Source organism: Micromonospora sp. NPDC048170 (assembly GCF_040652795.1).
In the GTDB taxonomy this organism is placed as follows: Bacteria; Actinomycetota; Actinomycetes; order Mycobacteriales; family Micromonosporaceae; genus Micromonospora.
Genome location: NZ_JBEZMR010000004.1, coordinates 147,924 through 204,508 on the forward strand (window position 1 = coordinate 147,924; position 56,585 = coordinate 204,508).

Below are 56,585 nucleotides of genomic sequence, written 5' to 3' on the forward strand. Positions count from 1 at the left end.
ACCGCGACGCCGGCGGCCCGCAGGACGTCGGCGAGCCAGGGGATCCCCATCACACGGCCCCGAGGTCGGCGAGGCACTCGACGGCGCGGGGCTGCGCGAGCGCCGGCCCGTCAGCCAACGCCTGCCCCAGCACGACGACGGGAACGGAAGCGATCAGGCCGCGCCGACTGACGGTCCGGAGCAGGCCGCGAGGCGATACCCGCGCCGTCTCGTGGGATTCGGTGGTTACCACGATGCAAGCCTTCCTCTCAATACAAGTGTGACCGCGTCGCGTACGACGATGGTCAATGAAATGTGTACGTCGAAACAGTTGCCCACGACAAAGGAGCCGACGATTCCAGGGCGAGCCGCCGGTCGTGGTGCGCGGTGAAGCACGTGCCACGCAGCCAGCGACGACAATGTCCCTGGGGTGGGGGCTGCCGGTGCTGTGGAACTGCCGTTCCGACGAAACACGTGTGAATGATCGCGGTCGAATGTCTCGTTCAGGTATCGCCCGGCTGCCCGGTCACGAATATCCGCACGCGCGCAGGAATGGGTGAGCGGGGAAAGTCGTACTTCAATGGCGGCCGGGATCCACCGGCCGGCGTGCCGGGCCCCGCCGGAGGCCGGCGGGCGGAAGGATCAGCCGCCGGAGGTGAGGCGCTGGCGCATGACCTCGCGCAGCTGGCCCGCGCCGGTGGTGCCCTCGATGGTCACCTCGGCCGTCCGCCCCGAGTGCACCAGCGTGGCGACCGCGTTGCCGAAGTACGGCCCGGCCAGCCGCTTCCACCGCAACGACGGGCGGCGCACCCCGACGGTGCGGGCGAGGGCCCGGGCCGCCCCGGCCGGCCCGGACGCCCAACCCAGCCTCATCAGCGGACGCATGCCGGCGGGCACCTGGTTGTGGATGGGCGAGCAGGTGAGCTGGTGCACCGGGGTGACCACGCCCCGGTCGTCGAACCGCGCCCGCGCCACGTACGAGTGGTGCACGTCGCCGGAGAGCACGCTGATCGACGCCGGTGGCGCGTACGCCGGGCCGGCCCCGACCCGCTCGCCGGGCTCGCCCGGGGTGCCGCTGCCGATGCGGGCGAAGAGCGCGCCGAGCGCGTCGAACGAGCGGCGGAACGCGGCCCAGTGCTCCAGGTCCAACGCCCGGCGCAGCTTCTCCGCCAGCCCGGCCACCCAGGGCTGCCGGGAGTCGGCGAGCTTCTCGTTCCACGCCTCCACGTGGTGGATGCCCGGCGGCAGCAGCCACGGCAGCGACGCACCGACCACGAGGTGGTCGTAGACGCCGTGGGCCCGGTCCAGGAACCACGACCACTCGCCCGGGGGCAGCATCGCCCGCTGGCCGGGGTCCAGCACCCGGCTGCACCGGTTGTCGAGCATGATCAGCCGGGTCCGGCCCAGGTCCAGCGCATAGCTCCACTGGTACTGCACGGCCCGCCACCGCTCGGTGTCGTGGGCGAGGTCGGCCTCGGTGTCGACCCGCTGCCCGAACTCGCGCAGCACGCCGGTGGCGTCCTCCGCCGCGCTGACCTTGGCGAAGACCGGGTCGGCGGCGATCTCGTCGGGGGAGAGGTTGCCCAGGTGCTGGTAGACCCAGTACGAGGCGAGGCCGCTGGTGATCCGCTCCGCCCACCAGGGCTGGTCGCGCATGTCGGCCCGCCAGGAGGCCGAGGTGTTCCAGTCGTCGATGATCTCGTGGTCGTCGAAGATCATGACGCTCGGCACGGTGGAGAGGAGCCACCGGATCTCCGGATCGCGCCAGGACTCCAGGTAGAGCTTCGTGTACTCGTCGAAGCTGACCACCTGGTCGGCGGGCGCGTCCTTCGGCCGCCGCCGGCGCCGCTTCAGCAGCCGCCGGACCGTGGGGGAGGTCACGTCGGCGTAGACCTGGTCGCCGAGGAGCACCAGCAGGTCGGGCAGGTCGGTCGTTTCCGGATCGGTCGTCAGCCGTCGGGCGTACGCGTCGAGCGCGTCCGGGGGCAGCCGCCGGGTGGTGGCGTGCTGGGTGGTCTCCCGGCAGGAGCCGAAGACCAACCGGACCGGCTGGTCGCGGTCGTCGGCCGCCCGGGTGCGGATCACGCTGGGCGGGAACCCGCTCTCCGGCACCGGCCAGGCGACCTCGTCGTCGATCAGCACCTCGTAGCTGGTGGCGCTGTCCGGTGTGAGCCCCTCCACCACGACGAGCGCGTAGTGGTGGTCGTACGCCGAGAAGGTGGGGGAGGTGCCCCCGGCGCCGTCGGCGGTGCGGACGGTGACCACGGCGGGCGCGCTGGTCTCCACCCAGACGGTGGCCCGCGTGCCGACCACCCGCCGAAGCAGCGGGCCGATGAGCAGGTGTGCCGCGGGCATGGTCGACCTCCAGGTAAGCGGATCTCATCTTTACTACCCGGCCGGCGGTCGCACCACTGCTGGCTGTGACCGAGCCTACCGCCGGCCTCTCGCGGGCGCGGTCGGCAGCGGTGGCTGGGACAGCTTCGCGGGCATCTGACAGGATTCCGGCATGACGGAATACCTCCTCATCGCACTCGCCCTGCTCGGCGTGCTGATCCTTGGCGGCATCGGGCTGGTCGTGCCGCGGCTGCGCCGGCGACCGGAGCCGCCGGTGCCCGAGACGGAGGTCGAGACCCGGGCCGAGGAGGATCTCGCCGGCCCGCCGGTGGAGGCGCCGGAGGCCGAACTGTCCACCGGGATCCTGGTGGAGCCGCCGGTCGTGGAGGCCCCGGCGCTGGAGGTCCCCGAGCCGACGGCCGGGCGGCTGGTCCGGCTGCGCTCGCGGCTGTCCCGCTCGCAGAACGCCCTCGGCAAGAGCCTGCTCGGCCTGCTGAGCCGCGACCACCTCGACGAGGACGCCTGGGAGGAGATCGAGGACAGCCTGATCACCGCCGACGTCGGCATCGACGCCACCCGGGACATCGTCGACCGGCTGCGCGAGCGGACCCGGGTCCTCGGCACCCGATCCGCGGGCGAACTGCGCGCCCTGCTCGCCGCCGAACTGGTCAACGCGCTCGACCCGACCCTGGACCGGTCGCTGCGGACCGCACCCAAGGAGGGCGTGCCGGCGGTGGTGCTGGTGGTCGGCGTCAACGGCGCCGGCAAGACCACCACCTGCGGCAAGATCGCCCGGGTGCTGGTGGCCGACGGCCGCACCGTGCTGCTCGGCGCCGCCGACACCTTCCGGGCCGCTGCCGCGGACCAGTTGGAGACCTGGGGCGGACGGGTCGGCGCCGAGACCGTGCGCGGCCCGGAGGCGGCCGACCCGGCCAGCGTGGCCTTCGACGCCGTCAAGCGGGGCATCGACACCGGCGTGGACACCGTCCTGATCGACACCGCCGGCCGGCTCCAGAACAAGGTCGGCCTGATGGACGAGTTGGGCAAGGTCAAGCGGGTGGTGGAGAAGCACGGCCCGATCGACGAGACGCTGCTGATCCTCGACGCCACCACCGGGCAGAACGGCCTGGAACAGGCCCGGGTCTTCACCGAGGCGGTCAACGTCACCGGCGTCGTGCTCAGCAAGCTCGACGGCACCGCCAAGGGCGGCATCGTGATCGCCGTGCAGCGCAAGCTGGGCATCCCGGTCAAGCTGGTGGGGCTCGGCGAGGGCAAGGACGACCTGGCCCCGTTCGACCCCGCGCAGTTCGTCGACGCGCTGCTCGGTACCGAGCCGCTCGCCCGGGACGCGTAGCCTCGCAGTGACGACCGACGATCGCGCCTACGCCGGGTGGCGCGACCCCAGCCACTCGTCGCAGCGCCTCGGGAGACCGTACGTGACTTCGCAGGAGATCCCGCTGCACGGCGGGAACGTCAGCACCGTGGTCCGGGTCGGTGACACGGTCCGGCGCAACGCCGGGCCGTGGACGCCCGCCGTGCACGCCCTGCTGCGCCACCTGGAGTACGTCGGGTTCACCGGCGCGCCCCGGGCACTCGGCATGGACGAGCGCAACCGGGAGGTCCTGTCGTACCTGGAGGGGGAGTGCGGGGAGTACCCGCTGGCCCCGCACTGGGTCACCGACGAGGCGCTGGTGACCGTCGCCACCATGCTCCGGATGTTCCACGACGCCCAGTACGGCTTCGTCCCGCCTCCCGGGGCGGTGTGGCGCTCGTTCGGCCCGCCGCCGCCGGACACCGAGGTGATCTGCCACCACGACGCCGCCCCGCACAACGTCATCTGGCGGCCCGACGGCACCCTCGGGCTGATCGACTTCGACCTCGCCTCGCCCGGCGCCCGGATCTACGACGTGGCGTACGCGGCCTGGACCTGGGTGCCGATCTTCTCCGACCGGGACTCGATCACGCTCGGCTGGAAGCACCCCGACCGGCCGCGCCGGCTGCGCCTCTTCGCCGACGCGTACGGGCTGATCCCCCGGGACCGGCACCGGCTGATCCGCACCATCCGCAAGCGGATCGTGGACCACGTGGAGGGCATCCGCCGGATGGCCGCCGCCGGCGAGCCGGCCTTCGTCCGGATCGTGCACAAGGGCCACCTGCGCCGGCCGATGCGCGACCTGCGGCTGCTCGACTACGAGCGCAATGCCCTGGAGTACGCGCTGCGCTGAGCGGTCCGTGCCGCCGGATGCCACCCCCTGGGCGGTGGTGGGCTTCTCTTCACACGTCCGAAACAGGCCGTCACCGTCCGGAAACCGACCGGAGACGCTGGGGGAAACAGGGAGCGAGCAGGCTTCCGCGCATCCGGCGTACGGGCGACGCTGCCCCGGAAGCCGTGAAGGAGGGAACTTCACCTTTTAGGAGGCCAGCGTGCCTGAGGCACCCACGCTCGATTCCGGCAACACCGTCTGGTTGCTGGTGTCGACGGCGCTCGTGCTGCTCATGACGCCCGGACTGGCGCTGTTCTACGGCGGCCTGAACCGGGCCAAGGGCGTGTTGAACATGATGATGATGAGCTTCTCCGCGATCGGGCTCATCTCTGTCCTGTGGTGGTTCTACGGTTTCAGCATCGCGTTCGGCAGCGATGTCAACGGCCTCTGGGGCGACCCGGGCGCCTACCTCGGCACCAGGACCTTTCTCGCCGAAACCGACCTCTGGGGCGCGACGGCGGAGAACCCGAGCGGCATCGGCGTCCCGCTCTACGTCTTCATGGCCTTCCAGATGATGTTCGCCGTGATCACCGTCGCGTTGATCAGCGGCGCGGTCTCCGACCGGGCGAAGTTCGCCGGCTGGCTGCTGTTCGCGTTCGGTTGGGCGACGCTGGTCTACTTCCCGGTCGCGCACTGGGTGTGGGGCGGCGGCATCATCGGCGGTGACCTGCACGCGCTCGACTTCGCCGGCGGCACCGCCGTGCACATCAACGCCGGTGCGGCGGCCCTGGCCCTGGCCCTGGTGCTGGGCAGGCGGCTCGGCTGGCCCCGGGAGGGCATGAAGCCGCACAACATCCCGCTCGTCGCGCTCGGCGCCGGGCTGCTCTGGTTCGGCTGGTTCGGCTTCAACGCCGGTTCCGAGCTCACCGTCGACTCGGTCGCCGGCCTGGCGTTCATCAACACCCAGCTCGCCACGGCCGCCGCGGTGCTCGGCTGGATCGTCGTCGAGTGGATCAAGGACAGGAAACCGACCCTGGTCGGCGCCTCGTCCGGCGCCGTCGCCGGCCTGGTCGCCATCACCCCGGCCTGCGGCTTCATCGCACCCTGGGCGGCGGTGCTGCTCGGTCTCGTCGCCGGGGCGGTCTGCGCGCTGGCGATCAGCCTCAAGTACAAGCTCGGCTACGACGACTCGCTCGACGTGGTCGGCGTGCACTTCGTCGGCGGCTGGATCGGCTCGCTCTGGCTCGGCCTCTTCGCCACGAACTCGGTCAACGGCGCGATCACCGACGTGATCGGCGCCGCCGACGGGCTCTTCTACGGCGGCGGGCTGACCCAGCTCGGCCGGCAGGCCCTGGCCGGCCTGATCGTCACCGCCTGGTCCTTCGCCGTGGCCTGGGTGCTCGCCTTCGGCATCGAGAAGACGATCGGCTTCCGCCTGCGGGCCGAGGACGAGGTCGGCGGCATCGACATCGCCGAGCACGCCGAGAGCGGCTACGACCTGTCGCCGGCCACCGGCAGCGGCGGGGGCGGCGCGTTCGCCATGGCCGGGCTGACCGGTGCCAGGCCGGCGACGGAGCCGGCACCCGCGCCGGCTGCGCCCGCTGCGCCAACCGCGCCGGTCGACGAGAAGGTCGCCGGTTAACGTTCCTGGGATGGAGGGGTTGGACATGAAGCTGGTGACCGCGGTCATCAAGCCGTACCAGCTGGACGCGGTGAAGGAGGCCCTGCACGCCCTCGGCGTGGCCGGCCTGACTGTCAGCGAGGTCCAGGGCTACGGGCGACAGAAGGGGCACACCGAGGTCTACCGGGGTGCCGAGTACACGGTCGAGTTCCTGCCCAAGATCCGGGTGGAGGTGCTCACCGACGAGATCGACGTCGACAAGATCGTTGACGCCGTGGTCGGCGCCGCCCGGACCGGCAAGATCGGCGACGGGAAGGTCTGGGTGACCGCCGTCGAGGAGGTCGTCCGGGTCCGTACCGGCGAGCGCGGTCTCGACGCGCTCTGACCGGCCGCACCGACATGACCTCGTCGACCAGGAAGAACCCGTCGGGACACACCGGCGACGGTGCCGCGGGACTCCTGGCCGACGAGGTCGTCGGCGTCGACGGCGGTGTCGGGGAGGCGGCGCGGGCGGCACGGGCCGACGCGTACGACCGGTGGTTGCGCGAACTGCTGCCGCAGCGGCCCGGGGTGGCGCTGGTCGCCGTCGGCGGCCTGGGCCGCCGGCAGTGCGCGCCGCACGGCGACCTCGACCTCGTCCTGCTGCACGCCGGGCTGCCCGGCGTGGACGAGCTGGCCGCCTCCGTCTGGTATCCGGTGTGGGACGCCGGGCTGCGGCTGGACCACTCCGTCCGGACCGTCGCCGAGGCGCTCGCCGTCGCCCAGGACGACGTGAAGGTGGCCCTCGGGCTGCTCGACGCGCGGCTGGTCGCCGGGGACGCCGCGCTCGCGGAGACGCTCGTCCGCACCGCCGCCGACCACTGGCGGCGCACCGCCGTGCGGCGACTTTCGGTGCTCCGCGAGATCACCACCGCCCGCTGGGCGGCCCACGGTGAACTGGCGTTCCTGCTGGAGGGCGACCTGAAGGAGGCGGCCGGCGGGCTGCGCGACCTGGGCATCCTGCGGGCGATGGCCACCGCCGGGATCACCGACGCGCTGCGCCCCGCCGTCCGCGCCGCGCACCTGCGGCTGCTCGACACCCGGGACGCGCTGCACCGGCAGGCCGGCCGCCGGGTCGACCGCCTGGTCGCCCAGGAACGCGACGGGGTCGCCGCGCTGCTCGGGCTGCCCCAGCTCCCGTCCAGCGGGCCTGATGCCGTGCGGCTCCCGTCCGGCGGGCCGGACGCCGTGCGGCAGCTTCCGCCCGGCGGGTCCGATGCCGTGCGGCGGGCGGGAGCCGTCGCCGGGAGCGTCGGTGACGGCGACGCGCTGCTGCGCCGGGTCGCCGGGGACGCCCGGACCGTCAGCCACGCCCTCGACGACGCCTTCCGCGCCGCCGGCCGGCTCCGCTCGGGCCGCCGCCGGGGCGCCGACGGACGTCCGCTGCGGCGACCGGTCGCCCGGGACGTCGTCGAGCACGACGGCGAGCTGGTGCTGGCCCGCACCGCCATCGGGGCGCGACCCGACCCGAGCCTGTCGCTGCGGGTCGCCGCCGCCGCGGCCGTCACCCGGCTGCCGATCGCGCGGGCGACCTGCGAGTGGCTGGCCGCGTACTGTCCGCCGCTGCCGGCGCCGTGGCCGGCCGAGGCCCGGGCCGCGCTGATCACCCTGCTCGGCGCCGGCCCCGGCCTCGTGCCGGCCTGGGAGACCTGTGACCGGTACGGGCTGATCGAGGGCTGGCTGCCCGAGTGGACCCGGCTGCGCAGCCTCCCGCAGCACAACCCGGTGCACCGGTTCACCCTCGACCGGCATCTCGTGCAGACCGCGTACGAGGCCAGTCGGCACGCCCGCGAAGTGGATCGTCCCGACCTGCTGCTGCTCGGCGCCCTCCTGCACGACATCGGCAAGGGGCTCCCGGGCGAGGGTGTCGAGGCGGGAGCCGGCGGGCAGGGGCGCGGCGGCACCTTCGTGGACCACAGCATCGTCGGGGCGCCGCTGGCCGAGGCGGTGGCCGCCCGGATCGGCCTGCCCGCGCCGGAGGTGGCGCTGATCGGCACGCTCGTCCGGCTGCACCTGCTCCTGCCCGACGTGGCCACCCGGCGGGACCTCGCCGACCCGGTCACCATCGCCGGGGTGGCCGAGCGGGTCGGCGAGGCGACCACCCTGGACCTGCTGCACGCCCTGGTCCGCGCCGACGCCGCCGCCACCGGGCCGGCCGCCTGGTCGGACTGGAAGGGCCGGCTGATCGCCGAGCTGGTCGCCAGGGTGCGGACCGCCCTGGACACGGGCGCGCTGCCCGCCCCGCCGGCCCCGGACCCGGCCCTGCTGGCGGGGCCCCTGCCGGTCGTACACCTGACGGGAGACCGGGTGGCGGTGGCCGCGGCGGACCGGCGTGGCCTGCTCGCGACGGTGGCCGGCTGCCTGGCGCTGCACCGGCTGGAGGTGCTCTCCGCCGACGCCTCCACCGTCGACGGCCGGGCCCTGGTCGAGTGCCGGGTGCAGCCCCGGTACGGGCTGGCGCCCGACCCGGTCGCCCTCGGCGCCGACCTGCGCCGTGCGGTGAACGGCGACGTCTCGGTCACCCAACGGCTGCGCGGCCGGGCCCTGGCGGCGCGGGCCGAGGGGGCCGCGCCCCGGGTGGTCTGGCACCGCGAGGCGGCCACCGACGCCGTGTTGCTGGAGCTGCGCGCCGCCGACGCGGCGGGCCTGCTCTACCGGGTCACCCGCGCCCTCGACGAGGCCGGCGCCCAGGTGCGCGCGGCCCGCATCTGCACGCTCGGCGGCGACGTGGTGGACGCCTTCTACCTCGTCGGCGGCTGGCCGGACGAGCCCACCCGTACCACCCTGGAGTCCGCCATCCTGACCGCCGTGTAAACCCACCCCCGCCCACCCCACCCCCCGCCCCGCCCACCCCCCACCCCGGGATGCGCCGCGATCTTGCACTTTGCGCCCTCGCAAAGCGGGCAAAATGCGCATCTCGGGGGCCGGAAGTGCAAGATCGCGGGTGCTCGGGGCGTGGCGGCAGTGGCGGCTGGCGTGGCTGTGGCCGGCCCGGAGCGGGCGCGCGGCGGGCCGGTTACCCTAGCGGTGGCCGGACACCTCGCCCGGTCGCCGATGTGCCCGCCGGAACACTGACAAACGGGATGTTCGCGTGTTTGACACCTTGAGTGACCGCCTGTCCGGGATCTTCACCAAGCTCCGCGGCAAGGGTCGGCTCACCGACGCCGACATCGACGCCACCGCGCGCGAGATCCGCCTCGCGCTGCTGGAGGCGGACGTCGCGCTGCCGGTGGTCAAGGGCTTCATCGCCAACGTCAAGGAGCGGGCGCGTGGCGCCGAGGTCTCCCAGGCGCTCAACCCGGCGCAGCAGATCATCAAGATCGTCAACGAGGAACTGGTCAACGTCCTCGGCGGCGAGGGGCGGCGGCTCCAGTTCGCCAAGCAGCCGCCGACGGTGATCATGCTCGCCGGCCTCCAGGGTTCCGGTAAGACCACCCTCGCCGGCAAGCTGGCCCGCTGGCTCAAGGCCCAGGGCCACCAGCCGCTGCTGGTCGCCGCCGACCTCCAGCGTCCCAACGCCGTCGGGCAGCTCCAGGTGCTCGGTGGCCGCGCCGGTGTCGAGGTGTACGCCCCCGAGCCCGGCAACGGCACCGGCGACCCGGTGCAGGTGGCACGCGCCTCGATCGAGCACGCGAAGCGGGCCGCCCGGGACATCGTCATCGTCGACACCGCCGGCCGGCTCGGCATCGACGCCGAGATGATGCAGCAGGCGGCCGACATCCGCGACGCGGTCGACCCGGACGAGGTCATCTTCGTCATCGACGCCATGGTCGGTCAGGACGCGGTGCGCACCGCCGAGGCGTTCCGCGACGGCGTGGGCATCACCGGCGTGGTCCTCTCCAAGCTCGACGGCGACGCCCGTGGTGGCGCCGCGCTGTCGGTCCGGGAAGTAACCGGGCAGCCGATCCTCTTCGCCTCCACGGGCGAGAAGCTGGAGGACTTCGACGTCTTCCACCCCGACCGGATGGCCAGCCGGATCCTCGGCATGGGCGACGTCCTCACTCTGATCGAGCAGGCCGAGCAGGCCTTCGACACCGATCAGAAGGAGAAGATGACCGCCAAGCTGATGGGCGGTGAGCAGTTCACCCTGGAGGACTTCCTCGACCAGCTCATCGCGGTCCGGCGGATGGGCCCGATCGCCAACGTGCTGGCCATGATGCCGGGCATGGGGCAGATGAAGGACCAGCTTTCCGAGCTGGACGACAAGCACTTCGACCGGGTCACCGCGATCATCCGGTCGATGACCCCCGCCGAGCGCACCAACCCGAAGATCATCAACGGTTCCCGCCGGGCCCGCATCGCCAACGGGTCCGGCGTCACCGTGATGGACGTCAACCAGCTGCTCAACCGCTTCACCGACGCGCAGAAGATGATGAAGCAGATGGGCGGCATGATGGGGCTGCCCGGCGGCGGCCGGCGCAAGGCGACCAAGTCGCCGAAGAACAAGCGCAAGGGCACCAAGGGTGGCAACCGGCCGCGCGCCGGGGCAGGCGCGGGACTGCCGGGCGGTTTCCCGGGTGGCATGCCGCAGCTCCCGCCGGGGATGGACCCGAACGACCTGACCGCCGGTCAGGGCCTACCCCCGGGCTTCAAGCTGCCGAAGATCGACTTCAACAAGCTCGGCAAGGGCGGCGACGGCCGGCCCCGCTGACGCGTGTCGTCGGGGGCGGGTGACGTGATCCACCCACGCCGAGGGGCACCGCGTCGCCGGAGGTCCGCCTCGCGCTGACCGGGCGGCGGGCCGAGCTCCGGAACCGGCCCGCCACCAACCCCCGGTGCCCCTCGCGTGCGACGGGCGCTGACCGGGGAGAATGCGGGCGGACAGCCCCTTTCGCGCGGACGGAGGACGCATGGCCTGGCACGTACGCGGCGTGGTGCTGCCCGACGACGAGGTCCGTGACCTGTGGCTGGTCGGCGACCGGGTGACCTTCACCCCGGTCCCCGGAGCGGAGACCATCGCCGACGGCGGCTTCGTGCTGCCCGGCCTGATCGACGCGCACTGCCACATCGGCATCGCCCGGGGCGGCGCCCCGATCACCTCGCTCGACCAGGCCCGCGAGCTGGCCCGCACCGACCGGGACGCCGGGGTCCTCGCGATCCGGGACGCCGGTTCGCCGTATCCGTATCCCGAACTCGACGACGAGCCCGACCTGCCGCGGCTGGCCCGCGCCGGCCGGCACGTAGCGCCGCCGAAGCGCTACCTGCGCGACATCGGCGTCGAGGTCGGCGCGGCGGAGGTGGCCGCGACCGTGGCCGCGCAGGCCCGCGCCGGCAACGGCTGGGTGAAGCTGGTCGGGGACTGGATCGACCGGGGCGTCGGCGACCTCGCCCCGGCCTGGGACGCCGACACCATGACCGCCGCCGTCCGGGCCGCGCACGCCGCCGGGGTACGCGCCGCCGTGCACACCTTCTCCGAGTCGGCCGTCGAGATCATGGTGCGTGCCGGGGTGGACTCGGTGGAGCACGGCACCGGCCTCAGCCTGGACCTGATCGACGAGATGGCCCGTCGGGGCACCGCCCTCATCCCCACGATGATCAACATTCGGACGTTCGGCGGGATCGCCGAGCAGGCGCGGGCCAAGTTCCCCGGCTACGCCGACCACATGCTCGCCCTGCGCGACCGCTTCCCCGAGGTGGTGCGTTCGGCGTACGAGGCCGGGGTGCCGATCTACGTGGGCACGGACGCGGGCGGCGGCATCGACCACGGCCTCGCCGCGGAGGAGATGCTGCTCCTGCACGAGCGGGCGGGCATGTCCACCACGGACGTGCTCGCCGCCGCGTCCTGGCGGGCCCGCGAGTGGCTCGGCTTCCCGGGGCTGGTCGAGGGCGGCCTGGCGGACCTCGTCGTCTATTCCGAGGACCCGCGCGCCGACCTGCGCGCCGTGCGCAGCCCCGCCCGCATCGTGCTGCGCGGTCGCGTCGTCCGCTGACCCGCCCGGGGCCGGCGGTGGAGTGCTCCCGGTCGGGGGCGGGCGCGTCCGGTCAGTCGGTGTGGGCGCCCCGGGTGGCAGCGTTCAGGAGCAGGTACACCGCGAGGTCGGCGAGGGCGGCGGCGGTCTGCTCGACCGGGGCGCCGGGCAGGATGATGTGGCTGATCACCAGTCGGACCACCGAGTCCGTGGCGAAGGTGACGGCGGCCCGGTCGGCGCCCGGCAGGGCGGTGCCGGCCCACTCCAGCAGCACCTCGGTGGCCTCGGCCAGCACCAGCTCCGACCGGGTGGTGAGATAGGGCAGCAGCTCGTCGGAGCCGCCCCGGTTGCTGGTCAGGACGGCCTTGATCAGCGGATCGCCGGACGCCTCCGTGAGGGTGTGCGAGATGGTCGCGTACGCGGCGGCCCGGACGTCGTCGGCGTGCGTGTGCAGCAGGGCGCGTACGTCGCCGACGAACCGGTCGATCTCCCGCCGGGCGAGGGCCTCCGCCAGCCCCGCCCTGGTGCCGAACTCGTTGTAGACCGTCTGCCGGCTGACCCCCGCCGCGCGCGCGACGGCACCCATCCGGACACCGTCCCAGCCGGTCGCGACGGTCAGCGTCCGGGCGGCCTCGACGATCGAATCCCGTGTACGGGTGCCGTCCCTCACCGCACCCATGGTGGTCGAATCCCATGATCCGCCGCACCGACCGTCACGGCGGACGTCGGCGACGTCGCGCCCGATGACGCCGTCCCTTCGGCCGACGCATAGGATGTGCGGTCATGGCACGCGTGCTCACTCCCCGTGCGGAGGACTTTCCCCGCTGGTACCAGGACCTGATCGCCAAGGCGAAGCTGGCCGACAACGGCCCGGTCCGGGGGACCATGGTCATCCGCCCGGCCGGCTACGCCATCTGGGAGCGGATGCAGGCCGAGATGGACGACCGGATCAAGGCGGCGGGCGCGGAGAACGCGTACTTCCCGCTCTTCATCCCCGAGAGCTACCTCAAGCGCGAGGCCGAGCACGTCGAGGGCTTCTCGCCGGAGCTCGCGGTCGTCACCCACGGCGGCGGCAAGCAGCTCGCCGAGCCGGTCGTGGTGCGCCCCACCAGCGAGACCGTCATCGGCGAGTTCATGGCCAAGTGGATCGACTCCTACCGTGACCTGCCGCTGCTGCTCAACCAGTGGGCCAACGTGGTCCGCTGGGAGCTGCGCCCCCGGATCTTCCTGCGCACCAGCGAGTTCCTCTGGCAGGAGGGGCACACCGCGCACGCCACCCGCGAGGACGCCCGCGCCTACGCGCGGCGGATCCTGCACGAGGCGTACGAGGACCTGATGGTCAACGTGCTCGGCATCCCGGTGGTCGTCGGCCTGAAGACGGCCCGCGAGCGCTTCGCCGGGGCGACCGCCACCTACACCTGCGAAGGCATGATGGGCGACGGCAAGGCCCTCCAGCTCGGCACCAGCCACGAGCTGGGGCAGAACTTCGCCAAGGCCTTCGACATCAGCTACTCCTCGGCCGAGGGTGGCCGGGAGCACGCCTGGACGACCTCCTGGGGCACGTCCACCCGCATGCTCGGCGGCCTGATCATGTGCCACGGCGACGACAACGGCCTGCGGGTGCCGCCGAAGCTGGCGCCGGTGCAGGCGTACGTCATGGTGGTCAAGGACGGCGAGGGCGTCGGTGAGGCGGCGGCCAAGCTGCGCGACGCGCTGCGCGACGCGGGCGTCCGGGTCGCGCTCGACGACCGCACCGACACCCCGTTCGGCCGCCGGGCCGTCGACGCCGAACTGCGTGGCTATCCGGTACGCGTCGAGGTCGGCCCCCGCGACCTGGCCGCCGGCAACGCGGTCGTGGTCCGGCGCACGGACGGCTCGAAGTCCCCGACGCCGGTGGCGGACGTGGTCGACGCGGTGCTGGCCGCGCTCGACGCCGACCAGCGGGCGCTGCACGACCAGGCGCTGGCCCACCGCAAGTCCCGCACGGTCGAGGTGTCGACCCTGGCCGAGGCGATCGAGGCGGCGGCCACCGGCTGGGCCCGGGTGCCGTGGTCGGCGGTCGGCGTGCAGGGCGAGGCGGAGGCGAACGGCCAGGGCGTCACCGTGCGCTGCCTGCTGCGCGCCGACGGCTCGGTCCCCGACTCCGAGGACGAGCCCGACCTGGTCGCCATCCTGGCCCGCGCCTACTGAGTCTGTGGTGTAAGGAGCGGGAAGCGTGGCGGTGGGCGGGCGCCGGTAGGGTCGGGGCGTGAGATTCGAACCGGGGCGGCTGATCGTGCACCGCAACGTGCGGCGGGGCCGGATCAGCTGGGTGCGTACCGCGCGGGTGGTCAGCGACGACGACCGGGGCCTGGCGCTCTGGGTGCCCCGCGACGCCCCGACGGCCGTCGAGGTCACCGAGGCCGGGCTGGGTATGCGGGCGATCCCGTTCGCCGAGTGGATCTCCTCGTCGTACCGGCTGGCCCGGGGGCGGTGGAACGGCCCGCCGCTGCTGACGTTCGTGCCCACCGGGGCGGCCCACTCGGTGTGGTGGTTCCGCGACGCGCACGACCGCTTCACCGCCTGGTACGTCAACCTGGAGGAACCCGGGGTGCGCTGGGACGACGGCACCCTCGCCGGGGTCGACATGGTGGACCAGGACCTCGACGTGGTCGTCCGGCCGGACCGTGGCTGGGAGTGGAAGGACGAGGACGAGTTCACCGAGCGGCTGGCCTTCCCCGACCACTACTGGGTGACCGACGCGGACGCGGTGTGGGCCGAGGGGAAGCGGGTGATCGCGCTGGCAGAGGCGGGTGAGTTCCCGTTCGACGGCACCTGGTGCGACTACACCCCGCCGCCGGACTGGGGCACGCCCGAGGAGCTGCCGCCCGGCTGGGACCGTCCCCCGGTGCGCTGACCCGGCCACCGACGTGTGCTCTCGGTCACTTCCGCCGCCTCGCGGGTGACCCGGGACGGTCCGGTGTGAGAGATCCGGGCCGGATCTGGCAGAATGGCTGGCTGGTATCCGGCGTGTGTCCGGCGCCCTCTAACCCGGGCACGTCGCCAGTCCACCGAGCAGTCTCCGGCCCAACCCCACTGTGCCGGTCGGCTCTCACCCGTGCACCGCCCTACCGGGCAGGTGAGATCGCAACAGGAGCGAAACAACTGTGGCCGTAAAGATCCGGCTCCTGCGGATGGGCAAGATCCGCAACCCGCAGTACCGCATCGTCATCGCCGACTCGCGCACCAAGCGCGACGGCCGGGCGATCGAGTTCGTCGGGGTCTACCAGCCGAAGGAAGACCCTTCGGTGATCGAGGTCAAGTCGGAGCGGGTCCAGTACTGGCTGTCCGTCGGCGCCCAGCCGAGCGAGGCGGTGCAGCGGCTGCTGGAGCTGACCGGTGACTGGCAGAAGTTCAAGGGCCTGCCGGCCCCGCCGCCGCTGAAGGTCGCCCCGGAGCGGGTCAACCGCACCGCGGCGTACGAGGCCGAGGCGAAGGCCGCCGCCGGGCTGGCCGAGGCGCCGGCCAAGCCGGCCAAGAAGGCCGCCAAGGTCGAGGCTCCGGCCGCCGAGGAGGCGCCGAAGACCGAGGAGCCGGCCGCTGCGGACTCCGGCGAGCAGGCCTGACATGGCACTACGTCCGGCGTTGGAGCACCTGGTCAAGGGCATCGTCGACCACCCCGATGACGTACGCGTCCGGCTGGTCGACTCCCGTCGGGGCAAGCGGCTGGAAGTCCGCGTGCACCCGGAGGACCTCGGCACGGTGATCGGGCGGTCCGGCCGGACCGCCAAGGCGCTGCGCCAGGTGATCGGCTCCATCGGCGGGCGCGGCGTGCGCGTCGACATCGTCGACTCGTACTGATGCTGCTCATCGTCGGCAGGATCGGCAAGCCGCACGGCATCCGCGGTGAGGTCACCGTGGAGGTGCGGACCGACGAACCCGAAGCGCGGTTCGCCCCGGGCATGGTGCTGCGCACCGAGCCCGGGGCGACGCCCCGGCCTGTGCACAGCGATCGGGTGCTGCGTACCGAGCCTGGGGCGACGCCCCGGCCTGAGCGCAGCGATCGGGTGCTGCGCACCGAGCCCGGGGCGACGCCCCGGCCTGTGCACAGCGATCGGGTGCTGCGCACCGAGCCCGGGGCGACCCCGTCGCCGCAGCCCGCACCGGGCCCCGGCGAGTTCTTCCGGGTGCCCGCCGAGCTGACCGTGGAGGCCGCCCGCTGGCACCAGGGGCGGCTGCTGGTCGCGTTCGAGGGCATCCTGGACCGGGACGTCGCCGAGGCGCTGCGCGGCACGCTGATCGGGGTCGACAGCGCCGACGTCGCCCCGCCGGAGGACCCGGAGGAGTTCCACGACCACCAGCTCGTCGGGCTGGCCGTGGTCACCCCCGACGGCGACCGGTTGGGCGAGGTGGCCCGGATCGACCACGCCCCCGCCTCCGACCTGCTGGTGCTGCGTCGTCCCGAGGGACGCATCGCGTTCATCCCGTTCGTCAAGGCGATCGTCCCCGAGGTAGACCTCGCCGGCGGTCGCGTCGTCGTCGACCCGCCGGCCGGTCTGCTCGATCTGTAGAACCGCTGGAGCAGCCCCGCATGCGCGTCGACGTCGTGTCGATCTTTCCGGAGTACTTCGCCCCGCTGGACCTGTCGCTGATCGGCCGGGCCCGGGCGAACGGCACGCTGCGGCTGGCCGTACACGATCTGCGGTCCTGGACCCACGACGTGCACCGCACGGTCGACGACACGCCCTACGGCGGCGGCCCCGGCATGGTGATGCGGCCGGAGCCGTGGGGCGAGGCGCTCGACGCACTCGCCCCGGCGGAGGCGACCCCGCCCCGGCTGGTGGTGCCGGCTCCGACCGGTGCGCCCTTCACCCAGGCTATGGCGCACGAGCTGGCCGCCGAGCCGCACCTGCTCTTCGCCTGCGGCCGGTACGAGGGCATCGACCAGCGGGTGCTCGACCACGCCGCGTCCCGGATGCCGGTGACCGAGGTCTCCCTCGGCGACTACGTGCTGTTCGGCGGCGAGGTGGCCGTGCTGGTGATCCTGGAGGCGGTCACCCGGCTGCTGCCCGGGGTGCTCGGCAACGCGGGCTCGCTGGCCGAGGAGTCGCACGCCCACGGGCTGCTGGAGGCCGCCATGTACACGAAGCCGGCGACCTGGCGCGGGCTGGAGGTGCCCGAGGTGCTCCGCTCCGGCGACCACGGCAGGATCGCCCGCTGGCGGCGGGACGAGGCGCTGACCCGTACCGCGACGCGCCGCCCCGACATGCTCGCCGCGCTGGACCCGGACCACCTGGACAAGCGGGACATCGCCGCGCTGGACCGGGCCGGATTTCAGGTGCCGCCGGGGGATGTGGCAAAGTAGGGGGGTTGCCGCAACCGGCCGCGCCGCGGACGGCTGCGAGGATCCCTGACCGGGGTCGGGGCACCGACCGCCACCCGGGGATCAGAATCACCCACCCGCGCACCGATTGACGGTGCGCCGTGAGCCTCACGAGGACGCAGCGATGAACATCCTGGACGCCCTTGACGCCCAGTCGAAGCGTACCGACCTCCCCGACTTCCGTGCCGGTGACACCGTCAAGGTGCACGCCCGGGTCGTCGAGGGCAACCGGTCCCGTGTCCAGATCTTCCAGGGCGTGGTCATCCGCCGCCAGGGTGACGGTCTGCGCGAGACCTTCTCGGTCCGCAAGATCAGCTTCGGTGTCGGTGTCGAGCGCACCTACCCGATCAACAGCCCGGGCATCGACCGGATCGAGATCGTGACCCGCGGTGACGTGCGTCGCGCCAAGCTCTACTACCTCCGCGAGCTGCGGGGCAAGAAGGCCAAGATCAAGGAGAAGCGCGAGAAGCAGCCGAGCTGACCTCACGCTCGCCACGCCGCCCGAGCTGCGCGTATGTCGTACCGACCGGACCGCACTACCCTGGTCGGTACGGGCGCAGCCGGGCGACGTCCCGCCACGACGGCGGAGCGACGGCCACTACCGCCCGGGGAGCCCCGACAGGGTTCCCGGGCGGTAGTGTCATTTCTGCTGACCGGAGAGTGGCGTGGTGCAGACGCTTGACGAGGACGGCGCCGTCGATCCGTGGCGCCGTCGGGCCCGCCCGCCCCGCCGCCAGATGCCGCTCTGGCAGGAGTTGCCGCTGCTGCTGGTCGTCGCGTTCTGCCTCGCGGTGCTGATCCGCACCTTCCTGCTCCAGGCGTTCTTCATCCCCTCCGGCTCGATGGAGGACACCCTCCTCGTCGGCGACCGGGTGCTGGTCAACAAGGTCGTCTACGACGTACGCGACCCGGTGCGGGGCGAGGTGGTCGTCTTCCGGGGCACCGACCGGTGGGCCCCGCAGGTCGAGCAGGGGCCGGAGCCCGGGTTCGCGGGCAAGCTCAGCCGGACCGTCGGCGACCTGGTCGGCGTCAGCCGCCCCGGCGAGAAGGACTTCATCAAGCGGGTCATCGGCCTGCCTGGTGACCGGGTGAGATGCTGCGACGCCGAGGGGCGGGTGGTGGTCAACGGCACGCCGCTCGACGAGTCGTCGTACGTGCTGCGGGACTCGCCGCTCGACATCCCGCCCAACCCCCGCGAGTGCCGGTCCCGGCGCTTCGAGGAGGTCGTGGTCCCGCCCGGGCAGATCTTCGTCATGGGCGACCACCGCCTGGTCTCCCAGGACGCCCGCTGCCAGGGGCCGGTGCCGATCGAGAACGTGGTGGGCCGGGCGTTCACGGTGGTCTGGCCGTCGTCGCGCTGGAGCGCCCTGTCGGTGCCCGCGACCTTCGCCGACGTCGCCGACCCGCCGGCCGCCTCCACCGGCGCCGCACCCCCGGTCCGCTCCACGCCGGAGGGTGGGATGGTGCTGTTCCTCCCGTTCACTGCCGCGCTCGCTGTTCTCACGCGTTCCGGACGGTGGCGTCCAGCCGGGCAACGTAGGCTCTCCCCGTGATTGACGAGCAGACCGACAAGCCGCGCAGCTCCTTCTGGAAGGAATTGCCCATCCTCCTGGGTGTGGCGATCCTGGTCGCGGTGCTGGTGCGCGCCTTCGTGCTGCAGACCTTCTTCATCCCCTCCCCGTCCATGGAGAACACCCTCCAGATCGACGATCGGGTGCTGGTCAACAAGCTGGTCTACGACTTCCGGTCCCCGCACCGGGGTGAGGTGATCGTCTTCAAGGCCCCCCTGGAGTGGAGCGCCAACCCCGACGGCGAGGACTTCATCAAGCGCGTCATCGGCGTGGGCGGCGACCACGTGGTCTGCTGCGACGCGCAGGACCGGCTGGTGATCAACGGCAAGCCGCTGGACGAGCCCTACATCTTCCCGGGGGACAAGACTGCCGAGGATTTCGACATCACCGTCCCGAAGGGCCGGCTCTGGGTGATGGGCGACCACCGGGAGGCGTCGGGCGACTCGCTGGAGCACTGGCAGCAGTCCGGTCAGGACATCACCGTCGCCACCATCCCCGAGGACGACGTCGTCGGGCGGGCCTTCACCGTCTTCTGGCCCGTCGGCCGAGCCACCTGGCTGAGCGTCCCGAAGTCGTACGAGGCCATCCCCGAACCGTAGGGGTCGCCGGGCGTGGGCGTTGTCGGCGGCGTCTGGCAGGCTGGTGCGGTGACCGTCTACACCCCTCGGCGTGCGGCGCGCGTCCTGCTCGTCGACGCGGCGGGTCGGGTGCTGCTCTTCAGCGGCTCCGACCCCGCCCGCCCCGAGCACGGCCGGTGGTGGTTCACCCCCGGCGGTGGCCTGGCCCCGGGGGAGACCTACCCCGAGTGCGCCGCCCGCGAGCTGGCCGAAGAGACCGGCCTGCGGCTGCCCGCACCGGCGTTCGGCCCGCCGGTCCACCGCGACGTGACGGAGTTCCCGTTCGACGGTGTGTGGTACCGGCAGGAGCAGGAGTTCTTCCTGGTGCGGGTGACGGGTCACGAGGTCGACACCGCGGGCTTCAGCGAGATCGAGCGGGCCACCGTCGCCGCCCACCGGTGGTGGTCGCCCGACCAGCTGGTCGCCAGCGGCGAGCGGTACTACCCGTCGGACCTGCCGGCGGTGCTGGCCCGGGCGCTGGCCACCCCGGCACCGACGGCCGGGGAGGGCGCACCGTGCTGACGCCGCCGCGCACCGTGGTACGCCGCGAAGGCGGGCTCTACGCCCTGGAGCGCGCGTTGCAGCGACGCGGCTTCCGGCACGTAGCCGGGGCCGACGAGGCGGGTCGCGGCGCCTGCGCCGGGCCGCTGGTCGCCGCCGCCGCGATCCTGCCCGAGGGCCGCCGCGGCGAGATCGACGGGCTGGCCGACTCCAAGCTGCTCACCCCCGCCAGCCGGGAGCGGATCCACGACGAGGTCGTGGCCCGCGCGCTGGCGTACGCCGTGGTGGTCATCCCGGCGGAGGAGGTCGACGAGCGGGGCCTGCACGTGTGCAACCTGGCCGCGCTGCGCCGCGCACTGGCGTCGCTGACCACCCGCCCCGACTACGTGCTGACCGACGGCTTCGGGGTGGACGGCCTCGACGTGCCGGGGCTGGCGGTGTGGAAGGGCGACCGGGTGGCCGCCTGCGTCGCGGCGGCGAGCGTGCTCGCCAAGGTCACCCGGGACCGGATCATGGTCGAGCTGGACGGGGCGTTCCCGGGCTACGGGTTCGCCGAACACAAGGGTTACATCACGGCGGAACACACCTCGGCGCTGCGGGAGCGGGGGCCGTGCCGGGAGCACCGCTTCTCGTACGTCAACGTGGCGACGGTGTCCGGTCGTGACGGCGCCCCGCCCCGGGCCCGCCGGCCGGCGGGCGCGAGGCGGGACGAGCCGATGGAGCGCTCCTGCCCGTCAGGGGGTACCGTCGGCGTGGCGTTGGGCGAGCAGCCTCAGCCTCCGGCGTCGGTGGGGGAAGATGTGGTCATGGAAGGCGGAGTGCGATGAGCGCGGAAGACCTCGAGAAGTACGAGACCGAGATGGAGCTGCAGCTCTACCGGGAGTACCGCGACATTGTCCGCCAGTTCTCCTACGTGGTGGAGACGGAGCGTCGCTTCTACCTGGCCAACCAGGTCGACATGCACGTGCGCAACTCCGACGGCGAGGTCTACTTCGAGGTCGAGATGCACGACGCCTGGGTGTGGGACATGTACCGTCCGGCCCGGTTCGTGAAGAACGTCCGGGTGATGACCTTCAAGGACGTCAACGTCGAGGAGCTGGAGAAGCCCGACATCTCGCTGCCCGCCGACTCCGGCTTCGGCGGCTGATCCGCCGCTGACCACCCGCCCGGTGCTCCGACCGCCGGGCGTACGGCCCCCGTCTGCGCCCCCACCGCCGCGAGGCCGTCGTCCACAGTGGCCATCCTGACCGCCCGTGGGCGTATAGCAGATCGAATCGCCTTCCGGACGTCCGTCCACAGGACACCCGCCGTCCACAGGAACGGGCGTCGCGGGTGGCGGAGAGGAACGGCCGCCGGGCAGGCTGCGCCCCATGCGACCAGCCACCCGCACCGGCACCGCCGCGCTCTGCGCCGCCCTGCTGTCCCTCGGGCCGCCCGCCGCCCCCGGTTCCTCGCCTGCGTCGGCGGCGTCCCGGCCGCCCACCGTCGGGGCCGCCGTGGCATCGCCGTCCGGGGTGGCGCGGTTCCGGTGGCCGCTCGACGGGGTTCCGCGCCCGGTCCGCCGGTTCGATCCGCCGCCACGGCCGTGGCTGCCCGGCCACCGGGGCGTCGACCTGGCCGCCGCGCCGGGCACTACCGTACGGGCCGCCGGTGCCGGCACGGTGCTCTTCGCCGGACTGGTCGCCGGTCGCCCCGTCGTCACGGTCGGGCACGCCGACGGCCTGCGCACCACGCACGAGCCCGTGTCACCGACGGTCCGCCCCGGCGACGCGCTCGCCGCCGGGGCACCGCTGGGCACCCTGCTCACCGGTCACCCTGGCTGCCCCGCTCCTGCCTGCCTGCACTGGGGACTGCGGCGCGGGGCCGACTACCTGGATCCGTTGGCGCTGCTCGGCCTCGGCCCGGTGCGGCTGCTGCCGCTCGACGGCGTCGACCCGGGCCGGTCTCGTTCGCCCGCCCGCCGTTCCCCTGCTCGCCGTTCGCCCGCTCGCCGTTCCCCTGCTCGCCGTTCGCCCGCCCGTTGGCACCCGGCGTAGTGCGGCGGTCGGGGGTCGGCGGTGAGGCCCCCCACGTCGGAGGTGGGCTGGGATCCTTCCGTGCGCCCTCAGCGCTGGGCGAGCAGCGGGGGGAGCCGCACCGAGAGCCGCTCGTACTCGTCCGGGGTGTTGTAGACCTGGGCACAGAGTCGCAGCCAGCCCCGTCCGTTCCAGGCCATGACGGCAACCTCGGTGGCGAGCCGCCCGGCGATCCGTTCCCGCAGCGCCTTTGCCGCGTCGAGCGTGGTGCCCAGACCCGCCGGCAGCGGGACGATCCGCATGGCGATCCCCGGCCCGCCGGGGTCCGGCAGGTCGGCGGGGGCCACCCCGAGCGCGTCCCCCAGCACCCGCTGGCCGTACGCCGCCAGCGCGGCGTTGTGCCCGCGTACCCGGTCGACGCCGAGGCTGCGCAGCGTGAACAGACCCACCGGCGCAGCCAGCCAGCCCGTGTAGTCCTGCGTCGCCGCCCACTCGACCCGGCCGGGGAACCCCGACTCCTGCTCCCAGGAGGCGACCAGCGGCTCGATCCGCTCCCGCCACGGCGGGGCCACCACCAGCACGGCGGTGCCGCGCGGCGCGTACGCCCACTTGTGCAGGTTGCCCACCCAGAAGTCGGCGCCGACGTCGCCCACCGGCGTCGGAAGCATGCCCGGGGCGTGCGCGGCGTCGACGAGGACCGGTATCCCGTGCTCCCGGGCCACGCCGACGATCGCGGCCACGGGGAAGAGCCGGGCGGTGGCCGAGGTGAGCTGGTCCACGACGAGCAGCCGGGTCCGGCCGGGGCGCAGCCCGGCGCGGACGGTCTGGACGATCTCCTCGTCCGAGGCGGCCAACGGGACCGGCAACGCCCGGGTGACCGCCCCCGTACGCCGGCACTCCCGCGCGATGGAGAGGCCGACCGCGCCGTAGCCGTGGTCGGTGGTGAGCACCTCGTCCCCGGGGCGCAGGCCGAGCGACTGGAGCACCACCGCCACGCCGGTGGTGGCGTTCGAAACCAGGGCGGTGCCGTCCGGGTCGGCACCCAGGAAACCGGCCAGGTGCCGGCGGGTGTGGGCGATCCGGTCGATGAGGCCCTGCGTGAAGAAGCGCAGCGGGTTGGCCTCCATCTCGTCGCGCAGCCGCTGCTGGGCCCGCTGTACGGCGATCGGCACCGCGCCGAACGAGCCGTGGTTCAGGTGGCTGACCGCCGGGTCCAGCGAGAAGAGCAGGCGGGCTGCCGCGATCGGCTCGGGCGGCTGCGGGAGGCTCACCCGGTGATCGTAGCGACCGGTCGATCTCCCGCCGCCGTTCCTCGCGTACGGGTGCCGGGCGCCGCCGTCGGGTGCCCGCCCGGGGCTCGTCGCGCCAGGTGTCCCGCCCGTCGACCCTCCTCGATCCCGGAGAATCGCTGGCCATGGACGTCGAACTGCGCTGGCCGACCGCCGCCGACCGGCAGCTCCGCGCCGAGGTGCACCGGGTGCTGCACGCGGTGGCCGAGCGCGGCGGTGCGATCGGGTACGCGACCCCGCCCGGCCGCGCCGAGACCGACGCCTGGCTGGACGCGGCGCTCGACGCGGTCGGGGCCGGCGACGCCGCGCTCGTCCTCGCCGTGCTCGACGACCGGGTGGTGGGCACCGGCACCTGGCGGCGCGGTCCGAAGCCGATCTTCGCCCACTACGCCGACCTGGAGAAGATCACCGCGCACCCCGCCGCCCGGGGCCGTGGGATCGGTCGGCTCGTCACCGGCGCCCTGATCGACGACGCCCGCAGGGCCGGCATCGAGACCCTCGCGCTGGGCGTACGCGGCAACAACCACGGCGCCATCGAGCTCTACGAGCGCCTCGGCTTCCGCGAGTGGGGGCGGCTGCCGAACGTCATCGAGGTGGGCGACGAACGCTACGACGACGTGCGGATGTGCCTTGACCTCGGGCGGGAGCCGCACGTCGTGCTCCGGGGATCGACCCGCGGCGGGCCGGGCTCGTCGCCGCGGCGGTCCTGAACCCTGGTCGCCCGCGCCGGAGCGTGGACGCTTGTCGGCACCAGCCGGACCGCAGCCGGTGCCGCCGGCGGCGGACTCAGGAGTGGGTGGCCTGCCACGGCTGGGCTCAGGCGCGGGGGTGGGCCTGACGGTAGGCGGCGCGGAGCCGCTCCACCGACACGTGCGTGTAGATCTGGGTGCTCGCCAGGGACGAGTGCCCCAACAACTCCTGCACCGCCCGCAGGTCCGCGCCGCCCTCGAGCAGATGGGTGGCCGCCGAGTGCCGCAGCCCGTGCGGGCTGACCGGAGGCAGGCCGGCGGCCTCGGCGTACCCGCTCACGATCCGGCGGGCCGTCGTCGGGTTGAGCCGCCCGCCGCGTGCGCCGAGCAGCAGCGCGTCGCGGGAGTGCGACGCGGCCAGCACCGGCCGGCCGTGGCGTAGCCACTCGTCGAGGGCCCGCTGCGCCGGCACCCCGTACGGGACGGCGCGTTCCCGGCCGCCCTTGCCGAACACCCGCACGACCCGTCGGCCGTGGTCGACGTCGGCGACGTCCAGACCGCACACCTCGCTGATCCGCACCCCCGTGCCGTAGAGCAGTTCCAGCAACGCCCGGTCCCGCAGCAGCACCGCCTCGGCGACCCCGTCAGCCGCACCGGGAGGCTCTGCCGACCCGGACGGTGTCGACCGGGACCCGTCGTTGGCGGGCGGCGCCGGTCGCGAGTCGTGCTCGGCGGTTGGTGCCGGCCGGGACCCGTTCTCGCCGGGTGCTACCGGTCGGGAGTCGTCCGTGGCGGATGGTGCCGGTCGGGAGTCGTGCTCGGTGGGTGGTGCCGGCGGAACGCCCAGGGCGAACCGGCCCGGTGCCTCGACCAGGGCGGCTGCCTGGTCGGCGCGCAGCACGGCCGGCAGGTCCCGGTGGGCACGCGGGCTGGACAGGGCGGCGGCCACGTCGGCGGGGAGCAGGCCGCAGCGGTGCGCCCACGCGCTGAACGTCCGGGCCGAGGCCGCCCGGCGGGCGAGCGACGTCCGTGCCGCCCCCGTCGTCCGCTGCTTCGCCAGCCAACTGCGCAGCACGGTGAGATCCAGCTCCGGCAGTTCGGCGCAGCCCATCCGGTGGGCGTGCTCCAGCAGCGAGACCACGTCACCGACGTACGCGCGGACGGTGTGGGCGGACCGGTTGCGCACACCGGCCAGGTGCCCGGCGAAGTCGTCCACCGCCTCGCGCATCGCCGGGGGGAGAGCCTCGTGGGTCGCCCGGGTGCCGTTCGCCTTACGGCTCACCGCGACTCCCTTCCCGCCACCCGCCAGGCGGCCGGCGTGCCTCGCGGGGGCACCCCTGCCGCAGCCGGACGGCCTGCGGGCGTGGCGGTGCGGGGCGAGGTCGTGACGACGGTGGGCGGCGGCTGGCCTGCGGGCGTGGCGGTGCGGGGCGAGGTCGTGACGACGGTGGGCGGCGGATCCTCGGGTGGCACGGGGACCAGCCTACGGTCGACCGGCGGCACCGGCAGGGCACCGGGCCGCGGGCCGGGAGACGACCGGCCGAGCCGGCTGGCGAATGCTGCCACCACAGGCGCGCGGCCCGGGTGATGGATTGCGTCGGCCGAGGCGAGCAGACTTGTCGTATCAACGGATGTGAGCCCTGGTCGCGCTCACCCCGCGCCGGGACAGGCTCGACGAAGGGGGACCGGATGGGCGTGGACGTCGTCCTCTATCGGGCGGTCGGAGCGGGCTCCGGCCGGCGCCGTGTCGTGCCGGCCGAGGTCGTGCCAGATCCCGACGACGTACTGCTGAATCTCGTCAAGCGGGTCCGTGGTGTCGGGCGTACCCCGCTGCTCGACCAGGTGGATCCGGTCGGCGAACTGGTGATCCCCGCCGGCCAGGCGCCGCAACTCCTCGCCGAGGTGCGCTGCCTCGCCGAGGTGGCCCGGTCGACGCCGGAGATGACGCACGTGCGCCGACTGGACCGGCTGGTGCGGCGCTGCCGGGAGGACCGCGCGATGGAGATCCGTTTCGAGGGTGACTGACCGCTGCTCACGATCCCTCCGGGGTGGCCGAGGGCGTACCGGTCGCCTTCCTGGCGGGCGGCGGCGCGAGGGCGTACCCGTCGTCGCGGCGGAGCACCAGGGCCAACTCCTCCAGCATCGACAGCTTCCGCAGCGCGGTACGGACGGGCACCCCGGCCCGCGCGGCGAGGACGTCCACGCCCACCGCGCCCCGGCGGGGCATCGCCTCGACGACGGCCCGTGCGTCGTCGTCGAGCAGGTCGACCGGTCGCTGCGGGCCGCGCGGTACGGGCGCCAGGTCGCCGATCCGCCCGACCTCCTCCAGCACCTGCGCGACCCCGGTCACCAGTCGGGTCTTCGGATGCTCCCGCAACGTCTCGTGGGCGCCGACGGACATCGCCGACGTGACCGGGCCGGGCACCACCATGCTGGGCTTGTACAGGGCGAGCGCCCGGTGGGTGGTCTGCGTGGCGCCGCTGCGCGCGGCGGCCTCCACCAGCACCGTGCCGAGGGTGCCGGCCGCGATCACCCGGTTGCGGATGAGGAACCGGGGCCTGAGCGGCTCGGCTCCGGGCATCCACTCGCTGACCAGCAGCCCGGTGTCGGCGATCCTGTCGAACAGCGCCGCGTTGCCCATCGGGTACGGGCGGTCCACGCCGCAGGCGAGCACGGCCACGGTGACGCCGCCGGCGTTGAGCGCGCCCCGGTGGGCTGCGGCGTCGATGCCGAAGGCGCCGCCCGAGACGACGGTCCAGTCCCGGTCGGCGAGCCCGTAGCCGAGCTCGGTGGCGACGTGCGTGCCGTACCCGGTGGCGGCCCGGGCGCCGACGACCGCGACGGAGCGGTCGAACGCCTCGCCGAGCGGCCACGAGCCGCGCACCCAGAAGCAGAGCGGGGGAGCGGTCTCGACATCCACCCGCCGGTACGCGCCGGGCAGCCGGAGCCGGCGTAGTTCGTCGACCCGGACGGGCCACTCGTCGTCGCCGGGGACGACGATCCGGGCACCGAGCCGGTCCGTACGGGCCAACGCCTCGGCCGCTACGGCCCGGGCGTCACCGGCGGCGCAGCGGGCCGCCACCGTGTTGCGCAGCGTCTCCTCCGGGGCACCCCCGTCGAGCAGCAGGTCGAGCGCCGCCACCGGTCCGAGCCGGTCGACCAGCCGGTGCACCGACCGGGTGCCCGGCTCGGCGAGCCAGGTCAGGGCCACCCGGGCCAGCGTCTCCTCGTCGGTGTTCACGTGGCGTCTCCCGTCCTCAGTTGGATGGCTTCCCGGACGTCCTCCCGGTCGGGCCGGTCCCGACCGTCCAGGTCCGCGATCGTCCAGGCCAGGCGGATGATCCGGTCGAAACCCCGGGCCGACAGCGATCCGGAGTCCAGCCGGGCCCGTAGCTCGGCGGTGTCCGGCCCGGGCAGCCGCCACGGCGGGCGGCGCAGGTGCGGGCCGGGTATCTCGGCGTTGAGCCGGCGGCCGAGCACCGCCCAGCGCACGGCCGCCGCCTGCCGGGCGACCGCCACCCGCGCGGCGACGGCGCCGGAGGCCTCACTGCCCACCGTGGCCTCCATCAGCTCCGCCGCCCGGACGGGCGGCAGCTTCACCTGCACGTCGATCCGGTCCAGCAACGGGCCGGAGAGACGGCTGAGGTAGCGCCGCCGGGCCTGCGGCGGGCACTCGCAGTACGCGTCACCGGCCGGCTTGGCGCACGGGCACGGGTTGGCCGCCAGCACGAGTTGCGTACGGGCCGGGTATTCGGCGCCGCCACGGCTGCGGGCCAGCCGGACCCGGCCGTTCTCCAGCGGCTGGCGCAGTGCCTCCAGCGCCCCCCTGCTGAACTCGGGCGCCTCGTCGAGGAAGAGCACGCCCCGGTGGGCGAGGGAGATCGCGCCGGGGCGGGCCAGCCCGGAGCCGCCCCCGACCAGCGACGGCACTCCGGCCCTTCGTCCATGGGTGGTGCCCAGGCCAAGGACCGTGGTGGGATGGCCCATGCGTGACACCGAGATAATGCGCCCCTACCTCCGGGTTTCGGACAACCAGCGGGGCAAGTCGGAGTCGGTAAACGAGCAGTTCGCCGAGCTGGGCGAGGACGCAGACACGCGGGGGTGGCATCTCGGCGAGTCCTATGCGGACGACGGGATCTCGGCCAGCCGGTACGCCGCGAAGGTCCGAGGCGATTTCGCGAAGCTGCTGGCGGACCTGCGAGCGGGCAGGTTCGAGGCCGACATCCTCGGCCTGTGGGAGCTGTCCCGGTTCAGTCGGAAGGTCGGCGAGTGGGACGCAGCGCTCGCACTACTGGAGGCGGCCAACGTGCGGGTCTGGGTGTCCGATGTCGGGAAGCTGTACGACCCCAGCAACGCGGACGACCGGGCGACCCTGCTAACCGGAGCTGTCCGGGCCGAGTACGAGTCTGCGCAGACCAGCCGGCGGGTCAAGCGGACCGTTCGCCAGAAGGCCCGAGCGGGCTGGATGCACGGGCGGGCCCCGTTCGGTTATCGCCGAGAGTACGACCCGCAGACCGGCGAGCTGCTGCGGCAGGTCATCGTGCCCGAGGAAGCCGAGATCATCCAGACCATCTTCGATCGGCTAGAAGCGGGCGACTCGCTGCGCCGGATCACCATCGACCTGGAGGCGGCCGGGGTGCGTTCCCGGGCTGGCCGCCCGCTGTCCGAGCAGGTCGTACGGGGCATGGCGACCCGGGACAGCTATGCCGGTCGTCGCCGACACTCGACGCGGGCGGCCAGAGGCAAGGGCGGGCAGGTCTATGAGGCGGTGTGGCCGGAGATCGTCAAGCCGGCCCAGTTCGACACCGTGCAGGCGATTCTGAGCAACCCCGCCCGGCGGGTGAACCGGGACGGGCAGGGGCGGCACCTCCTGTCGATGATCGCAGCTTGCGACAGGTGCGACGCACCGATGACCAGCTCCAAACGCGGGGGCGAGCCACCCCACTACCGGTGCCACGCGAACTGTGGGATCCAGGTGAATGAGGAGTTGCTCGACCGGATCGCGCTTGACGTGATGGTTGGGTACCTCAGCCGGGAGGACGTGTACCGGGAGCTGACCCGCAAACGGGGCGACAGCCCGGAGGTCAAGCAGGTGCAGGCCCGGTTGGCGGTGGTGCGCCGCAACCTGGTCGACCTGGAGAACGAGCTTGCTGCCGAGCTGATCACACCGAAGATGGCTGGTGCAGCCGAACGGAAGTGGCTTGCCGAGGTGGAGTCGCTGGAGCAGCGAGAGCGGGAGCTACTCACCCCGCCCGCGCTGGCCGCCTTCCTCGGTGCCGGGGGCGACATTCGGGCCCGGCTGGAGGCAGCGCCGATGCCGGCCCGCCGGGCGGTCGCTCGGGAGGTGCTGTCTCCGGGCCTGGTCGGACAGCTCCGAGTGGGCCGGGTGAAGACGAACCGATGGTGCGACGAGTGCCGTAAGCCGACGTGTCGACACCGGGTCGCGGACCGGCTGACCTGGCACCGGGAGGGTGCGATTTAGACAGTAGGTATGGGTGCGGCACCCATCGGGGGTGTGTGATTAGCTGGTGTTGCACCCGATACGGGCCTGGGGACGAACGCGAGCCTCCCTGGGGGTCGGGGCCGGGCCAGCGTGCTGGGGATGTCGAGCCAGCGCCCGTCAATGCAGGTGGACGGCGTCACCTAAACGCCCGCAGGCGATGACTCGATCGACCGAGTAGATCGCGAGATCTCCAACACGGAGGAACTCGCGACCATGGCTGCGCGCCACATCCGACTGCCCGAATCGACCCGTGACCGGCTCCAGCCGCTCAACTCGACCTATGGCAACATCGTCCGCCGCTGCGGCAAGAGCAGCCCTGAGGCCCTGGCCGCCCGGGTCGAGCGGGACGTTACCCGGGTCGAGATCCAGCTAGAAGCGCTCGTCAACTCAGCCCCCGCCCCAAACTCGGAGCAGCTTGCCCGACTGCGCTCGCTGCTGCCTCCGGTCACCGGGGCCGAGGGGCGGGCCGCCTGATGGGCCACCGTCTCCGCAACCGAATCCGCCGGCTGTTCCGTCGCCCGCTCGGCCCGGTGCTGGCCGCTGACTCCCTCGCCACGCTGGCCGCCACCCTAGGCCCGACCTACCGCGACCTCCGGTGACCGGATGCAGGACCGCCCCGGCCCGTGGTGAGCGGACCGGGGCGGACCCGGAGAGGAGAGAACCCGGAGGAACAGCAGCAACCAACCAAGATCCAGCCAACCACGCGATTTCCCAGCGGGACAAGTCGACGCCTCCGCACCCCGGAGCAGGAACGGAAGCAGCAACTACGGAGGTGGAGAGATGAAGCGAATGATCGTGACCACGCCCGGCGGGCCGATGGACGGGACTCCCGGCCCGTGCCCCGAGGTGACCGTCCCGATTGACGTCCTGTCGTCCGGGAGCTTGCGGGAGGCGACCGGGAAGGCGTTCCAGTTGGCCCTGGCACATGGGACCGCCGTAACCATCGCCGGTCGAACCGCCGACGCCTGGCTATTCTGCGCCGACCCGAAGTGTGAGCACGTCAACGGGCCGGTTCGGGTGCTGCCGGATGCGGTCCTGGTCGAGTGGAAAGCCCACGGCCGGAGGCTGCCCCAGGGTGCGACGGAGATTCGGGCGGCGGGCCGCCGGGGTGTGGTCATCGGGATGCCCGAGCGGGTGTGGTCGCGATGAAGGCCAAGCTTTTCACCTGCGCCGAGCGGGTGCCGCTCGTGTTCGATTGCCTGTGGGCCCCGTGCGGCGTTCCGGGGTGTGGCCTGCCGGCCGCCCTCGTGAAGGCGGGACAGCAGCCGCCCCGGCGGGAGATCGGGGGGCAGCCGGCATGCAGGTGATTGAACCGCCAAAGGTGGGCGAGGCCTTGCCCACCGGGCTCGACCTGGCGCTCTACTGGGCCGAGCGCGGATTCCCGGTCACCCCCGTGCAGCCCAACACGAAGGCCCCGAGCTACGGGCGAGACTGGCAGCTCGACGGGACCACGACCGACCCGGAGAAGATCCGGCAGCTCTGGGCCCGTCGCCCCGGGGCATGGGTCGGCATCCGTACCGGTCGGGCTCCGGTGGCCGCCCCCGATCAGACCCACGGGCCCGACGTCGTGGACGTCGACGTCAAGGAGGGGGCCCCGGGGCTGGCCTCGCTGGACCGGCTCACCGACCTCGGGTTGGTCGATGGTTGGTCGATGAGGGTCCGCACCCGTTCCGGCGGTGTTCACCTCTACTTCCTCAGCGGGAGCGAGCAGGGGTTGGCGAAGCTGCCGTGGGCGGGGGTCGACTTCCGGGCTCGGGCTGGCCTGATCGTCGCCCCCGGCAACTCGGGTTACACCGTCGAGCAGTCGTTCGGCGGGTCGCCCTCCGGTGTCGCCTGGCAGCCGATCGCCGAGGCCCTGCCGAAACCGGACGGGTGGGACGAGGCCCAGCGGGCGAAGCGGGTAGCCAACAACGGCGCGACGGTCCCGGCGCGGCAGGCAGTGGCCGCCCCGGTGGCCCCGACGATGCCCTCCGTGCCGCTTCCGGCGGTCCCGCAGACCCCGGCCCGTGCGTCGGTGGGATCCCGGCTCGTCGCCCCGTCGGTAAACCGGATCGAGGGCAAGTCGCCGTTGGACGATTACGCCGAGCGGGGCGACCTCGGGACGCTGCTGGAGTCCGACGGCTGGACGTTCGCCCACGAGTCCGGGGGCAACCGGCACTACGCCCGACCGGGCAAGTCGGTCCGCGACGGGGTGAGCGGCAACATCAAGGTCGAGGGCGGGCGGCAGGTCTTCTACGCGTTCAGCTCCGGCGGCACCCTGCCGGAGAACGAGCCCCTGTCGGCCGGCGAGGTCTACGCCCACATCAAGTACGGCAGCACCAGCACCGAGACGATGAAGCAGGTGACCCGGGATCTGCGGGCGGAGGGCTACGGGGACCCGCTGCCCGAGAGGACCCCTGCGGTGGCCTCCGCTGGCCCGTCCGCGAATCGGGAGGCCCCGGCGGCTACCGGCACCCGCACCGAGGACCGGAGGCTTCCGGTGACCCTCCGGGAGGCCGCGTCGGCCATTTGGGGTGAGCGGGAGGTGCTGGCCCGGATCAGGCAGACCGCACGGGCTCGGTTCGTGGGCGAGTGGGCGTTGCTCGGGGCGGTCCTGGCGCACGTCGCCTGCCGGATCGGGCCGCACGTCAAACTGCCCCCGACGATCGGCTCGGCCGCGTCGCTGAACGTTTATATCGGCCTGGTGGGCGGGTCCTCGGGTGGCAAGGACGCGGCAATGGACGTTGCGGCCGAGATGTTCGCCCATAGCTCGGCGGTGGTGCCGGTACTGGAGCCGGCGACCGGGCAGGGCTTGGAAGCCGCCTACACCGCGTCGACCAAGGAAGGCCCGGTGCAATACAACGACACCGCGCTGTTCAAGGTGTCCGAGATCGGGTCGGTCAGCGCTCACGCCTCCATGAACGCCTCGACCCTCATGCCGACCCTGCTCAAGATGTTCATGGCGCAGCAGCTCGGCGCGGCGTACGCCACCGAGGAGAAGCGGCGACCGGTTCGGCAGCACGGTTACCGGGCTGCGATCATCGCGGGCATCCAGCCGGCGAAGTCCGAGCTGCTGCTAAATCAGGATGCGGTCGACGCGGGGACGGCTCAGCGGTGGTTGTTCATGCCGGTTAACCAGGACGAGGACCGATCTCGGTTCGCCGCGCCCAACTGCGACGCCTCGATCTCGTGGCGGACCCCGGGCACCGGGGCGGCCACCCTGCGCGGCTGGCATGACCGGCCGGAGTGGGCCCCCTGCGGGGACCAACGCAGTGGGAACGAGCTGGACCCCGTGGAGGTCAAGGAGACGCTGATCATCGAGATCTGCGAGCAGGCCCGGACCGAGATCATCGACGCGCGCCGGGCCCGCAACAAGCTCGACCTGTTCGAGCAGACGGTGGACTCGATCGACGGTCACGCCCTGCTCACTCAGCTCAAGGTGGCAGCACTGCTCGGGCTGCTGGACGGGCGGTTCGAGGTCAGCGACGACGACTGGCGTTTGGCCCGGCTGGTCATGGGCGTTTCCCGGGACACCCGCGACATCTGCTACAGGGTGCTGCGGTCGGTCCAGTCGAAGAAGAACCGCGCGCGGGCCGAGTTCGACGCCGAGCGCGAGGTGGTGAAGGCCGAGGAGACGGACAAGGCGGCCACCGCCAAAACCTGCAACGCGATCATGACCAAGCTCGGGAAGGCCCCGGGGGGCGAGCTGGTCCGCAAGCAGCTCTACAAGATCGACGCGAAGCTGCGGCCCCACTTCGACCAGGCAACCGAGCTGCTGGAGCAGACCGGGCGGCTGGTGATCGAGCGGCGGCCGAATCAGGCCGCCAACAACGGCACGGCGACGTACTACCGCCTGACCGGGAGGTAAGCCGGGGCGGACGGCCGGAGGGGGTGTAGGGGTGTAGTCCTCTACACCCCCTCCGGCGTAGGTGGTGACGGGCAGTGTCAGACGACAGGAGACGGGGCAGCCAGCACGCGGCCCCTGGCTTCGTAAGATAGATGATAATAAATGCGTAGTGTCACCCCCCGTATAAGGGCTCCAGGCTTCTCATCGCCCGGAGAGGTGTAGCGACTACACCCCTACACCCCCTCCGCACTCCGGGGTTCTGCGCCGGTCGGTTGTTGGCTGCCCGCTCTGGTCGCCACGCGGCAGCCTCCGTCACCGACAGGCCCCGGCCGCAGGTCGCTCTTTTGGGACGAAGGCAATGGACGACCCCGCCCCCTCGTTCGCTCTCATCTCCCCCCGGACCTCGGGGGGATCTTGGGTGAAAACCGCCATCGGCCAGGGTGGTTTCCTCGTCCGATGGAACCTTGCAACTGCGCCTGCCTGGTCTGCGCTGGGCGAATGAACCCGACCGAGGCCCACCGTGGGGTGAGGACCTGCTCGCCGGTCTGCGCCGAGTTGATGCGCTGGCTGCCCTGCGAGTCCTGCGGGTGGCCAGCTCGGGCGAACAACTCGACCCGCCGGGGTCACAAGCTCGGCCACTGCGTCCCCGAGGCGTTCGGACCCCCGCCGGAGTTGGCCGCCTGGCGTCAGGCCAGGGCTGCGCAGGAGAGGGCCCGGGAGGGGTGCTCGGAGGCCCGTCGTCGGGCTCGGGAGCAGCGGACGGCACGACGTAGGGCCCTGGTCGATCAGGCGTCAGCCAAACGGGATGTCTACGGCGAGAGCCACCGGGACTACACCCGCCGGCTCCGAGGTCAGAAGGCGGCCAAGCTGCGGGCCGAGGGCAAACCTTGGCTGGAGATCGCGGCCGAGGTCGGGTTGAGGTCCGAGGGTGCCACCTACAACGCGGCGAAGCGTTACGGCGACCCGGCCGACATCGCTCGTTGGCCTGGCCGCCCCTGACCCCTCCCGAAGGCTCCCGATATTGGCTCCTGACTCATCAAATCGACGTGCTTCGCTGGGATTGGCAGCCAAGATCAACGAGGGGGAGACGATGGCTGGAAAGCAGGGGCCCTGGTACCCGAAGATCACTGGCGGAGTCGGCTTTACCGACGAGGAGGGCATCGGGCGCGCGCACATCGAGAAGGGCGAGGAGTGGTGGGATCCTCGGCTCCCGACCGCCCGACCGGACCTGTTCGCCGACACCAAGGCCGAGGCGATGAGGCCCGCCCCGCCGACCCGGACCTGCCCGCATTGCAGGGCCCAGTTCGAGGTGCCGACCGGCCCGGGGGCCGAGAAGGTGTACTGCGACCGGAAGTGCCGCAAGGGCCGGGAGACGTTGCTCGGTCGGGCTGGCCGCATCGTCGGCCGTCCGGTGCCCGACTACCCGACCGGCAGCGCGAAGGCCCTGACGAAGTGGCTGGAGGAAATGGCCGAGACTCGGCGGGTGGTGCTCGAACTCCACGGGCACCTGACCGACCACAAGGGCCGTGACGGGCTCGACGTTGCCAGGCAGGCCGAGCGACGCGACCTGCTGCTGCGCAAGACCCGGGTGTGGGTGGACCAGGCCGACAAGTCGGTGAGCGGAGCCAACCACTGCCTGGCAGCGCTGTGGGCGAGGGAGAAGGACATCCGGCTGGGCCAGCGCTGGTGGGACAAGGGCCGGGGTGCCCACGCCGAGGAGGCGAAGCTGCAGGACTCCTGGTCGAAGCTGTGGGACAAGCTCGACCCCGAGGGTGCTAAGGCCAAGCAGCCGCAGCCGGAGTCGACCGCCGACGACCCGGGGATTTACTGAGGTGGGCGGGCCGCGTCTGTTGGCCCGCGTCGGGGGCCCGGTGGTCGCTTCGGCTGGCCGCCGGACCACCCGGTCGGGCAGTGGTGGCGGGCTGGAGGAGCTGGAGCTTCGGTTCAGCCCGTTCAACAAGTGGTATGAGGTCTACACCCCCTGGGAGGGCCGATTCCTCGAACGGACGGTGCGGGGCGCGTTCGCCCAGACCATCCAAGATCTTCGGCGCAGCGATGGCACCTACTCGGTGAAGACGCTGTTCAACCACGGCGCGGACCCGAACATCGGGGGCAAGCTGCTCGGCACGACGACCTATCTGGCCGAGGAGGCCGACTCGCCGGCCATGCGGGTCGCCTTGTACGACACCAGCTACAACCGCGACCTGCTGCCGGGCCTCAAGGCGGGGGCCTACGGGTCGAGCTTCATGTTCGCGGTGGACGAGGACACCTGGGACCACGACCCAAAGCGCAGCCCGAAGAATCCGAACGGGCTGCCCGAGCGGACCATCCGTAGGGTGACGCTCTACGAGGCCGGGCCGGTCACGTTCCCGGCGAACCCGGCGGCCACGGCGCAGGCGAATGGGAAGGCGTCGGTTAAGCTGCCGCGCCATCGGCGCGTGCCGGTGGCCTCGCTGGAACGGGAGGCGCTGCTCGCCCGGTTCGAGTACCAGGCCGCCAAAGCGAACGTCGGGGGGCGGGACACCCCGAGGGTGCGCGAGCTGCACATGGCCTGGCGTCGGGCGTTTCTCGCCGAAATGCAGGCGAGGCACTGACCCGGTAAAGCTCCCCGACCGCTGCGGGCCTGGAGAACCCGGGGCGGGGCGGTCGGGGGTCCTTGTCCTGGCCGCCCCCGCGCTATATCCGGGGGCCGGCTTGCCTCGGGGCAGGTTCGACACGTCCGGGCTGACCGGGGGGGTTGTGCCGTTTTGTACCTGGGTGTTTTCCTGGGAGGTAAGCAAGATCATCTACTCCCAGGAGAAGCGAAATGGCCAAGAGGACCCGCCCCGGGGCGTTGAAGCCCTGCGCCTGCCGCTCGTTCGCAGTGCTGGACGGTGACCAGGTGACCGAGACGACCGGGTGCGACCGGATGACGAACCGCCAGTTCGCCCAGGGCCACGACGCGAAATTGAAGAGCATGCTCATCCGGGCCGGGGTGGCGGGCCTGCAGGTTCGCTGGACCGAGGACGACCAGGCCCGCGAAGGCGACCCCCTGGCCGCCTCCCGGGGCTTCGGGTTCGGTCACCAGGTCGAAGCCGGCATTCGGGGTCGGCTGGACAAGCTTGCCGAGCGGGCCGCCCGGAAGGCCGCGAAGGCCAAGCCCCGGCAGGCCCGGATAAAGATCGGCCGGCACGAGTACGACGCGACCATCGACAGGGCAGGGGTGGCGACCTACACCACCCGGGGCGGCGAGACGAAGACCGCCGAGGCCGGCAAATACACCGAGATTGAGGAGGCGGCCAAATGAATCGGGTCGAGCTGCTGGCGGAGGCCGAGATCTGCCTCGGGCTGGCGGTCGAAGACGCGATCCGGCAGGTCCGGTGGTCGCTGGCGAACGGGGACCCCGACCCGCTGGTGCCGTTCGTTGCGGCCCGGTGGTGGATCCCCGAGTGCGCAATGAACCTGATGGAGGTCCGGTTGGCGGGTTGGCTGCTGGAGGTGACCGACGACGACGAGCGAGACACCCGGTACTGCCAGATCTACATGTCGATTTGGGACGTCGCGGGACCCAGCGCGGGCGAATGGGCCGAGGAGGAAGCGGAGGAGGAGCCCGTCGGTTGATTCAGGGGAGCCACGACGAGCCCCGGCGGTGCGGCGACACCCCGGGGCTTTTCCGTGGCCGCCGTGGATGCGGGAGAGCGGTCGTCGGGCCTACTCCTCGTCGTCCGCTGGCGGGCGGGGGCGACGGTGCTCGGCGATGTAGCGCTCGACATCTCGCTTGAGCCAGATGGAGCCGACCGACAGGACCTGATACGGGCGCGGGAACGCGGGCTGCTGCTGGATCTGGCGAAACCGGGACCGGCCTACGCCGAGCATCGCCAGAATCTCGCCGGCTGCGACGAGTTCGCCCGGCCCCTCCTGCTCGGTCATGCCAACGAAGGGTAGACGCGGGTAGACCTGCCAACGTGAGCGCGTCTAAGCCGTCACGCCTACGTGGGCGCGTCAGGGTTGACAGGGGGACAAGCCCCGGGGTGCGATGGATCTATGGCCCCCCGCCCGGTGGAGGCGGAGCCCGGCGGGCGGGGGTGCTGCACCTGCAACACCGACCCCACCCCGGGAGGCCCGAAGTGACCCAGCGACACTCGCCCGTGAAACCCCTGTGGTTCTGCGCCGCGTGCGCCCACCCGTGGCCCTGCGGCCAGGGGCGGCTCGACCTGCTCGCCGAGTACGACGGCGACCGCCGGACCCTCGCGATCGACATGGCGGGGTTGTTGTGGGAGGCGACTGCCGACCTGACCCGGCTGTACCCGAAACCGCCGGATGGGGTGGAGCTATATGGCCGCATGTTGGGGTGGGTTCGGCGAGGGGTGCCGCCAGCCGTCGGCTACGTCCGCGAGTAAGCCTGCGAGACCAGGGGCCCCCGAGTTGACCGCCAGCCCGGGGGCCCCGCCATATCCAGGCGGAGGCACCCACCATCGGCGCAGCGACGGCACCGTCGCCGTGTGGTGGGGTGCCTGGAACGGTGGACGGCGCAGCAAACGGCCACCGGGCGGCAGCAGCCCGGCGATCGAGTGCAGCGCGGTGACCTCCAGCGCGGCCTCGTCGTCCAGCTCGGGCAGGATCGACGGCAGGCGCTCGGCGAGCATGGTCTTGCCGGCGCCCGGCGGCCCGACCAGCGCCAGGTGGTGCCCGCCCGCGGCGGCCACCTCCAGCGCCCTTCGGCCCAGCCCCTGCCCGGCGACCTCGGCCAGGTCAGGCCCGCCGCCGGCCTGCGGGGCCGAGTCCGCCGCCGGCTCGATCAGGGGCGAGCCGTCGCGGATGAAGCTGACCAGCCGGTGCAACGTGTCGACCGCCCGGACCCGGACCCCGGGGACGACCGCCGCCTCGGCGGCGTTGCCGGCCGGGACGATGACCTTGTCGACGCCCGCCCGGGCGGCAGCGGCGACCATCGGCAGCACGCCGCGCACCGGGCGGACCGTGCCGTCGAGGCCCAACTCGCCCAGGACCACCACGTGTTCCAACGGCAGCAGCGGCAGCTCACCGGAGCCGCCCAGCAGGGCCGCCGCGATCGCCAGGTCGAAGGCGGAGCCGAACTTCGGCAGGTCGGCCGGCAGCAGGTTGAGGGTGATCCGCCGGTTGGGCCACCGTTGACCGGAGTTGACCACGGCTGCGCGGACCCGGTCCCGGGCCTCGTGCAGGGCGGTGTCGGGCAGCCCCGAGATGACCACCGCCGGCAGGCCGGCCGCCAGGTCTGCCTCGACCTCCACCAGGTGCCCGGTGACGCCGACCAGACCCACGCAGAGCACCTTCGCGTAGCTCACGACGCCACCCGCCGGCCCTCGACGGCGGAGCCCGTCCCGTCGTGCCCGGCCATCTCAGAACGCCCCCTTGAGGTGCTCGACGAGGGCGGGGCCGGCGCCGGTGAGGCGTACCGAGACGACGTCGAAACGCACCTCGTCGGCGGTGGTGCCGGTGTCGGCGAGCCATCGGGCGGCGAGCCCGCGCAGCCGCCGGGCCTTGGCCGGTACGACCGCCTCGGCCGGCGGACCGAACTCGTCGGTGCGGCGGGTCTTCACCTCGCAGAAGGCGAGCACCGGCCCGTCCCAGGCGATGATGTCGATCTCCCCGGCCGGGCAGCGCCAGTTTCGGGCCACCGGGCGCAGTCCCGCCCCGATCAGGTGCCGGACGGCGCACCGCTCGCCGTACGCGCCGACCGCCTGGTTCCGCTTCGTCATGCCCGGCACGGTGCCCCCTGCGGGCGGGCAGGCGCCGCCCCGCGTCGCGGGATCTGTGGACGACGGGCGGACTGTGGACGAACGGACGATCATGCCCTCGGTGTGCTAAGCGGCTGGCGGTGGCGGGTCGTGCCACGAACTGGGCGCGGCTCACCACGGAGCTGGACCGGCTCGCACCGTCGCGACCCTCGGGCGTCGCCGCGCTTCCCGCTCGGCGGCGTGTCCGGCTCACCGACGGCGACCGGGGCCAACGGCCGGGAACCGTGCACTGCTCGTCCGGTGTGGTCCCTGGCCGTCACCGTGCGGTGACCCGGCGCTCGGGGAACCGAAGGTGCCCGGGGCTCGGGAAACGCGGTCGCCCAGGGGGCGGATGGCGTCCGTGGAGCCGGTCGCATACGGTGCCGGACGTGGACGGACGACGGAACTTTGTCGAAGATCAGGAGTCGCGCTGGTACCCCGCCGACCGCGACCGTGAGCGTGGCTACGGTGAGGCGGACTGGCGCGACCCGGCCGAGGCCCGGTACCGGGACGACGACCTGAGCGCCCCCGAGCAGCGCCGGGCCGCGGAGGACGGCCGCTACGGCGAGTCCGCGGGAACCCGGCGCGGTGAGCCGGGACGCTTCGGCGCGTCAACGGAACCCGACTCCGGCCGCTTCGGTGCCGTCGAACCTGATTCCGGTCGTTTCGGTGCCGTGGAACCTGACTCTGGTCGTTTCGGTGCCGTCGAGCCCGACTCTGGTCGTTTTGGCGCCGTCGACGCCGATCGGGGTCGCTTCGGGGGGCCGGAGGACTCCGGCCGGTTCGTCGTCACCGCATCGGAGTCCGCGAGGTTCGGCGAGGGCGATTCGGGGCGCTTCGCCGCGGTGCCGCCGCTCGGGGACGCCCGCTCGGAGAACGAGGCATACCGGGCGAGCCGCTCGCGCCGGGCGGAGGCGGATCCCGACGTGTCCGGGGAACTGCCCGCCGACCGTCCGGGCCGGCGTGCCGCCCGGGAATCCAGGGAGGCCCGCGACGCGGTGTCGACGTCGGGCGCCGACGTCCTGGCCGGGGCGGGCCCCGTCGAGCGGGCCGCGGAACCGACCCGCCCGGCCCCGCTGGGCGGCTATCCGATCGTCGCGCCCGGCCGGTCGGCCGAGGCCGCGAACCCGGTGGAGACGCCGGTCGTCGAGCCCGCCCGACCGGTCGAGAACCCGAACCCGCTGGAGATGCCGACCGGCCCGATGTCGCCGATCGCGCCCCGTACCGAACTCCCGGCGGGGGAGCTGCCGGCGTACCCGCCGGTGCTCGCGCCGCACCCGGGACCGCCCGCGGGCGACGGGGTCTACCGGACCCGGCGGCCGGCGCTCGCCGCGCTCTTCACCCTGCTGGTCGTCGCGTTCGAGGTCCCCGCGATGCGGGTGCTGCTCAGCGGCGTGACCGGTGGCCCGGTCTCGGCCGCCGACACTCTGGTGGGGATCTTCCTGGTCTGCGGCCTGCCGATCTTCGCGGTCGGTTTGTACGGGCTGCGCACCGGCGGGCTGTCGCTGGCGGAGGGGAGCCGGGGCTGGCTGCGCCCGCCGACGGCGTACCTGACCGTCGGCGTGGTGCTCTTCGTCGCCGCGGCCCTCGCGGTCCGCTGAGCCCAGGCGGGTGGGCCCCGTCCATCTGACGGCGATCGGGCGTCGACATGCCGGAAATGGGCGTTTCGGCCCCTTCCCTGAACCCGAGGCATCGGGGGCGGGGAAGGGGCGTACACTGGTCGACTGGCGACCGCCTTGTGCGGTCGACCTCGCGCGCCCTCTCCACGAGTCGTCGTGGGGCGACGGCCTCCCTGGTCCCGATCTTGGTCGGGCCCGCATGGCCGTCAACCGGGCGCCAGGACGCCCGGCCGCCGGCCGGGCGGAACAACCAGGGACCACGAGGAGTACCCCACCATGGCCGTCGTGACCATGCGTCAGCTGCTGGAGAGCGGTGTCCACTTCGGGCACCAGACCCGGCGCTGGAACCCGAAGATGAAGCGCTTCATCTTCACCGAGCGCAACGGTATCTACATCATCGACCTGCGCCAGACCCTCGACTACATCGAGAAGGCCTACTCGTTCGTGCGGGGGACCGTCGCCGAGGGTGGCAGCATCCTCTTCGTCGGCACCAAGAAGCAGGCCCAGGAGGCCATCGCCGAGCAGGCGACCCGGGTCGGTCAGCCGTACGTCAACCACCGCTGGCTCGGCGGCATGCTGACCAACTTCCAGACGGTGTACAAGCGGCTCCAGCGGATGAAGGAGCTGGAGGCGCTGGGTGACCTGAGTGGCACCGCCGCCGGGTACACCAAGAAGGAGACCCTGCAGCTCTCCCGCGAGAAGATCAAGCTGACCCGTACCCTCGGCGGTCTGCGGGACATGCAGAAGCTCCCGGCGGCGATCTGGGTGGTCGACACCAAGAAGGAGCACATCGCCGTCGACGAGGCCCGCAAGCTGGGCATCCCGGTGATCGCGGTGCTCGACACCAACTGCGACCCGGACGAGGTCGACTTCCCGATCCCGGGCAACGACGACGCCATCCGCTCGGCCGAGCTGCTGACCAAGGTCGTGGCCGCCGCGGTCGCCGACGGCCTGATCGCCCGTTCCGGCCGTCGTCGCGGCAGCGACGAGAAGCCGGAGCCGGGCGTCGCCTCCGACGAGCCGCTGGCCGAGTGGGAGCGCGAGCTGCTCGAGGAGCCGAAGAAGGCCGACGAGCAGGCCGAGGCCCCGCAGGCCGAGTCGGCCCCGCCGGCCGAGCAGCCGGCGACCGCCGCCGCGGAGTGACCGCACCGCCGCTTCCCCGCCGCCCGTTTCCCGGGCGGCGGGGAAGCGGCAGGTACGCCGGGCACGTCGCGCCCGGATCCGGGTAACCGGCACCAGGACCAACCCACCCGCAGTCTCAAACCGAAGAGAGAGCCATGTCCAACTTCACCGCCGCGGACGTCAAGAAGCTCCGCGACCTCACCGGCGCCGGCATGATGGACTGCAAGAAGGCGCTGACCGAGGCCGAGGGCGACTTCGACAAGGCCGTCGAGATCCTGCGCGTCAAGGGCGCCAAGGATGTCGGCAAGCGGGCCGGCCGCACGGCCGCCAACGGGCTGATCGCCCACTCCGGCAAGGCGCTGCTCGAGCTCAACTGCGAGACCGACTTCGTCGCCAAGACCGACGGCTTCATCGAGCTGGGCCAGCGGCTGGTCGAGCACGGCGAGCGCAGCGGCGCCGGCACCGCCGAGGAGCTGCTCGCCACCGAGCTGGACGGCAAGTCCGTCGCCGACCTGGTGCAGGAGCAGTCCGCCAAGATCGGCGAGAAGCTGGTCCTCAACCGGTTCGCCAAGCTCGACGGCACCACCGCCGTCTACCTGCACCGCAAGAGCCAGGACCTGCCCCCGGCGGTCGGCGTGCTGGTGCAGTTCACCGGCAAGACCGACGAGGCCGGCGACGCGGACGCGCGCGCCGTCGCCATGCAGATCGCCGCCATGCGGCCGAAGTACCTCACCCGGGACGAGGTTCCGGCGGACGTCGTCGACTCCGAGCGGCGCATCGCCGAGCAGACCGCCCGCGAGGAGAACAAGCCCGAGGCGGCACTGCCGAAGATCGTCGAGGGCCGGGTGAACGCGTTCTTCAAGGACTACGTCCTGGTGGAGCAGTCGTCGGTCGCCGACAACAAGAAGACGGTGAAGCAGGTGCTGGCCGATGCCGGCATCGAGGTCACCCGCTTCGTGCGGTTCGAGGTCGGCCAGGCCTGAGCCGCCCCGGGCGCTCCGCGCGTCCGCGGTAGGGAAACGTCGACGAGGAGGCCGCCGGTGTACGCGACAGGCACCGCGGCCTCCTTGTCGCATAGGGTCGGCTACGGCAGTTTCGCGGTACGGGGCGTACGGGACGTGCGCATGGGGAAGGGCGGGCGGATGACGCAGGTTGTGAGGGACCGGAGTCTGGCGGCGGACGATCCGACGGCACCACCCCCCGGTCGGGCCCGCCGGGTGGTGCTCAAGCTCTCCGGTGAGGTGTTCGGCGGAGGCGCGATCGGGGTGGATCCGGACGTCGTGCAGGCCATCGCCCGACAGATCGCCACCGTGGTCCGCCGTGGCGTGCAGGTCTCGGTGGTGGTCGGCGGCGGCAACTTCTTCCGGGGCGCGGAACTGCAGAAGCGCGGCATGGACCGGGCCCGGGCCGACTACATGGGCATGCTCGGCACCGTGATGAACTGCCTTGCGTTGCAGGACTTCCTGGAGAAGGAGGGCATCGAGACGCGCGTGCAGAGCGCGATCACGATGGCCCAGGTCGCCGAGCCGTACATCCCGCTTCGCGCCATCCGGCACCTGGAGAAGGGCCGTGTGGTGATTTTCGGCGCGGGCGCCGGGATGCCCTACTTCTCCACCGACACGGTGGCCGCCCAGCGGGCCCTGGAGATCCGCGCCGACGTGGTGCTGATGAGCAAGAACGGCGTGGACGGCGTCTACACCGCCGACCCGCGGGTCGACCCGACCGCCAGCAAGTTCGACTCGATCACCTTCTCCGAGGTGCTGCGGCGTAACCTGCGGGTCGCCGACGCCGCCGCGTTCAGCCTGTGCATGGAGAACGGCCTGCCGATGCTGGTCTTCGGTGCGCAGGGCGACGACACCATCATCCGGGCCGTGGGTGGCGACAAGATCGGCACCCTGATCACCGCCTGAGCGGTCGCGCGACCCCGACCTCAGCGGTTCCTCCGACACGACAAGCCCACGACGAGCACAAGAAGGAGGCGAGGAGACCGGTGATCGACGACACCCTCCTCGAGGCCGAGGAGAAGATGGAGCGTGCCATCGAGCACGCCAAGGAGGAGTTCGGCGCGATCCGTACCGGTCGTGCCAACGCCGCCATGTTCTCCAAGATCATCATCGACTACTACGGCAGTCCCACGCCGCTGCCCCAGATGGCGTCCATCGGGGTTCCCGAGCCGCGCATGGTGATCATCAAGCCGTACGACAACTCGCAGATCAACGCCATGGAGAAGGCGATCCGCGACTCCGACATCGGCGCCAACCCGAACAACGAGGGCAACCAGCTCCGCATCCTGCTCCCGCAGATGACCGAGGAGCGCCGCCGAGAAATGATCAAGGTCGCCCGGCACAAGGGTGAGGAGGCCAAGGTGGCCATCCGCAACATCCGCCGCAAGGGCAAGGAGGAGCTGGACCGGCTCGTCAAGGACGGCGAGGTCGGCGAGGACGAGGGCCGCCGCGCCGAAAAGGAACTCGACGACCTGACCCAGCGCTTCGTGGCCGCCGTCGACGACCTGGTCAAGCACAAGGAGAACGAGCTTCTCGAGGTGTGAGCCGTACGCCGGCCTCCACCGGCGCCGACATCGTGGCACCGGCGCTCCGCCATCCGTCTCCGGGCGGCGGGGCCCGGTGCCATCGTCGTGGGGGCTGCCGCGGGGCCGGTCCGACGTGAGGGATCGGTGGGTGCAGTAGGCTCGGCACGATTCCCGGCCACCCTGCGGTGAACGGTGGGGATCGGCCGGCCGTCGGGCAGGTCAACCGGACGGAACAGTCGCGCGGGTAGGGGAATGGTTGTGGTTGTGCGTCATCTGGTGGATCTCGTACCGGTCCCGCTCGGTGCGTGATGTCCCACCTCGATCCCCACGGCAGCACCGAGCCCCGCGGCTGGGACAGCCCCGATGCCTCCGCCCCGGCACCCGCACTCCACTGGCCGGAGCCCGACATCGATCCCGGCCAGTGGCACCGTCGTCCCGCCGTTCTCCCCGACCCGTACGCCGAGTCGCCGGCCCGCCCGTACGCCGACCTGACGGTGGGCGGTGACCCGGCGGCGATGAACGGACACCGCCACGACCCCGACGACTCCGAGTACCCGACCACCCAGCTGGAACCAGTCCGGGACGTCGAGCCGGAGCCGGAGCCCGCGCGGCCCCCGGGCCGCCGGCAGCGCGGTCGGCGCCGGGCCGGCGCCGACCGGCCCCCGACCCAGCAGTCCGTCCCGAGTCGGGCCGGGCGCAACCTGCCGGCGGCCATCGCCGTCGGCGTGGGCCTCGGCGCCCTGATCGTGGTGCCGCTGTTCTTCTACCGGCCCGCCTTCCTGGTGGTGGTGGCCGCGGCAGTCGGCGTCGGCATCTGGGAGATGGCCCGGGCGGTACGCCGCAGCGGCGCCCACCCGCCGCTGGTGCCGCTGATCGCCGGCGGGGTGCTCAGCATCGGGCTGGCCTGGTTCTCCGGTCCCGACGCGCTCAGCCTCGGCCTGCTGGTGACGGTGCTGGGCACCATGGTCTGGCGGCTCGGCGACGGGCCGCGCGGCTTCCAGCGGGACCTGACCGCCGCCACCCTCATCGCCGTGTACGTGCCGTTCCTCGGCGGATTCGCCGCGCTGCTGGCGGCGCCCGAGGACGGCGAGTGGCGGGTGCTGGTGACGCTGGCCGCCGTGGTCCTCTCCGACACCGGCGGGTACGCGGCCGGCGTCAACTTCGGCAAGCATCCGATGGCCCCCTCGGTGAGCCCGAAGAAGTCCTGGGAGGGCTTCGCCGGCTCGGTCACCGCCGCGGCGCTGGGCAGCGCCCTGCTGCTCTGGCTGTCCCTCGACGTGGCCCCGTGGTGGGGCGCGCTCTTCGGGCTGGCGATCTCTGGCGCCGCCGTCCTCGGCGACCTCGCCGAATCCATGATCAAGCGGGATCTCGGGGTCAAGGACATGAGCAACCTGCTCCCCGGGCACGGCGGCCTGATGGACCGGTTGGACTCGATCCTCTTCGCGCTGCCGACCGCGTACCTGCTCCTGGCGGTCTTCGTTCCGGTGCTGGAGTGAGGCGTGAATCACCCGGTGCCAGTGTTCCCTCCCGGGCGGCGGGGGGCGATTCGGCACCTCCGGACAGGTGTGTCGGCCGTCCGGCGTGACAGACTGGACGCGCCATGACGAGCCTGCCGCTGATTCCCGCAGACCCCGACGCCCCCGGTCGGCGGCCCGCGATGCCTCCCCGCCACCTCGCCGATCTCGACCTCGACGGCCGCCGGGCCCTGGTCACCGAGCTGGGGGAGCCGGCGTTCCGCGCCAAGCAGGTCTCCACCCACTACTTCGGTCGCCTGGTGCGCGATCCGGGGCAGATGACCGACCTGCCGGCCGCCACCCGGGAGAAGCTCGCCGACCGGCTCCTGCCCCGGCTGCTCACCCCGGTCCGCGAGCTGGCCTGCGACGACGGCGCGACCCGTAAGGCACTCTGGCGGCTGCACGACGGCTCGCTGGTGGAGAGCGTGCTGATGGGCTACCCGGACCGGGTCACCGTCTGCATCTCCAGCCAGGCCGGCTGCGGCATGGCCTGCCCGTTCTGCGCCACCGGCCAGGCCGGGCTGACCCGCAACCTCTCCACCGCCGAGATCGTCGACCAGGCGGTCTACCTGGCCGGGGTGGCCGCGTCCGGAGCGGTGGCGGGTTCGCCGCCGCGCCTCTCGCACGTGGTCTTCATGGGCATGGGCGAGCCGCTGGCCAACTACTCCCGGGTCGTCGCGGCGATCCGTCGGCTGGTCGCCCCGGCGCCCGAGGGGCTCGGGCTGTCGCAGCGTCACATCACGGTCTCCACGGTGGGCCTGGTCCCGGCCATCCGCCGACTGGCCAGCGAAGACCTCTCGGTGACCCTTGCGTTGTCGCTGCACGCGCCCGATGATGAGCTGCGCGACGAGCTTGTGCCGGTCAACCAGCGCTGGAAGGTGTCCGAGGTGCTGGACGCGGCGTGGGACTACGCGGCCCAGACGGGGCGTCGCGTGTCGATCGAGTACGCGATGATCAGGGACGTGAACGACCAGCCGTGGAGAGCCGATCTGCTCGGGCGGCTGCTGGCCGGGAAACTGGTCCACGTGAACCTCATCCCGCTCAACCCGACTCCGGGCAGCCGCTGGGATGCCAGCCCGAAGCCGGTCGAGCGGGAGTTCGTCCGGCGGTTGCGCGAGGCCGGGGTCTCGACGACGGTACGGGACACGCGGGGTCGCGAGATCGACGGAGCCTGTGGGCAGCTCGCCGCCGCCGAGGACATGGACACCGACACCGACCGGGCCGGGGAGAAGGCGTGACCGGGCGTAGCGAACGAGACCAGGAGACATAGTGGCGAGTCAGGGTCAGCGTTTCCGGCGTAAGGCGCTCCGCCGGGGATACAAGGTCGACGAGGTCGACGCTTTCCTGGACCGGGTCGAGGCGACGCTCGACGGCCAGCCGGTGGGCGCCCCCGTCGCCTCGCAGGAGGTCCACGACGTCGTCTTCCGGGTTCGCTTCAACGGCTACGACGAGTGGCAGGTCGACCTGCACCTCGACCGGGTCGAGCGGCAGCTGGCCGAGCTGGAGGAGCGCGGTGGCGCCGGTGGCCGCGGCGGCGACTCCCGCGACGCCGACCGCCTCGGCCCGCCCGACCGCCTTGGTCCTCCGGACCGGATGGGTCCGCCCGACCGGATGGGTCCCCCGGATCGGATGGGTCCGCCCGACCGGATGGGACCGCCGGATCGGATGGGTCCGCCGGATCGGATGGGTCCCCCGGATCGGATGGGACCGCCCGATCGGATGGGTCCGCCGATGCGTGACGACCGTGGCATGCCGCCGGCCGCGCAGCCGATGCCGCCCCGGCCGATGACGGCGCAGGCCGGCCCATCCGCTGACCACTACGGCCGCTACGACGAGCCCACCGGCGCCTTCGCCGGCGGATACGACGCTCCCCGGGGCGGTTACGAGCCGCCCCGCGGCCCGGGTGGTCCCGGCCCGATGGGACAGGGCGCCCCGATGGGCCACGGCGGTCCGCCGCCGCGTGGCCTGCCCGCCGGCTCCAGCGGCTACGGCGACGGCCCCGGCAAGTACGGCGACGGCCCGGGCGGTGGCTACGGTGACGGTCCCGGCAAGTACGGCGACGCGCCGGGCGGTGGCTACGGTGACGGTCCCGGCAAGTACGGCGACGGTCCGGGAGGTTACGGCGACGGCCCCGGTGGCTACGGCGACCGGCCTGGCAACTACGGCGACGGCCCCGGTGGCTACGGCGACCGGCCGGGCAACTACGGCGACGGCCCGGGTGGCTACGGCGACGAGCCGCGTTTCGACGGGTTCGAGGCCGGCCGGCGTGCTCGCGCCGACATGACCGCCGAGATCCGGATGCCCGAGCGGGAACTGCGTGACATGCGGGGCCGCGGCCCGGCCGGGCCGCCCCCGCAGCAGGGCTTCGGCGGCCCGCCGAACGCCGGCCCGCCGGTAGGTGGCCCGCCGGTGGGTGGCCCGCCGCCGTCGGCCGGCCCACCGATGGCCGGCCCGCCCGGCAGCGACCTCTACCGCGTCGACCAGATCCGTCGCAGCTTCCAGGTGCGCCGGTTCGGCAGCGGGTACGACCCGGACCAGGTCGACCGCTTCTTCGACACGCTGCTGGGCGGCATGCAGGGGCGCAACCCGATGCCGGTGAACCCACAGGACCTGGACACCCTGCGTTTCGGGCTGGTACCCGGCGGCTACTTCGAGGCCGAGGTCGACGCCGCGCTCAAGGACGTGCAGGACATCCTGTTCGGCCGCTGATCCACGTACGGCGAGGGCCCGCTCCCCGGTCGGGGGCGGGCCCTCGTGCGTGTCACCTCCGGCGCGCGGACCGGTTCGACGCCGGCTGACGCGGGTGCGATCAGGACCGCAGGCCGTTGCGCCGCAGCACGGTGTCGCCGATGACGATGGCCAGCAGCAGCACGGCCAGGCCGATCAGCCAGATGTCCTCGACCCTGCCCTCGTGGTTGCCGCAGAGCATCGCCAGCAGGGCCAGCGCGGAGACCACCGCGCCGATCCGCCCGGACTTGCGGTGCCCGGGCTTGTGCTGGTCTGGCGACGTTACCGGCTCGCTTCCTGCCACTGTCGGTCCTTCCCTCGCGATCGGATCTCCGGTTAGTCTGGCACGCCCCGTACCGGGCCTGGCGCTGGGTCCGACCGATGGGGTCGACCGCACGACCGGCCCGGCGACCCTGGAGGGGCGTACGAGGGTGGCAGGTGGGGACCAAGGTCCCGGCTCCGCCCGGGCGTAACGGCACTACCGGCGTCGCGGGTCGGTCGGCAGACTCCCTCCGGTAGCGTTTCTGGCGTACACCTTGTTTGTCGTTTTGAGGGGGAACTGCGGTGCGAGTGACCGGTACGGGACACGCCAGCATGCGGATCGACACGGCCGCGGGCAGCATCCTGTGCGACCCGTGGGTCAACCCGTCCTATTTTGCGTCGTGGTTTCCGTTTCCCGACAACTCCCTGCTCGACTGGGAGGCCCTCGGCGACGTCGACTACCTCTACGTCTCCCACCTGCACCGGGACCACTTCGACGCGGCGCAGCTGAAGCGCTTCGTGTCGAAGTCGGCCACCGTGCTGCTGCCCGCGTTCCCCACCTCCGAGATGGAGGACGAGCTGCGGGAGTTGGGCTTCACCAAGTTCCTAAAGGCGCCGAACGAGCAGGTCGTGGAGCTGGACGGCGGCCTGAAGATCATGATCCAGGCGCTGACCAGCCCGACCGACGGCCCGATCGGCGACTCCTCGCTCTGGGTGGAGTACGACGGCGTCCGGCTGCTCAACCAGAACGACGCCCGCCCCACCGACCTGAGCGTCTTCGCGGAGCTGGGCCACGTGCACGCGCACATGCTCCAGTTCTCCGGTGCGATCTGGTACCCGATGGTCTACGAGCTGCCGCAGGCGGCGAAGACCGCGTTCGGCAAGCAGAAGCGGGAGCGCCAGTTCGACCGCACCTGGCGCTACATCGACGACCTGAAGGCCGACCACGTCTTCCCGATCGCCGGCCCGCCCTGCTTCCTCGACGACGAGCTGTGGCAGTTCAACGACATCCACGGCGACGAGGGCAACATCTTCCCCGACCAGTCGGTCTTCCTGAGCGAGTACGCGAAGGTCGGCGGCACCAACGGCATCGTGCTGCTGCCGGGCAGCGTCGCCGAGGTGACCACCTCCGGCGCCGAGACCACCCACCCGGTGCCGGTCGAGGAGTTCTTCGCCAACAAGGTCGCCCACCTTGAGGAGATGCGCGAGCGTAAGCGGCCGGTCATCGAGGCCGAGAAGATGTCCTGGCGGCACCCCGAGGTGGACGTGCTCAAGGAGATGCAGCGCAGGATCGAACCCCTGCTGGAGGAGTCGATCTACCTGGCCAAGGGCGTCGGCGGCCCGGTCCGCTTCGACCTCGTCGGCTACGACGGGGAGTCGGTCGAATCCATCGTCGTGGACTTCCCGGGCAAGCAGGTCCGGCCGTACGCCGACGAGAAGGTCCGCTACCGGTTCCGCACCGAGCGGGCGCTGATCGAGCACCTGCTGCACATCGGGGAGGTGGACTGGGTCAACTCCCTCTTCCTCTCCTGCCGCTTCTCGGCGGCGCGGATCGGCCAGTACAACGAGTTCGTCTACGCCTTCTTCAAGTGCCTCTCCACCGAACGGCTCCAGTACGCCGAGGGCTGGTACGACGAACACGAGCGGTCCACCGACGCCGAGGACATCACTCTCGGCGACTGGGTGGTGCAGCGGCGCTGCCCGCACCTGAAGGCGGACCTGACCCGGTTCGGCATCGTCGACGGCGACCAGCTCACCTGCCAGCTGCACGGCTGGCGGTTCGACCTGGCCAGCGGCCGCTGCCTGACCAGCGTCGGCCACAAGATCCGCGCCCACCCCGCACCAGCCGAATCCCCCACCCCCTGACCCTCTCCCACCCCTCGGCCCGGCCCCGTCGGGCCGAGGGCCCCTGCCCTCCCATGCCCTGCCCCATGCCTCGCCCTCTGCCCGTCGCCCCGCCTCGGCTCGCCTCGGCCCGCCTCGGCCCGCCCCGCCCCGCCCGCCTCGGCTCGGCTCGCCGATCTTGCATTTTTGGCCCTGACATAAGCGACACAAGCCATGAAACGCGGGCCGAAAGTGCAAGATCGCGGGCGCGGGCGCGCGGGCGCGCGGGCGCAAGGGCGCGCGGGGGCGGGGCGCAGGGACGTGCGGGCGCGGGGACGTGCGGGGGCGGGGCGGGGCGGGGCGGGCGAGAGAGCGCGGGTTAGGGGGCGAGGTCGGTGAGGATGCGGCGGGCGGCGTTGTGGCCGGCGGCGCCGATGACGCTGCCGGCCGGATGGCAGCCGGCGCTGCCGGCGTAGACGCCGTCGACGCCGGTGGCGTACGGCATCCGGTCGGTGAACGAGACGGTGTTGTCGACGTGGTGGATGTGCCCGCCGGTGATGCCGAAGTGGGCCTCGATGCCGGGTGGCGGCAGCGGCACCGCGTCGGCGATCAGGTCGCCCGTGCCGGGGGCGTACCGCTCGCAGATGGCGATCAGTCGCTCGACGTAGCCGGGCAGCGCCTCGTCCCAGGTGGCGCCGGCCAGTTCGTACGGCACGGACTGGACGAAGAGCGCCGACGAGTGGTGTCCCCGGCCGTCCGACAGTGACGGGTCGACGGTGGTGTGCAGGTACCACTCGATGGTCGGCTCGGCGGGCAGCCGCCCCGCCTGGACGTCGGCCCACATGGCGCGCAGCGCCGCCATCGGCGACTCGCCGCCTTGGCCGGTCAGCGAGTCCGAGCCGGGCAGCAGGTGGATCGTCGAGCCGAACGGGCTCGGTGCGCCCTCGGGCAGGCAGGAGAAGCGGGGCAGGCCGGTCAGCGCCAGGTTGAGCTTGAGCGTGGTGCCGGGGCGGCGGACCGCCGCCATCCGGTCGGCCAGCGGCGCCGGGAGCGCGCCGTCGGGCAGCAGGTCCATCAGCCGGTACGGGTCGCAGGCGCCGAGCACCACCCGCGCGCCGACCTCCCGCCCGTCGGCGAGGACCACTCCGCTGGCCGCGCCGCCGTCCAGGGTGATCGCGCTGACCGGGGTGCCGGTCAGGATCGTCGCGCCGGCGGCCCGGGCGGCGTCGGCGAAGGTGCGCGACACGGTGCCCATCCCGCCCTCGGCGATCATCCAGGTGCCGTCGGAGCCGGGCAGCCGGCACATGTTGTGCACGAGGAAGTTGTGCCCGGTGCCGGGGTCGTCGGGGCCGGCGTTCAGCCCGGAGAGGCCGTCGGTGACCGCGTACATGCTGACCAGCAGTTCGGAGCGGAAGTCGAAGCGGGCCAGGTGGTCGGCGACGGAGCCGCGGACGAGGTCGACGAAGACCTGCCGCAGGGCCGGCCGGACGTACCGCTCGGCGGTCTCCTCGACGGGCAGCGGCTCGGCCAGCCACGCGGGGGCGAGGTCGTCGCGCAGCGCGGCCAGCTCGGTCTGGAGGGCGTCGTCGGCGGCCACGTCGGCGGGGGAGAAGAACTCCGCGAGCTGGGCCCGGGTGGCTGCCGTGTCGCTGCCGAAGAGCAGGTACGGCGAGCCGGGGCCGCCCGGGGTGGGCAGGAAGTAGTGCGGGTCGCGGCGTAGCACGGGGATGCGTACGTCGAGCGTGGCGAGCAGCTCCGGTGGCATGAGCCCGAGCAGGTACGACCCGGTGGAGTGGCGCAGCCCGGGCACCCTGGGGAACGGTGCCTCGGTGCGGGTGGCCCCGCCGATCACGTCGGCCGCCTCCAGCACCAGCACGTCGAGCCCGGCGCGGGCGAGCAGGATCGCGGACACCAGACCGTTGTGCCCGGACCCGACGATCACCACGTCGGCCCGGGTCGGCAGCTCGTCACCCATGCCGGGGGAGCCTAGTGCCCACAGGTGCCGTCAGTCAGCCCTCCGCCGAGGAACTGTTTCCCTCAGGTCTGCGGGCTGTCGTCCGTGGGCGGGTCGGCCAGCAGTTGGGCGGTGAACATCTCCATCTCCAGCTCGAACAGCGCCTCGGCCTCGGTGACCGCCCAGTCGAACTGGTGGAAGACCTCCATGGCGACCAGGCCGTAGAGGCGGGTCCAGCCGGAGAGGAAGGCGTACGCGACCTCGACCGGCACCTCGCCGTGACTGAGTCGCAGCGGTTCCAGCCGCCGCTCGTCCAGGCGCTGCCGGAGCAGTTCGGCGGGCGGGGTGCGGAAGGGGGACCGGTGCCAGAGTTCGAGGATCGGCTGGATGAAGACCGCGCCGAAGCGGGCGCCGGGATGGTCCGGGGTGACGCAGCCCTCGACGAAGGCGTTCCGCCCCGGGACGGGGGCGCCGAGGATCAGCCCGAACTCGGCGGGGTGCGCCACCGACCAGGCGCGGAACGCCCGGGACATGGTCAGCAGTTGCTGGGCCGGCTCGTCCCCGGCGTCGTCGCGGGCCGCCTCCAGCAGCAGCCGCAGCTCGTCGTAGAGGTCGCCGGCGAGCGCCGCGACCAGCGCCTCCAGGCTGGGGAAGTAGCGGTAGATGGCGGGCGCGGTCATGCCCATGTCCCGGGCGATGGCCCGCAGCGAGATGGCGTCGGTTCCGCCCGTCACCAGCAGTCGTCGTGCCCCGTCCTTGATCTCGGCGACTGTCGCGGAGCGTAGGCGCTCCCGTCGGCTCGGTGCGTCCATCCGGCTGACTCCCTTGACCGAATCGACCGCCGTTGCGATAGTTAACGGCGTTCACTCAAATGAGCGATGGTCACAGCCTAGCCGTCGGTGGAGGGGGAGGCGAATGTTCGCCTGGTGGGGACACATGGTCGTGCGACTGCGCTGGGCGGTGCTGGCTGCCGCCCTGGTGCTCGTCGCGGTCGGCTCCACCTGGGGGGTCGGGGTCTTCGGCCAGCTCACCGGCGGCGGCTTCGACGACCCGGCGAGCGAGTCCAGCCGGGCCGCCGAGCGGATCACCCGGGAGCTGGGGCCGCAGGGCGCCGACCTGGTCGTGCTCTGGTCCAGCGACGGGCCGACCGTCGACGAACCGGCCTTCCGTGACCCGGTCGCGGCCACCGTCGCCGGCCTGCGCGGGCACCCCGAGATCACCAGCGTCACCACCTGGTACGACACGCAGGCCCCCGCGCTGCTGTCCACCGACCGCCGGGCGACCTACGCGCTGATCCAGCTCCGGGCCGCGGACAAGGACGACAAGGCCGCCGCGTACGAGGAACTGCGTCCGGCCCTCACGACGCCCGGCGTGCGGACCGCGGTCGGCGGCGCGACGGCGGCCCTGCACGAGTCGAACGTCCAGACCACCAGGGACATCACCCGCGCGGAACTACTCTCCATGCCGGTGCTGCTGGTGCTGCTCGTGCTGATCTTCGGAGGGCTGGTGGCCGCGTCCACGCCCCTGCTGATCGGCGGGCTCGCCATCCTCGGTGCGTTCGTCGCCGTCCGGCTGGTCAACATGGTCACCGACGTGTCGGTCTTCGCGATCAACGTCATCACCCTGATCGGCCTGGGCATGGCGGTCGACTACGCACTCTTCGTGGTGAGCCGGTTCCGCGAGGAGCTGGCCGCCGGCCACGGCACCGCCGCCGCGATCCGGCGGACCATGGCCACGGCCGGGCGTACGGTGCTGGTCTCCGGGCTGACCATCGCGGTCGCCATGTCCAGCCTGCTGATCTTTCCGCAGGCGTTCCTGCGTTCGATGGCGCTCGGCGGGATGGCCGCCGTGCTGGTCGCCATGCTGGCGGCGTTGACCGTGCTGCCGGCCCTGCTCGCGGTGCTCGGCCACCGGATCGACGCGTTGCGCGTACCGCTGCCGTGGCGGCGTGGGACGCGCGGGGGGCGGCCGGCGGCGGGGGAGACGGGCGGCGCCTGGGCCCGGATCGCACACAGCGTGATGCGCCGCCCGGTGCGCTACCTGGTCGGGGTGACCGCGCTGCTCCTGCTGCTGGCCGCGCCGACCCTGCGGATGGAGTTCGGCGGGTTCGACGACCGGGTGCTGCCGGCAAGCGCTGAGCCCCGGGTGGTCTCCGAGCGGATCGCCGCGGAGTTCCCCGGCGGCACGATCGCGCCGATCGACGTGCTGGTCTCCGGCGCGTCCCCGGAACAGGCGCAGCCCTTCGCCGACCGGGTCGCCGCCGTGCCCGGCGTGACCGGGGTGCAGGTGGCGGCCAACCGGGGAGCGTCGACGCTGCTGACGGTGACCTACCCGGGCGAGCCGACCGGTGACGCCGCGCACGACGTGGTCCGGGCGCTGCGCGCCCTGCCCGCGCCGGGTGACGCCGAGGTGCTCGTCGGCGGTCGGCCCGGCGTCGACCTCGACCTGATCGACGGCCTCGCCGACCGGCTGCCGTGGATGGCCCTGCTGATGGCCGCCGCGATCCTGGTCCTGCTGTTCCTCGCCTTCGGTTCGGTGGTGCTTCCGGTCAAGGCGGTGCTGATGAACCTGGTGTCGATCGGCGCGTCGTTCGGCGTGGTGGTCTGGATCTTCCAGGACGGGCACTTCGCCGACCTGCTCGGCTTCACCCCGACCGGGTTCATCGAGCCGAGCAACCCGATCCTCATGCTCGCCGTGCTCTTCGGGCTGGCGACCGACTACGAGGTGTTCCTGCTCTCCCGGGTGCGGGAGGAGTGGGACCGCACGGGCGACAACACTGCCTCGGTGGCCACCGCGCTCCAGCACACCGGGCGGATCATCACGGCCGCCGCACTGCTGCTGATCATCGTGGTGGCCGGCTTCGCCACCGGCGAGATGGCGTACATCAAGCTCATCGGGATCGGCATGATCGTGGCGATCGTGGTGGACGCGACGCTGGTCCGGGCGCTGCTGGTGCCGGCCACGATGCGGCTGCTCGGCCGCTGGAACTGGTGGGCCCCCGGCCCGCTCGGCCGCGTCTACCGCCGCTTCGGCATCCACGAGTCCGCCGAGCCCGGGCCGGCGGCCCCGGAGCGGGCGGCGCGCCGTCCGGAGAGGGCGAGGGTGGCGGAGTAGCCGGCCAGCACGATCACGTGGAAGAGGTAGAGCCAGAGCAGGACCGCCACCCCCGCGCCGATCTCGTCGATGCCCCCGAACGGCACCCCCAGGTCGATCGGGAGCGAGGCGAAGAGCACGAAGCCGTGCAGGAATCCGGAGAGGTTGGCCGCGGTGAACGACCCGACGCCCAGCGCCGAGAGCCAGTCCGGCGACGCCGGGCCGACCACCCGGAACACCCAGAGCAGCACCGGGGTGAGCACCAGCCAGACCGCCAGGAACGACAGCACCACCCCCAGCGCGCCGGCCCATCCGCCCTGCCGGACCAGCCCGGTCGTCGTCGGCAGCGCGAGCAGGATCGACAGCAGCAGGGCCGGGGCCGGCGCCAGCAGGGGAAGCAGCAGCAGCCGGCCCCGCCAGCCGACCAGCGACTCGTCGCTGCGCGGCGCGGCGACCGAGACGAAGGCCCGGCGCAGCCCCTCGCCGTAGAGCGACGCCGGCAGCAGCGACGCCAACGCCAGCAGCGGGGTCAACCCCACCCCGGCCTCGACCAGCGCCCGCACCGCGTGGGGCGCGCCGATCGCCTCCGGCAGCGTCTGCACGGCGTACGAGGTGAGCCGGCGGACCCGGTCGGCTCCCGCCAGCAGCGCGGTCAGCCAGATCGCCAGCAGAGCCACCGGCACCACGGCGATCGCCCCGTAGAAGGTGATGGCGGCGGCGTGCAGGGACAGGTCCCGGCCCCGCAGCGGG

General features: G+C 72.7%; 53 protein-coding genes and 5 pseudogenes (2 of these 58 cut by a window edge). 43 read left to right on the forward strand and 15 right to left on the reverse strand.

Going from position 1 to position 56,585, the window contains the following annotated elements; all coding sequences use genetic code 11:
- From AB0D32_RS09250 to AB0D32_RS09260, 3 genes are all read right to left on the reverse strand, one after another.
- Nucleotides 1-50, reverse strand: the beginning of a protein-coding gene (locus AB0D32_RS09250; RefSeq protein WP_357086825.1) for an N-acetylmuramoyl-L-alanine amidase. 1,444 nt of this gene lie to the left of the window's left edge; 50 of the gene's 1,494 nt are visible here — the first part of the coding sequence; it begins with the start codon at nt 48-50; its stop codon lies off the left edge, out of view.
- Nucleotides 50-232: a hypothetical protein gene (locus tag AB0D32_RS09255; protein ID WP_357086827.1), complete on the reverse strand. Its 183-nt coding sequence runs from the start codon at nt 230-232 to the stop codon at nt 50-52. Before AB0D32_RS09255 ends, AB0D32_RS09250 begins: the two co-directional genes overlap by 1 nt.
- A gap of 389 nt (nt 233-621) precedes the next feature.
- On the reverse strand, nt 622-2,334 hold the full coding sequence (locus AB0D32_RS09260; RefSeq protein WP_357086829.1) for an alkaline phosphatase D family protein: 1,713 nt from the start codon (nt 2,332-2,334) through the stop codon (nt 622-624).
- Nucleotides 2,335-2,485: 151 nt separating this feature from the next.
- Between AB0D32_RS09260 and ftsY the strand changes: the two genes are divergently transcribed.
- From ftsY to AB0D32_RS09295, 7 genes are all read left to right on the forward strand, one after another.
- Nucleotides 2,486-3,667: a signal recognition particle-docking protein FtsY gene (gene ftsY / locus AB0D32_RS09265; RefSeq protein WP_357086832.1), complete on the forward strand. Its 1,182-nt coding sequence runs from the start codon at nt 2,486-2,488 to the stop codon at nt 3,665-3,667.
- A gap of 7 nt (nt 3,668-3,674) precedes the next feature.
- Complete coding sequence (locus tag AB0D32_RS09270) at nt 3,675-4,538, forward strand: aminoglycoside phosphotransferase family protein (RefSeq protein WP_357086835.1); 864 nt, start codon at nt 3,675-3,677, stop codon at nt 4,536-4,538.
- A gap of 199 nt (nt 4,539-4,737) precedes the next feature.
- Nucleotides 4,738-6,159: an ammonium transporter gene (locus AB0D32_RS09275; RefSeq protein ID WP_357086838.1), complete on the forward strand. Its 1,422-nt coding sequence runs from the start codon at nt 4,738-4,740 to the stop codon at nt 6,157-6,159.
- A 25-nt stretch (nt 6,160-6,184) separates the two neighbouring features.
- Complete coding sequence (locus AB0D32_RS09280; RefSeq protein ID WP_176733926.1) at nt 6,185-6,523, forward strand: P-II family nitrogen regulator; 339 nt, start codon at nt 6,185-6,187, stop codon at nt 6,521-6,523.
- 14 nt (nt 6,524-6,537) lie between these two features.
- Nucleotides 6,538-8,991 (forward strand): HD domain-containing protein, encoded by a 2,454-nt coding sequence (locus AB0D32_RS09285; protein ID WP_357086841.1) that lies wholly within the window; start codon nt 6,538-6,540, stop codon nt 8,989-8,991.
- 277 nt (nt 8,992-9,268) lie between these two features.
- On the forward strand, nt 9,269-10,828 hold the full coding sequence (gene ffh, locus AB0D32_RS09290) for a signal recognition particle protein (RefSeq protein WP_357086843.1): 1,560 nt from the start codon (nt 9,269-9,271) through the stop codon (nt 10,826-10,828).
- 199 nt (nt 10,829-11,027) lie between these two features.
- Nucleotides 11,028-12,107, forward strand: a complete 1,080-nt coding sequence (locus AB0D32_RS09295) for an amidohydrolase family protein (protein ID WP_357086845.1) — start codon at nt 11,028-11,030, stop codon at nt 12,105-12,107.
- Nucleotides 12,108-12,159: 52 nt separating this feature from the next.
- On the opposite strand, the gene AB0D32_RS09300 is transcribed toward AB0D32_RS09295, so the two are convergent.
- The gene (locus tag AB0D32_RS09300; protein WP_357086847.1) at nt 12,160-12,765 is read right to left on the reverse strand and encodes a TetR family transcriptional regulator; all 606 of its coding nucleotides are present in this window, start codon (nt 12,763-12,765) and stop codon (nt 12,160-12,162) included.
- Between the two features lie 104 nt (nt 12,766-12,869).
- On the opposite strand from AB0D32_RS09300, the gene proS reads away from it, so the two are divergent.
- The 14 genes and pseudogenes from proS to AB0D32_RS09370 all read left to right on the forward strand — a co-directional run bounded on the left by proS (nt 12,870) and on the right by AB0D32_RS09370 (nt 22,173).
- The gene (gene proS / locus AB0D32_RS09305) at nt 12,870-14,276 is read left to right on the forward strand and encodes a proline--tRNA ligase (protein WP_357086850.1); all 1,407 of its coding nucleotides are present in this window, start codon (nt 12,870-12,872) and stop codon (nt 14,274-14,276) included.
- Nucleotides 14,277-14,334: 58 nt separating this feature from the next.
- The gene (locus AB0D32_RS09310) at nt 14,335-14,982 is read left to right on the forward strand and encodes a DUF402 domain-containing protein (RefSeq protein WP_357086853.1); all 648 of its coding nucleotides are present in this window, start codon (nt 14,335-14,337) and stop codon (nt 14,980-14,982) included.
- 250 nt (nt 14,983-15,232) lie between these two features.
- Entirely contained in the window at nt 15,233-15,691 is a 459-nt protein-coding gene (gene rpsP, locus AB0D32_RS09315; protein WP_357086857.1) for a 30S ribosomal protein S16, read from the forward strand.
- A complete protein-coding gene (locus AB0D32_RS09320; RefSeq protein ID WP_350680397.1) occupies nt 15,666-15,926 on the forward strand; it encodes an RNA-binding protein in 261 nt (86 codons plus the stop codon). Before rpsP ends, AB0D32_RS09320 begins: the two co-directional genes overlap by 26 nt.
- Before the next feature lie 2 nt (nt 15,927-15,928).
- Nucleotides 15,929-16,054: pseudogene (locus AB0D32_RS09325) on the forward strand (ribosome maturation factor RimM); the annotation flags it as partial.
- A gap of 192 nt (nt 16,055-16,246) precedes the next feature.
- Nucleotides 16,247-16,636: pseudogene (gene rimM, locus AB0D32_RS09330) on the forward strand (ribosome maturation factor RimM); the annotation flags it as partial.
- Between the two features lie 20 nt (nt 16,637-16,656).
- Nucleotides 16,657-17,430 carry a tRNA (guanosine(37)-N1)-methyltransferase TrmD gene (gene trmD / locus AB0D32_RS09335; RefSeq protein WP_357086860.1) on the forward strand — a complete coding sequence of 258 codons (774 nt, stop codon included), beginning with the start codon at nt 16,657-16,659 and terminating at the stop codon, nt 17,428-17,430.
- A gap of 142 nt (nt 17,431-17,572) precedes the next feature.
- Nucleotides 17,573-17,929, forward strand: coding sequence for a 50S ribosomal protein L19 (rplS, locus tag AB0D32_RS09340; RefSeq protein WP_357086863.1), 357 nt, complete (start codon nt 17,573-17,575; stop codon nt 17,927-17,929).
- Nucleotides 17,930-18,113: 184 nt separating this feature from the next.
- Nucleotides 18,114-18,988 (forward strand): annotated as a pseudogene (lepB, locus tag AB0D32_RS09345) (signal peptidase I).
- 9 nt (nt 18,989-18,997) lie between these two features.
- The gene (lepB, locus tag AB0D32_RS09350; protein WP_357086866.1) at nt 18,998-19,618 is read left to right on the forward strand and encodes a signal peptidase I; all 621 of its coding nucleotides are present in this window, start codon (nt 18,998-19,000) and stop codon (nt 19,616-19,618) included.
- Nucleotides 19,619-19,666: 48 nt separating this feature from the next.
- Nucleotides 19,667-20,158 carry an NUDIX domain-containing protein gene (locus AB0D32_RS09355; protein WP_357086868.1) on the forward strand — a complete coding sequence of 164 codons (492 nt, stop codon included), beginning with the start codon at nt 19,667-19,669 and terminating at the stop codon, nt 20,156-20,158.
- Entirely contained in the window at nt 20,152-20,964 is an 813-nt protein-coding gene (locus AB0D32_RS09360; protein WP_357086871.1) for a ribonuclease HII, read from the forward strand. Before AB0D32_RS09355 ends, AB0D32_RS09360 begins: the two co-directional genes overlap by 7 nt.
- Entirely contained in the window at nt 20,961-21,284 is a 324-nt protein-coding gene (locus AB0D32_RS09365; RefSeq protein ID WP_091620948.1) for a DUF2469 domain-containing protein, read from the forward strand. The genes AB0D32_RS09360 and AB0D32_RS09365 overlap by 4 nt, the downstream gene beginning before the upstream one ends.
- A gap of 223 nt (nt 21,285-21,507) precedes the next feature.
- Nucleotides 21,508-22,173 carry a peptidoglycan DD-metalloendopeptidase family protein gene (locus AB0D32_RS09370; protein WP_357086874.1) on the forward strand — a complete coding sequence of 222 codons (666 nt, stop codon included), beginning with the start codon at nt 21,508-21,510 and terminating at the stop codon, nt 22,171-22,173.
- Nucleotides 22,174-22,241: 68 nt separating this feature from the next.
- Here AB0D32_RS09370 and AB0D32_RS09375 read toward each other — a convergent pair whose 3' ends face one another.
- Entirely contained in the window at nt 22,242-23,423 is a 1,182-nt protein-coding gene (locus AB0D32_RS09375; RefSeq protein WP_357086877.1) for an aminotransferase class V-fold PLP-dependent enzyme, read from the reverse strand.
- Nucleotides 23,424-23,566: 143 nt separating this feature from the next.
- Between AB0D32_RS09375 and AB0D32_RS09380 the strand changes: the two genes are divergently transcribed.
- Nucleotides 23,567-24,151 (forward strand): GNAT family N-acetyltransferase, encoded by a 585-nt coding sequence (locus tag AB0D32_RS09380; protein ID WP_357086880.1) that lies wholly within the window; start codon nt 23,567-23,569, stop codon nt 24,149-24,151.
- Between the two features lie 106 nt (nt 24,152-24,257).
- Here AB0D32_RS09380 and AB0D32_RS09385 read toward each other — a convergent pair whose 3' ends face one another.
- Nucleotides 24,258-25,358, reverse strand: coding sequence for a tyrosine recombinase XerC (locus AB0D32_RS09385; RefSeq protein ID WP_357087427.1), 1,101 nt, complete (start codon nt 25,356-25,358; stop codon nt 24,258-24,260).
- Between the two features lie 461 nt (nt 25,359-25,819).
- On the opposite strand from AB0D32_RS09385, the gene AB0D32_RS09390 reads away from it, so the two are divergent.
- The gene (locus tag AB0D32_RS09390) at nt 25,820-26,155 is read left to right on the forward strand and encodes a hypothetical protein (protein ID WP_357086883.1); all 336 of its coding nucleotides are present in this window, start codon (nt 25,820-25,822) and stop codon (nt 26,153-26,155) included.
- 7 nt (nt 26,156-26,162) lie between these two features.
- Here AB0D32_RS09390 and AB0D32_RS09395 read toward each other — a convergent pair whose 3' ends face one another.
- Nucleotides 26,163-27,371: a DNA-processing protein DprA gene (locus AB0D32_RS09395; protein ID WP_357086885.1), complete on the reverse strand. Its 1,209-nt coding sequence runs from the start codon at nt 27,369-27,371 to the stop codon at nt 26,163-26,165.
- A pseudogene (locus tag AB0D32_RS09400) lies at nt 27,368-28,054 on the reverse strand (ATP-binding protein); the annotation flags it as partial. The gene AB0D32_RS09395 and the pseudogene AB0D32_RS09400, both read right to left, overlap by 4 nt.
- Before the next feature lie 61 nt (nt 28,055-28,115).
- Between AB0D32_RS09400 and AB0D32_RS09405 the strand changes: the two are divergent.
- From AB0D32_RS09405 to AB0D32_RS09450, 10 genes are all read left to right on the forward strand, one after another.
- Entirely contained in the window at nt 28,116-29,612 is a 1,497-nt protein-coding gene (locus AB0D32_RS09405; RefSeq protein WP_357086888.1) for a recombinase family protein, read from the forward strand.
- A gap of 234 nt (nt 29,613-29,846) precedes the next feature.
- Nucleotides 29,847-30,107 (forward strand): hypothetical protein, encoded by a 261-nt coding sequence (locus AB0D32_RS09410; protein WP_357086891.1) that lies wholly within the window; start codon nt 29,847-29,849, stop codon nt 30,105-30,107.
- Nucleotides 30,107-30,232 (forward strand): hypothetical protein, encoded by a 126-nt coding sequence (locus AB0D32_RS09415; protein ID WP_357086893.1) that lies wholly within the window; start codon nt 30,107-30,109, stop codon nt 30,230-30,232. The genes AB0D32_RS09410 and AB0D32_RS09415 overlap by 1 nt, the downstream gene beginning before the upstream one ends.
- A 181-nt stretch (nt 30,233-30,413) precedes the next feature.
- On the forward strand, nt 30,414-30,782 hold the full coding sequence (locus AB0D32_RS09420) for a hypothetical protein (protein WP_357086896.1): 369 nt from the start codon (nt 30,414-30,416) through the stop codon (nt 30,780-30,782).
- Between the two features lie 184 nt (nt 30,783-30,966).
- Nucleotides 30,967-33,480 carry a bifunctional DNA primase/polymerase gene (locus AB0D32_RS09425; RefSeq protein ID WP_357086898.1) on the forward strand — a complete coding sequence of 838 codons (2,514 nt, stop codon included), beginning with the start codon at nt 30,967-30,969 and terminating at the stop codon, nt 33,478-33,480.
- A gap of 477 nt (nt 33,481-33,957) precedes the next feature.
- Nucleotides 33,958-34,458 (forward strand): hypothetical protein, encoded by a 501-nt coding sequence (locus tag AB0D32_RS09430; RefSeq protein ID WP_357086900.1) that lies wholly within the window; start codon nt 33,958-33,960, stop codon nt 34,456-34,458.
- 91 nt (nt 34,459-34,549) lie between these two features.
- Nucleotides 34,550-35,290 carry a hypothetical protein gene (locus AB0D32_RS09435; RefSeq protein ID WP_357086902.1) on the forward strand — a complete coding sequence of 247 codons (741 nt, stop codon included), beginning with the start codon at nt 34,550-34,552 and terminating at the stop codon, nt 35,288-35,290.
- A gap of 1 nt (nt 35,291) precedes the next feature.
- Nucleotides 35,292-36,053 carry an HK97 family phage prohead protease gene (locus AB0D32_RS09440; RefSeq protein ID WP_357086905.1) on the forward strand — a complete coding sequence of 254 codons (762 nt, stop codon included), beginning with the start codon at nt 35,292-35,294 and terminating at the stop codon, nt 36,051-36,053.
- A gap of 212 nt (nt 36,054-36,265) precedes the next feature.
- Nucleotides 36,266-36,745 carry a hypothetical protein gene (locus AB0D32_RS09445; RefSeq protein WP_357086907.1) on the forward strand — a complete coding sequence of 160 codons (480 nt, stop codon included), beginning with the start codon at nt 36,266-36,268 and terminating at the stop codon, nt 36,743-36,745.
- Nucleotides 36,742-37,059 carry a hypothetical protein gene (locus AB0D32_RS09450; RefSeq protein WP_357086909.1) on the forward strand — a complete coding sequence of 106 codons (318 nt, stop codon included), beginning with the start codon at nt 36,742-36,744 and terminating at the stop codon, nt 37,057-37,059. The genes AB0D32_RS09445 and AB0D32_RS09450 overlap by 4 nt, the downstream gene beginning before the upstream one ends.
- A 90-nt stretch (nt 37,060-37,149) precedes the next feature.
- On the opposite strand, the gene AB0D32_RS09455 is transcribed toward AB0D32_RS09450, so the two are convergent.
- The 3 genes and pseudogenes from AB0D32_RS09455 to AB0D32_RS09465 form a co-directional block, all read right to left on the reverse strand.
- Complete coding sequence (locus AB0D32_RS09455) at nt 37,150-37,368, reverse strand: hypothetical protein (RefSeq protein WP_357086912.1); 219 nt, start codon at nt 37,366-37,368, stop codon at nt 37,150-37,152.
- Between the two features lie 551 nt (nt 37,369-37,919).
- A pseudogene (locus AB0D32_RS09460) lies at nt 37,920-38,759 on the reverse strand (magnesium chelatase domain-containing protein); the annotation flags it as partial.
- Between the two features lie 54 nt (nt 38,760-38,813).
- Entirely contained in the window at nt 38,814-39,173 is a 360-nt protein-coding gene (locus AB0D32_RS09465; RefSeq protein WP_357086914.1) for a YraN family protein, read from the reverse strand.
- Nucleotides 39,174-39,580: 407 nt separating this feature from the next.
- On the opposite strand from AB0D32_RS09465, the gene AB0D32_RS09470 reads away from it, so the two are divergent.
- The 8 genes from AB0D32_RS09470 (at nt 39,581) to AB0D32_RS09505 (ending at nt 48,685) form a co-directional block, all read left to right on the forward strand.
- A complete protein-coding gene (locus AB0D32_RS09470) occupies nt 39,581-40,792 on the forward strand; it encodes a hypothetical protein (RefSeq protein ID WP_357086916.1) in 1,212 nt (403 codons plus the stop codon).
- Nucleotides 40,793-41,086: 294 nt separating this feature from the next.
- The gene (rpsB, locus tag AB0D32_RS09475; RefSeq protein WP_357086918.1) at nt 41,087-41,953 is read left to right on the forward strand and encodes a 30S ribosomal protein S2; all 867 of its coding nucleotides are present in this window, start codon (nt 41,087-41,089) and stop codon (nt 41,951-41,953) included.
- A 134-nt stretch (nt 41,954-42,087) separates the two neighbouring features.
- Entirely contained in the window at nt 42,088-42,915 is an 828-nt protein-coding gene (tsf, locus tag AB0D32_RS09480) for a translation elongation factor Ts (protein WP_357086921.1), read from the forward strand.
- A 159-nt stretch (nt 42,916-43,074) separates the two neighbouring features.
- The gene (pyrH, locus tag AB0D32_RS09485) at nt 43,075-43,842 is read left to right on the forward strand and encodes a UMP kinase (RefSeq protein WP_357086924.1); all 768 of its coding nucleotides are present in this window, start codon (nt 43,075-43,077) and stop codon (nt 43,840-43,842) included.
- 80 nt (nt 43,843-43,922) lie between these two features.
- Entirely contained in the window at nt 43,923-44,480 is a 558-nt protein-coding gene (frr, locus tag AB0D32_RS09490; RefSeq protein ID WP_357086926.1) for a ribosome recycling factor, read from the forward strand.
- A 290-nt stretch (nt 44,481-44,770) separates the two neighbouring features.
- Nucleotides 44,771-45,958, forward strand: coding sequence for a phosphatidate cytidylyltransferase (locus AB0D32_RS09495; RefSeq protein ID WP_357086929.1), 1,188 nt, complete (start codon nt 44,771-44,773; stop codon nt 45,956-45,958).
- 104 nt (nt 45,959-46,062) lie between these two features.
- The gene (gene rlmN, locus AB0D32_RS09500) at nt 46,063-47,214 is read left to right on the forward strand and encodes a 23S rRNA (adenine(2503)-C(2))-methyltransferase RlmN (RefSeq protein WP_357086931.1); all 1,152 of its coding nucleotides are present in this window, start codon (nt 46,063-46,065) and stop codon (nt 47,212-47,214) included.
- Nucleotides 47,215-47,245: 31 nt separating this feature from the next.
- Nucleotides 47,246-48,685, forward strand: coding sequence for a DivIVA domain-containing protein (locus AB0D32_RS09505; protein WP_357086934.1), 1,440 nt, complete (start codon nt 47,246-47,248; stop codon nt 48,683-48,685).
- 100 nt (nt 48,686-48,785) lie between these two features.
- On the opposite strand, the gene AB0D32_RS09510 is transcribed toward AB0D32_RS09505, so the two are convergent.
- The gene (locus tag AB0D32_RS09510; RefSeq protein WP_350917240.1) at nt 48,786-49,007 is read right to left on the reverse strand and encodes a DUF2631 domain-containing protein; all 222 of its coding nucleotides are present in this window, start codon (nt 49,005-49,007) and stop codon (nt 48,786-48,788) included.
- A gap of 260 nt (nt 49,008-49,267) precedes the next feature.
- On the opposite strand from AB0D32_RS09510, the gene AB0D32_RS09515 reads away from it, so the two are divergent.
- Complete coding sequence (locus AB0D32_RS09515; RefSeq protein ID WP_357086938.1) at nt 49,268-50,830, forward strand: Rieske 2Fe-2S domain-containing protein; 1,563 nt, start codon at nt 49,268-49,270, stop codon at nt 50,828-50,830.
- 337 nt (nt 50,831-51,167) lie between these two features.
- Here AB0D32_RS09515 and AB0D32_RS09520 read toward each other — a convergent pair whose 3' ends face one another.
- Both AB0D32_RS09520 and AB0D32_RS09525 read right to left on the reverse strand, forming a co-directional pair.
- Nucleotides 51,168-52,763 carry an NAD(P)/FAD-dependent oxidoreductase gene (locus AB0D32_RS09520; RefSeq protein ID WP_357086941.1) on the reverse strand — a complete coding sequence of 532 codons (1,596 nt, stop codon included), beginning with the start codon at nt 52,761-52,763 and terminating at the stop codon, nt 51,168-51,170.
- A 62-nt stretch (nt 52,764-52,825) separates the two neighbouring features.
- A complete protein-coding gene (locus AB0D32_RS09525) occupies nt 52,826-53,554 on the reverse strand; it encodes a TetR/AcrR family transcriptional regulator (RefSeq protein WP_357086944.1) in 729 nt (242 codons plus the stop codon).
- 124 nt (nt 53,555-53,678) lie between these two features.
- Between AB0D32_RS09525 and AB0D32_RS09530 the strand changes: the two genes are divergently transcribed.
- Nucleotides 53,679-55,856, forward strand: coding sequence for an MMPL family transporter (locus tag AB0D32_RS09530; protein ID WP_357086947.1), 2,178 nt, complete (start codon nt 53,679-53,681; stop codon nt 55,854-55,856).
- On the opposite strand, the gene AB0D32_RS09535 is transcribed toward AB0D32_RS09530, so the two are convergent.
- On the reverse strand, nt 55,760-56,585 hold the 3' portion of the coding sequence (locus AB0D32_RS09535; RefSeq protein WP_357086949.1) for a YhjD/YihY/BrkB family envelope integrity protein. It continues 50 nt past the right edge of the window; only the last 826 of its 876 coding nucleotides appear in the window; the start codon falls outside the window, past its right edge; its stop codon occupies nt 55,760-55,762. The genes AB0D32_RS09530 and AB0D32_RS09535 overlap by 97 nt on opposite strands.

Coding starts and splice junctions, on each gene's coding strand:
- AB0D32_RS09370 (WP_357086874.1), top strand. CDS start 21,508: ATGCGACCAGCCACCCGCACCGGCACCGCCGCGCTCTGCGCCGCCCTG.
- AB0D32_RS09520 (WP_357086941.1), bottom strand. CDS start 52,763: ATGGGTGACGAGCTGCCGACCCGGGCCGACGTGGTGATCGTCGGGTCC.
- AB0D32_RS09380 (WP_357086880.1), top strand. CDS start 23,567: ATGGACGTCGAACTGCGCTGGCCGACCGCCGCCGACCGGCAGCTCCGC.
- AB0D32_RS09465 (WP_357086914.1), bottom strand. CDS start 39,173: ATGACGAAGCGGAACCAGGCGGTCGGCGCGTACGGCGAGCGGTGCGCC.
- AB0D32_RS09410 (WP_357086891.1), top strand. CDS start 29,847: ATGGCTGCGCGCCACATCCGACTGCCCGAATCGACCCGTGACCGGCTC.
- trmD (WP_357086860.1), top strand. CDS start 16,657: ATGCGCGTCGACGTCGTGTCGATCTTTCCGGAGTACTTCGCCCCGCTG.
- AB0D32_RS09415 (WP_357086893.1), top strand. CDS start 30,107: ATGGGCCACCGTCTCCGCAACCGAATCCGCCGGCTGTTCCGTCGCCCG.
- AB0D32_RS09455 (WP_357086912.1), bottom strand. CDS start 37,368: ATGACCGAGCAGGAGGGGCCGGGCGAACTCGTCGCAGCCGGCGAGATT.
- AB0D32_RS09300 (WP_357086847.1), bottom strand. CDS start 12,765: ATGGGTGCGGTGAGGGACGGCACCCGTACACGGGATTCGATCGTCGAG.
- AB0D32_RS09530 (WP_357086947.1), top strand. CDS start 53,679: ATGGTCGTGCGACTGCGCTGGGCGGTGCTGGCTGCCGCCCTGGTGCTC.
- rplS (WP_357086863.1), top strand. CDS start 17,573: ATGAACATCCTGGACGCCCTTGACGCCCAGTCGAAGCGTACCGACCTC.
- proS (WP_357086850.1), top strand. CDS start 12,870: ATGGCACGCGTGCTCACTCCCCGTGCGGAGGACTTTCCCCGCTGGTAC.
- tsf (WP_357086921.1), top strand. CDS start 42,088: ATGTCCAACTTCACCGCCGCGGACGTCAAGAAGCTCCGCGACCTCACC.
- AB0D32_RS09285 (WP_357086841.1), top strand. CDS start 6,538: ATGACCTCGTCGACCAGGAAGAACCCGTCGGGACACACCGGCGACGGT.
- rpsB (WP_357086918.1), top strand. CDS start 41,087: ATGGCCGTCGTGACCATGCGTCAGCTGCTGGAGAGCGGTGTCCACTTC.
- AB0D32_RS09525 (WP_357086944.1), bottom strand. CDS start 53,554: ATGGACGCACCGAGCCGACGGGAGCGCCTACGCTCCGCGACAGTCGCC.
- pyrH (WP_357086924.1), top strand. CDS start 43,075: ATGACGCAGGTTGTGAGGGACCGGAGTCTGGCGGCGGACGATCCGACG.
- AB0D32_RS09430 (WP_357086900.1), top strand. CDS start 33,958: ATGAACCCGACCGAGGCCCACCGTGGGGTGAGGACCTGCTCGCCGGTC.
- AB0D32_RS09260 (WP_357086829.1), bottom strand. CDS start 2,334: ATGCCCGCGGCACACCTGCTCATCGGCCCGCTGCTTCGGCGGGTGGTC.
- AB0D32_RS09420 (WP_357086896.1), top strand. CDS start 30,414: ATGAAGCGAATGATCGTGACCACGCCCGGCGGGCCGATGGACGGGACT.
- AB0D32_RS09280 (WP_176733926.1), top strand. CDS start 6,185: ATGAAGCTGGTGACCGCGGTCATCAAGCCGTACCAGCTGGACGCGGTG.
- AB0D32_RS09435 (WP_357086902.1), top strand. CDS start 34,550: ATGGCTGGAAAGCAGGGGCCCTGGTACCCGAAGATCACTGGCGGAGTC.
- ftsY (WP_357086832.1), top strand. CDS start 2,486: ATGACGGAATACCTCCTCATCGCACTCGCCCTGCTCGGCGTGCTGATC.
- AB0D32_RS09405 (WP_357086888.1), top strand. CDS start 28,116: ATGCGTGACACCGAGATAATGCGCCCCTACCTCCGGGTTTCGGACAAC.
- AB0D32_RS09385 (WP_357087427.1), bottom strand. CDS start 25,358: ATGCGCGAGGCGGTGGACGACTTCGCCGGGCACCTGGCCGGTGTGCGC.
- rlmN (WP_357086931.1), top strand. CDS start 46,063: ATGACGAGCCTGCCGCTGATTCCCGCAGACCCCGACGCCCCCGGTCGG.
- AB0D32_RS09495 (WP_357086929.1), top strand. CDS start 44,771: ATGTCCCACCTCGATCCCCACGGCAGCACCGAGCCCCGCGGCTGGGAC.
- AB0D32_RS09450 (WP_357086909.1), top strand. CDS start 36,742: ATGAATCGGGTCGAGCTGCTGGCGGAGGCCGAGATCTGCCTCGGGCTG.
- AB0D32_RS09365 (WP_091620948.1), top strand. CDS start 20,961: ATGAGCGCGGAAGACCTCGAGAAGTACGAGACCGAGATGGAGCTGCAG.
- AB0D32_RS09445 (WP_357086907.1), top strand. CDS start 36,266: ATGGCCAAGAGGACCCGCCCCGGGGCGTTGAAGCCCTGCGCCTGCCGC.
- AB0D32_RS09390 (WP_357086883.1), top strand. CDS start 25,820: ATGGGCGTGGACGTCGTCCTCTATCGGGCGGTCGGAGCGGGCTCCGGC.
- AB0D32_RS09295 (WP_357086845.1), top strand. CDS start 11,028: ATGGCCTGGCACGTACGCGGCGTGGTGCTGCCCGACGACGAGGTCCGT.